This is a genomic window from Rhizobium sp. TAL182 (genome assembly GCF_002117725.1).
Taxonomy (GTDB): Bacteria; Pseudomonadota; Alphaproteobacteria; order Rhizobiales; family Rhizobiaceae; genus Rhizobium; species Rhizobium esperanzae.
Genome location: NZ_CP021024.1, coordinates 1,131,703 through 1,185,670 on the forward strand (window position 1 = coordinate 1,131,703; position 53,968 = coordinate 1,185,670).

The 53,968-nt window shown below is 60.0% G+C and carries 60 protein-coding genes and 6 pseudogenes (2 of these 66 running past the window's edge); 41 read left to right on the forward strand and 25 right to left on the reverse strand.

The window, feature by feature from the left end:
* The 7 genes in view from Tal182_RS05710 to Tal182_RS05735 are tightly spaced (at most 29 nt apart) and all read left to right on the forward strand, a layout consistent with a single transcriptional unit that may run on beyond the window.
* On the forward strand, positions 1-888 hold the 3' portion of the coding sequence (locus Tal182_RS05710) for a hypothetical protein (RefSeq protein WP_245344820.1). It extends 1,254 nt beyond the left edge of the window; only the last 888 of its 2,142 coding nucleotides appear in the window; its start codon lies beyond the left edge, outside the window; the stop codon is at positions 886-888.
* 29 nt (positions 889-917) lie between these two features.
* Positions 918-1,886, forward strand: a complete 969-nt coding sequence (locus tag Tal182_RS05715; RefSeq protein ID WP_085858519.1) for a peptidoglycan-binding protein — start codon at positions 918-920, stop codon at positions 1,884-1,886.
* 1 nt (position 1,887) lies between these two features.
* Complete coding sequence (locus Tal182_RS32130) at positions 1,888-2,136, forward strand: hypothetical protein (protein ID WP_164517763.1); 249 nt, start codon at positions 1,888-1,890, stop codon at positions 2,134-2,136.
* A complete protein-coding gene (locus tag Tal182_RS32620; protein ID WP_245344851.1) occupies positions 2,036-2,275 on the forward strand; it encodes a hypothetical protein in 240 nt (79 codons plus the stop codon). The genes Tal182_RS32130 and Tal182_RS32620 overlap by 101 nt, the downstream gene beginning before the upstream one ends.
* A gap of 28 nt (positions 2,276-2,303) precedes the next feature.
* A complete protein-coding gene (locus Tal182_RS05725) occupies positions 2,304-2,579 on the forward strand; it encodes a hypothetical protein (protein WP_085858525.1) in 276 nt (91 codons plus the stop codon).
* Positions 2,576-2,770 (forward strand): hypothetical protein, encoded by a 195-nt coding sequence (locus Tal182_RS05730; protein WP_085858528.1) that lies wholly within the window; start codon positions 2,576-2,578, stop codon positions 2,768-2,770. The genes Tal182_RS05725 and Tal182_RS05730 overlap by 4 nt, the downstream gene beginning before the upstream one ends.
* Complete coding sequence (locus tag Tal182_RS05735) at positions 2,767-3,243, forward strand: hypothetical protein (protein ID WP_085858530.1); 477 nt, start codon at positions 2,767-2,769, stop codon at positions 3,241-3,243. The genes Tal182_RS05730 and Tal182_RS05735 overlap by 4 nt, the downstream gene beginning before the upstream one ends.
* A 397-nt stretch (positions 3,244-3,640) precedes the next feature.
* On the opposite strand, the gene Tal182_RS05750 is transcribed toward Tal182_RS05735, so the two are convergent.
* Complete coding sequence (locus Tal182_RS05750) at positions 3,641-3,919, reverse strand: hypothetical protein (protein WP_206426544.1); 279 nt, start codon at positions 3,917-3,919, stop codon at positions 3,641-3,643.
* A 151-nt stretch (positions 3,920-4,070) separates the two neighbouring features.
* Between Tal182_RS05750 and ligD (Tal182_RS05755) the strand changes: the two genes are divergently transcribed.
* Together ligD (Tal182_RS05755) and Tal182_RS05760 are read left to right on the forward strand one after the other, a co-directional pair.
* Positions 4,071-5,120 (forward strand): non-homologous end-joining DNA ligase, encoded by a 1,050-nt coding sequence (gene ligD, locus Tal182_RS05755; protein WP_085858536.1) that lies wholly within the window; start codon positions 4,071-4,073, stop codon positions 5,118-5,120.
* A 476-nt stretch (positions 5,121-5,596) separates the two neighbouring features.
* Complete coding sequence (locus Tal182_RS05760) at positions 5,597-6,949, forward strand: hypothetical protein (protein WP_085858538.1); 1,353 nt, start codon at positions 5,597-5,599, stop codon at positions 6,947-6,949.
* A gap of 134 nt (positions 6,950-7,083) precedes the next feature.
* Here the strand turns inward: Tal182_RS05760 and Tal182_RS05765 are convergent, their stop codons facing one another.
* Positions 7,084-7,479, reverse strand: a complete 396-nt coding sequence (locus Tal182_RS05765; protein WP_085858540.1) for a helix-turn-helix domain-containing protein — start codon at positions 7,477-7,479, stop codon at positions 7,084-7,086.
* A gap of 126 nt (positions 7,480-7,605) precedes the next feature.
* Between Tal182_RS05765 and Tal182_RS05770 the strand changes: the two genes are divergently transcribed.
* The 4 genes from Tal182_RS05770 (at position 7,606) to Tal182_RS05785 (ending at position 9,837) form a co-directional block, all read left to right on the forward strand.
* Positions 7,606-8,454: an SDR family oxidoreductase gene (locus Tal182_RS05770; protein WP_064800985.1), complete on the forward strand. Its 849-nt coding sequence runs from the start codon at positions 7,606-7,608 to the stop codon at positions 8,452-8,454.
* A 16-nt stretch (positions 8,455-8,470) separates the two neighbouring features.
* A complete protein-coding gene (locus Tal182_RS05775; RefSeq protein ID WP_085858542.1) occupies positions 8,471-8,866 on the forward strand; it encodes a DoxX family protein in 396 nt (131 codons plus the stop codon).
* Between the two features lie 63 nt (positions 8,867-8,929).
* Positions 8,930-9,454, forward strand: a complete 525-nt coding sequence (locus Tal182_RS05780; protein ID WP_245344821.1) for a LysR substrate-binding domain-containing protein — start codon at positions 8,930-8,932, stop codon at positions 9,452-9,454.
* 143 nt (positions 9,455-9,597) lie between these two features.
* Positions 9,598-9,837, forward strand: coding sequence for a DUF982 domain-containing protein (locus Tal182_RS05785; protein ID WP_064800987.1), 240 nt, complete (start codon positions 9,598-9,600; stop codon positions 9,835-9,837).
* Between the two features lie 26 nt (positions 9,838-9,863).
* Here the strand turns inward: Tal182_RS05785 and Tal182_RS05790 are convergent, their stop codons facing one another.
* From Tal182_RS05790 to Tal182_RS05800, 3 genes are all read right to left on the reverse strand, one after another.
* Positions 9,864-10,091: a hypothetical protein gene (locus Tal182_RS05790; RefSeq protein WP_085858544.1), complete on the reverse strand. Its 228-nt coding sequence runs from the start codon at positions 10,089-10,091 to the stop codon at positions 9,864-9,866.
* Between the two features lie 13 nt (positions 10,092-10,104).
* Complete coding sequence (locus Tal182_RS05795; protein WP_085858546.1) at positions 10,105-10,368, reverse strand: hypothetical protein; 264 nt, start codon at positions 10,366-10,368, stop codon at positions 10,105-10,107.
* A 795-nt stretch (positions 10,369-11,163) separates the two neighbouring features.
* Positions 11,164-11,811, reverse strand: coding sequence for a S24 family peptidase (locus Tal182_RS05800; protein ID WP_085860849.1), 648 nt, complete (start codon positions 11,809-11,811; stop codon positions 11,164-11,166).
* Positions 11,812-11,894: 83 nt separating this feature from the next.
* Between Tal182_RS05800 and Tal182_RS05805 the strand changes: the two genes are divergently transcribed.
* The 9 genes from Tal182_RS05805 (at position 11,895) to Tal182_RS05845 (ending at position 16,758) form a co-directional block, all read left to right on the forward strand.
* A complete protein-coding gene (locus Tal182_RS05805) occupies positions 11,895-12,119 on the forward strand; it encodes a hypothetical protein (RefSeq protein WP_064805951.1) in 225 nt (74 codons plus the stop codon).
* A gap of 138 nt (positions 12,120-12,257) precedes the next feature.
* Positions 12,258-12,524: an RNA polymerase subunit sigma-70 gene (locus Tal182_RS05810; protein WP_085858548.1), complete on the forward strand. Its 267-nt coding sequence runs from the start codon at positions 12,258-12,260 to the stop codon at positions 12,522-12,524.
* Positions 12,525-12,558: 34 nt separating this feature from the next.
* Positions 12,559-12,927 carry a hypothetical protein gene (locus tag Tal182_RS05815; protein WP_085858550.1) on the forward strand — a complete coding sequence of 123 codons (369 nt, stop codon included), beginning with the start codon at positions 12,559-12,561 and terminating at the stop codon, positions 12,925-12,927.
* The gene (locus Tal182_RS05820) at positions 12,893-13,291 is read left to right on the forward strand and encodes a hypothetical protein (RefSeq protein WP_085858552.1); all 399 of its coding nucleotides are present in this window, start codon (positions 12,893-12,895) and stop codon (positions 13,289-13,291) included. The genes Tal182_RS05815 and Tal182_RS05820 overlap by 35 nt, the downstream gene beginning before the upstream one ends.
* Positions 13,288-13,584: a GcrA family cell cycle regulator gene (locus Tal182_RS05825; RefSeq protein WP_085858554.1), complete on the forward strand. Its 297-nt coding sequence runs from the start codon at positions 13,288-13,290 to the stop codon at positions 13,582-13,584. Before Tal182_RS05820 ends, Tal182_RS05825 begins: the two co-directional genes overlap by 4 nt.
* Positions 13,581-13,790, forward strand: coding sequence for a helix-turn-helix domain-containing protein (locus Tal182_RS05830; RefSeq protein WP_064800996.1), 210 nt, complete (start codon positions 13,581-13,583; stop codon positions 13,788-13,790). Before Tal182_RS05825 ends, Tal182_RS05830 begins: the two co-directional genes overlap by 4 nt.
* 14 nt (positions 13,791-13,804) lie before the next feature.
* Positions 13,805-14,398 (forward strand): hypothetical protein, encoded by a 594-nt coding sequence (locus Tal182_RS05835; RefSeq protein WP_085858556.1) that lies wholly within the window; start codon positions 13,805-13,807, stop codon positions 14,396-14,398.
* Between the two features lie 722 nt (positions 14,399-15,120).
* A complete protein-coding gene (locus tag Tal182_RS05840) occupies positions 15,121-15,528 on the forward strand; it encodes a GFA family protein (protein ID WP_085858558.1) in 408 nt (135 codons plus the stop codon).
* Between the two features lie 333 nt (positions 15,529-15,861).
* Positions 15,862-16,758, forward strand: a complete 897-nt coding sequence (locus tag Tal182_RS05845) for a glycosyltransferase family 25 protein (RefSeq protein WP_085860850.1) — start codon at positions 15,862-15,864, stop codon at positions 16,756-16,758.
* Here the strand turns inward: Tal182_RS05845 and Tal182_RS05850 are convergent.
* The 3 genes from Tal182_RS05850 to Tal182_RS05860 form a co-directional block, all read right to left on the reverse strand.
* A complete protein-coding gene (locus Tal182_RS05850) occupies positions 16,655-18,052 on the reverse strand; it encodes a HAMP domain-containing sensor histidine kinase (RefSeq protein WP_085860851.1) in 1,398 nt (465 codons plus the stop codon). The two genes, Tal182_RS05845 and Tal182_RS05850, sit on opposite strands and share 104 nt — an antisense overlap.
* 58 nt (positions 18,053-18,110) lie before the next feature.
* Entirely contained in the window at positions 18,111-18,794 is a 684-nt protein-coding gene (locus Tal182_RS05855) for a winged helix-turn-helix domain-containing protein (protein WP_085858560.1), read from the reverse strand.
* 532 nt (positions 18,795-19,326) lie between these two features.
* Positions 19,327-19,671 carry a helix-turn-helix domain-containing protein gene (locus tag Tal182_RS05860; RefSeq protein ID WP_064801000.1) on the reverse strand — a complete coding sequence of 115 codons (345 nt, stop codon included), beginning with the start codon at positions 19,669-19,671 and terminating at the stop codon, positions 19,327-19,329.
* A gap of 107 nt (positions 19,672-19,778) precedes the next feature.
* Between Tal182_RS05860 and Tal182_RS05865 the strand changes: the two genes are divergently transcribed.
* A complete protein-coding gene (locus tag Tal182_RS05865; RefSeq protein WP_085858562.1) occupies positions 19,779-20,525 on the forward strand; it encodes a glucose 1-dehydrogenase in 747 nt (248 codons plus the stop codon).
* Positions 20,526-20,821: 296 nt separating this feature from the next.
* Here Tal182_RS05865 and Tal182_RS05870 read toward each other — a convergent pair whose 3' ends face one another.
* Complete coding sequence (locus Tal182_RS05870; protein ID WP_085777304.1) at positions 20,822-21,097, reverse strand: DUF4242 domain-containing protein; 276 nt, start codon at positions 21,095-21,097, stop codon at positions 20,822-20,824.
* Between Tal182_RS05870 and Tal182_RS05875 the strand changes: the two genes are divergently transcribed.
* Positions 21,096-22,559 (forward strand): tetratricopeptide repeat protein, encoded by a 1,464-nt coding sequence (locus Tal182_RS05875; protein ID WP_245344822.1) that lies wholly within the window; start codon positions 21,096-21,098, stop codon positions 22,557-22,559. The genes Tal182_RS05870 and Tal182_RS05875 overlap by 2 nt on opposite strands.
* A 252-nt stretch (positions 22,560-22,811) precedes the next feature.
* Here Tal182_RS05875 and Tal182_RS05880 read toward each other — a convergent pair whose 3' ends face one another.
* The 3 genes from Tal182_RS05880 to Tal182_RS05890 form a co-directional block, all read right to left on the reverse strand.
* A complete protein-coding gene (locus Tal182_RS05880; protein WP_085858566.1) occupies positions 22,812-24,518 on the reverse strand; it encodes an adenylate/guanylate cyclase domain-containing protein in 1,707 nt (568 codons plus the stop codon).
* 471 nt (positions 24,519-24,989) lie between these two features.
* Positions 24,990-25,379, reverse strand: a complete 390-nt coding sequence (locus Tal182_RS05885) for a limonene-1,2-epoxide hydrolase family protein (RefSeq protein WP_085858569.1) — start codon at positions 25,377-25,379, stop codon at positions 24,990-24,992.
* 80 nt (positions 25,380-25,459) lie between these two features.
* Positions 25,460-26,200, reverse strand: a complete 741-nt coding sequence (locus Tal182_RS05890; RefSeq protein WP_085858571.1) for an SDR family oxidoreductase — start codon at positions 26,198-26,200, stop codon at positions 25,460-25,462.
* A 105-nt stretch (positions 26,201-26,305) separates the two neighbouring features.
* Between Tal182_RS05890 and Tal182_RS05895 the strand changes: the two genes are divergently transcribed.
* Entirely contained in the window at positions 26,306-27,247 is a 942-nt protein-coding gene (locus Tal182_RS05895; RefSeq protein ID WP_085858574.1) for a LysR family transcriptional regulator, read from the forward strand.
* Positions 27,248-27,405: 158 nt separating this feature from the next.
* Here Tal182_RS05895 and Tal182_RS05900 read toward each other — a convergent pair whose 3' ends face one another.
* The gene (locus Tal182_RS05900) at positions 27,406-27,597 is read right to left on the reverse strand and encodes a DUF6494 family protein (protein ID WP_020920657.1); all 192 of its coding nucleotides are present in this window, start codon (positions 27,595-27,597) and stop codon (positions 27,406-27,408) included.
* A gap of 222 nt (positions 27,598-27,819) precedes the next feature.
* On the opposite strand from Tal182_RS05900, the gene Tal182_RS05905 reads away from it, so the two are divergent.
* From Tal182_RS05905 to Tal182_RS32625, 6 genes and pseudogenes are all read left to right on the forward strand, one after another.
* A complete protein-coding gene (locus Tal182_RS05905; RefSeq protein WP_085858576.1) occupies positions 27,820-28,539 on the forward strand; it encodes a hypothetical protein in 720 nt (239 codons plus the stop codon).
* A 175-nt stretch (positions 28,540-28,714) separates the two neighbouring features.
* The gene (locus Tal182_RS05910) at positions 28,715-29,341 is read left to right on the forward strand and encodes a class I SAM-dependent methyltransferase (protein WP_085858579.1); all 627 of its coding nucleotides are present in this window, start codon (positions 28,715-28,717) and stop codon (positions 29,339-29,341) included.
* Positions 29,342-29,672: 331 nt separating this feature from the next.
* Positions 29,673-30,377 (forward strand): carbonic anhydrase, encoded by a 705-nt coding sequence (locus Tal182_RS05915; protein WP_012483012.1) that lies wholly within the window; start codon positions 29,673-29,675, stop codon positions 30,375-30,377.
* Between the two features lie 4 nt (positions 30,378-30,381).
* Entirely contained in the window at positions 30,382-31,911 is a 1,530-nt protein-coding gene (locus Tal182_RS05920; RefSeq protein ID WP_085858581.1) for a SulP family inorganic anion transporter, read from the forward strand.
* A 178-nt stretch (positions 31,912-32,089) separates the two neighbouring features.
* Positions 32,090-34,051: an elongation factor G gene (locus Tal182_RS05925; protein ID WP_085860852.1), complete on the forward strand. Its 1,962-nt coding sequence runs from the start codon at positions 32,090-32,092 to the stop codon at positions 34,049-34,051.
* A gap of 269 nt (positions 34,052-34,320) precedes the next feature.
* Positions 34,321-34,446 (forward strand): annotated as a pseudogene (locus tag Tal182_RS32625) (CopG family transcriptional regulator); the annotation flags it as partial.
* Positions 34,447-34,464: 18 nt separating this feature from the next.
* Here Tal182_RS32625 and Tal182_RS05935 read toward each other — a convergent pair.
* Positions 34,465-34,965 carry a hypothetical protein gene (locus Tal182_RS05935; RefSeq protein WP_085858583.1) on the reverse strand — a complete coding sequence of 167 codons (501 nt, stop codon included), beginning with the start codon at positions 34,963-34,965 and terminating at the stop codon, positions 34,465-34,467.
* Positions 34,966-35,858: 893 nt separating this feature from the next.
* On the opposite strand from Tal182_RS05935, the pseudogene Tal182_RS32630 reads away from it, so the two are divergent.
* Positions 35,859-35,978, forward strand: a pseudogene (locus Tal182_RS32630) (CopG family transcriptional regulator); the annotation flags it as partial.
* 173 nt (positions 35,979-36,151) lie between these two features.
* The gene (locus Tal182_RS32135) at positions 36,152-36,376 is read left to right on the forward strand and encodes a hypothetical protein (protein ID WP_164517764.1); all 225 of its coding nucleotides are present in this window, start codon (positions 36,152-36,154) and stop codon (positions 36,374-36,376) included.
* A 446-nt stretch (positions 36,377-36,822) separates the two neighbouring features.
* On the opposite strand, the pseudogene ligD (Tal182_RS05955) reads toward Tal182_RS32135, so the two are convergent.
* Positions 36,823-37,870 (reverse strand): annotated as a pseudogene (ligD, locus tag Tal182_RS05955) (non-homologous end-joining DNA ligase).
* A gap of 132 nt (positions 37,871-38,002) precedes the next feature.
* Here ligD (Tal182_RS05955) and Tal182_RS05960 point away from each other — a divergent pair.
* The 6 genes and pseudogenes from Tal182_RS05960 to Tal182_RS05985 all read left to right on the forward strand — a co-directional run.
* Positions 38,003-38,203: a hypothetical protein gene (locus tag Tal182_RS05960; RefSeq protein ID WP_085860854.1), complete on the forward strand. Its 201-nt coding sequence runs from the start codon at positions 38,003-38,005 to the stop codon at positions 38,201-38,203.
* 2 nt (positions 38,204-38,205) lie between these two features.
* A complete protein-coding gene (locus tag Tal182_RS05965; RefSeq protein WP_085858589.1) occupies positions 38,206-38,526 on the forward strand; it encodes a hypothetical protein in 321 nt (106 codons plus the stop codon).
* A 322-nt stretch (positions 38,527-38,848) separates the two neighbouring features.
* On the forward strand, positions 38,849-39,619 hold the full coding sequence (locus Tal182_RS05970) for an SOS response-associated peptidase (RefSeq protein ID WP_085860855.1): 771 nt from the start codon (positions 38,849-38,851) through the stop codon (positions 39,617-39,619).
* A gap of 167 nt (positions 39,620-39,786) precedes the next feature.
* Positions 39,787-40,470 (forward strand): phosphatase PAP2 family protein, encoded by a 684-nt coding sequence (locus Tal182_RS05975; protein ID WP_085858591.1) that lies wholly within the window; start codon positions 39,787-39,789, stop codon positions 40,468-40,470.
* Positions 40,471-41,202: 732 nt separating this feature from the next.
* Positions 41,203-41,352: pseudogene (locus tag Tal182_RS05980) on the forward strand (transposase); the annotation flags it as partial.
* A gap of 66 nt (positions 41,353-41,418) precedes the next feature.
* Positions 41,419-41,876, forward strand: a pseudogene (locus tag Tal182_RS05985) (transposase); the annotation flags it as partial.
* 613 nt (positions 41,877-42,489) lie between these two features.
* On the opposite strand, the gene Tal182_RS05990 reads toward Tal182_RS05985, so the two are convergent.
* From Tal182_RS05990 to Tal182_RS06005, 3 genes are all read right to left on the reverse strand, one after another.
* Positions 42,490-43,293 (reverse strand): heparin lyase I family protein, encoded by an 804-nt coding sequence (locus Tal182_RS05990; protein ID WP_164517765.1) that lies wholly within the window; start codon positions 43,291-43,293, stop codon positions 42,490-42,492.
* A 169-nt stretch (positions 43,294-43,462) separates the two neighbouring features.
* Positions 43,463-47,746: a DUF4082 domain-containing protein gene (locus Tal182_RS05995; RefSeq protein ID WP_085858597.1), complete on the reverse strand. Its 4,284-nt coding sequence runs from the start codon at positions 47,744-47,746 to the stop codon at positions 43,463-43,465.
* A 675-nt stretch (positions 47,747-48,421) separates the two neighbouring features.
* The gene (locus Tal182_RS06005; protein WP_085858600.1) at positions 48,422-49,147 is read right to left on the reverse strand and encodes a Crp/Fnr family transcriptional regulator; all 726 of its coding nucleotides are present in this window, start codon (positions 49,145-49,147) and stop codon (positions 48,422-48,424) included.
* A gap of 316 nt (positions 49,148-49,463) precedes the next feature.
* On the opposite strand from Tal182_RS06005, the pseudogene Tal182_RS32640 reads away from it, so the two are divergent.
* Positions 49,464-49,565: pseudogene (locus tag Tal182_RS32640) on the forward strand (antibiotic biosynthesis monooxygenase); the annotation flags it as partial.
* 39 nt (positions 49,566-49,604) lie between these two features.
* Here the strand turns inward: Tal182_RS32640 and Tal182_RS06015 are convergent.
* The 7 genes from Tal182_RS06015 to Tal182_RS06045 form a co-directional block, all read right to left on the reverse strand.
* Positions 49,605-50,432 (reverse strand): alpha/beta hydrolase, encoded by an 828-nt coding sequence (locus tag Tal182_RS06015; RefSeq protein WP_085858602.1) that lies wholly within the window; start codon positions 50,430-50,432, stop codon positions 49,605-49,607.
* A gap of 197 nt (positions 50,433-50,629) precedes the next feature.
* Complete coding sequence (locus Tal182_RS06020) at positions 50,630-51,250, reverse strand: glutathione S-transferase family protein (RefSeq protein WP_170965888.1); 621 nt, start codon at positions 51,248-51,250, stop codon at positions 50,630-50,632.
* Positions 51,243-51,725: an SRPBCC domain-containing protein gene (locus Tal182_RS06025; RefSeq protein WP_085858605.1), complete on the reverse strand. Its 483-nt coding sequence runs from the start codon at positions 51,723-51,725 to the stop codon at positions 51,243-51,245. Before Tal182_RS06025 ends, Tal182_RS06020 begins: the two co-directional genes overlap by 8 nt.
* A complete protein-coding gene (locus Tal182_RS06030) occupies positions 51,718-52,050 on the reverse strand; it encodes a metalloregulator ArsR/SmtB family transcription factor (RefSeq protein WP_085858608.1) in 333 nt (110 codons plus the stop codon). Before Tal182_RS06030 ends, Tal182_RS06025 begins: the two co-directional genes overlap by 8 nt.
* A gap of 190 nt (positions 52,051-52,240) precedes the next feature.
* Positions 52,241-52,657, reverse strand: a complete 417-nt coding sequence (locus Tal182_RS06035) for a GFA family protein (protein WP_085858610.1) — start codon at positions 52,655-52,657, stop codon at positions 52,241-52,243.
* Positions 52,658-52,697: 40 nt separating this feature from the next.
* Complete coding sequence (locus tag Tal182_RS06040; RefSeq protein WP_085858612.1) at positions 52,698-53,162, reverse strand: SRPBCC domain-containing protein; 465 nt, start codon at positions 53,160-53,162, stop codon at positions 52,698-52,700.
* Positions 53,159-53,488, reverse strand: a complete 330-nt coding sequence (locus Tal182_RS06045) for a metalloregulator ArsR/SmtB family transcription factor (protein ID WP_085858614.1) — start codon at positions 53,486-53,488, stop codon at positions 53,159-53,161. Before Tal182_RS06045 ends, Tal182_RS06040 begins: the two co-directional genes overlap by 4 nt.
* Positions 53,489-53,750: 262 nt before the next feature.
* Between Tal182_RS06045 and Tal182_RS06050 the strand changes: the two genes are divergently transcribed.
* Positions 53,751-53,968, forward strand: the 5' portion of a protein-coding gene (locus tag Tal182_RS06050) for a hypothetical protein (RefSeq protein WP_085858616.1). 115 nt of this gene lie beyond the right edge of the window; only the first 218 of its 333 coding nucleotides appear in the window; its start codon is at positions 53,751-53,753; its stop codon lies beyond the right edge, outside the window.

Below are 53,968 nucleotides of genomic sequence, written 5' to 3' on the forward strand. Positions count from 1 at the left end.
ACGTCGACGGTCTATTCGACGTGGTTCAACACGAACTACCGCAGCCTGGTGACCCGCATCCGCGCCGAATATCCCGGCGTCAAGATCGTGGCGTTCCCGCCGCTCGGCCGCACAGAAACGCAGAAAACCTTGACGTCGCTTACCTCGGTGGGCACCGTCGCAACGGCAACACTGGCATCTACGGCCGGGTTGCGATCTGGGCAGACTCTGACCATTTCCGGCGCAACGCCGACCGCCTACAACGGCAACGTCGTGATCACCGTGGTTGACGCCACGACATTCACCTACAATTTCGCTGGCGGCACGTCGCCGGCAACCGGAACCATTCGCGCCAACGATCTCGGCCTTGACGCCGCGTTTACAAACTATGCCGCCAATAACACATGGCCGGCAGACGCGACGGACGCTTCCGGGAAGTGGCGGCTCCGCAATGATATTCTCGCCAAGACGTCGTCTTGCTGCGACGAGGCGATCGACACTTACGCCGCGTTCGCGTCCGCGAACAAGGGTGGCGCATGGCCGGGCATGCTGGAACTGCCCAGCACGACATTGACCACCCAAGCCGGAACTGACGGTGTGGTAACCTACAATCAAATCACGGTCGCCGACGCCAGCATCTTCAGGCCGGAGCAGCAGATAAACATCTACTCCGGGCCTGACGGCATCGCCCGGCTGAGCACTCAGACGATCGCCAGCATCTCTGGCAATGTCATCACATATCAGGGGTCCAGCGCCGTGGTGCTGCCTGCCGGCTCGGTTGTGAGGCCATCGGCTGCGCTTCAAGAGTCCTCGACGCCGATATCACTTGTCCATCCTTACCCGATCATGATCGACCGCATCGTCAACGGCATTGCTCAGTCTGAAAAGACGAAGCTGATCGCGGCGTAAAGCTTTTTATCCTTACATCGGAGACCACCATGAGCCGTATCACCGCTCAGCAGATTCGCGCGGCCGCGAAAGGCCCTGTGAACGAAAGCAACATGAAGTCCGTCCTCGTCTCACTCGACCGCTACGGTGACGAATTCGGGATGAACCGGCTGCATCGCCTGGTGCAGTATCTGGCGCAGCTGATGCACGAAAGCGGCGACTTTCGCTACGATCGCGAGATCTGGGGACCGACGCCGGCGCAGAAACGTTATGATACCCGCACGGATCTCGGCAACACGCCTGCGCTCGACGGCGACGGCAAGAAGTATGCCGGACGCGGACCGATCCAGCTCACCGGCGCAGCCAATGTCAAGGCGTTTCATGACTGGTGCGACGATCGCGGGTTGAAGCCGCCCGATTTCGTCGCCAATCCGGATCGGATCAATACCGATCCTTGGGAAGGACTTTCGGCCCTTTACTATTGGGACACTCACAACCTGAACCGCTGGGCCGACCAGGGCGACGTCGAGACGATCACCAAGAAGATCAATGGCGGCATGAACGGCTTTGCGGATCGCGTCGACCATCTGGCGCGGCTCTCCCTCGTCGTACTCGGTTATGCGCCCGATGCAATCAGGCAGTTCCAGTCTGCGAGCGGCCTGAACGCTGACGGCGATATCGGCCCGAAGACGCGCGCGGCCCTGCACAAGGCGCTGCTGGCGGCCGACGGCGTGCCGATGGCGGCGGCGGGCATCATGGCGGCGCCTGTCGTCGAAGAGAAGGCAGTTGTGCCGCATGCTGTCGAGGGCGTGGTGAAAAAGAAATTCAGCCTGCTCGGCTGGGTTGGCAGCGCCTTCGGTGGCGGTGGCGGCCTCGGCTTGGCGGCACTGACCGGCTTCGACTGGCGGGCGCTGCTGGTGATCATCGTGGCAGCGATCGCGGTGTCGATCGGCGGCCTTGTGCTGCGCCACTACATCATCGCGGCAATTAAGGATATCCGCTCGGCGGTGGAGAGCTGAGATGTTTTCCGGCCTCACGCTCAAGATCATCGCCGGCGCCGTCGCGCTCGGCGCGGTCCTGTTCATCATCCACAAAATCCGTGAGAGCGGCGCCGACAGCGTGCGGGCCGCCATCGAAAGGCAGAACAATGAAGCGGGCAAAGCTGCTGATGCAAGCGTGCTTGATTATGATGCCTGCCGCGATGCTGGCAGGGTGTGGGACTTCGGGGCCGGCAGATGTGTCGGGCCTGCGCCGGGTCGTCGGAACTGATCTGATCGGTGCACGCGGCGCCACCGATGCCGATCAGCGGAAGATCGACCGTACCGTGGTGCGGCTTTGCGCCGGCGGGGTCTGGTCTCACAAGGAGTGTGGGCTGCATGGCGATAGCCTTGCCAGAACTGCCGAATGAGCGCTTCGCCAAATCATAGGCAAAATGAATGATTGGAATTCAAGCAGAGCTCGCCAAGTGGATGCTGCAGAACGGCGGCGTGTTTGCCGCCACGACGCTCATCTTCCTCGGCCTCTATCTTTATGAACGTTATGGCAGAGCGAAAGACAGGGCAGCCTATGACGAGGCCCTGGCCAAGGCGCAGCAGGAACATGTCGCTACCCTAAAACTCGTAACCCCGCTTGCGCAGAAATTCACCGACACGATGGATGTCATCCTGCCTCTCGCAATGGCGCAGATCAACGGCAGGAGGAAGGGCGAATGATGCTGCTCAAATGGTTCCGCCGGCCGCGCACAAGATGGTCCCTTGGGGGTGATCCTGATGTCGAGGAGGAGAAACGCGTGCTGCAGGCCAAGCTTGCGCAGACGGTTGTGACGTTTGAGCGGCGGCGCCATGGCGTCCACGAATTGGCGACGGTGACATTGAAGACGATGAAAAAAGGAAAGAAGCGATGAAGCGGCTGAAAACGAGCATTGCGGCCTGGTCTGCCCTGTCGGCCGTTGTTTCCTTCTGGCTGCTCAATATCTTCATTCCCTACGAACGGATGGTTGAGATCTCCTCGAGCCTGGTGCTCGGCGTGACTTTCGCGGTGCTGGTGCGATGGGCAAGCGATGCGGCACGCGCCCTGCGCTCCGGCCGCGACGGCCCGGATTTCCTCATCGTCGCCGTGTTTTCGATCGTGCTGATCATCTTCTTCCAGCGCGTCTGGGTGATCATAGTACGCTTCTACGATCGGGCAGATCACCTGGTCAATTCGCCGGTCAGCGCCTTCATCGCCTGGATGATGGCCTGGGCCTGCATGCTGGTGCTGATCGCGCCGGACGCCGAGAACGGCACTATTGCCGGCCGCAGCCGTGTGTTCATCGGCGTGGCGCTGTTCATCGCTGGGATGGTTTCGGGGCTGGGGCTGGCGCTGGCGATCGTCTAGCATTCCAGGCGAATATCGCGCGCCAGATCTGGTGCTCTCGCTGGCTGACGTCGCTGCGGAAGAATGGCGGCGTCTCGACGGTGACTGTTTCCCCGCATTTCCGGCAGGAGATGACCGAGACGGCATCGTAGTGGGCTTGCGGCCGGCCGCCGCAGCATTGATCAAGCGACATAGTTTCCAAACCTCAATCGTCCCGCCTTTGCTCCGCAAGAGGAGCATTTCAGGTGTGGCTCAATCTCGCTGATCAGAGCGAATTGCAGGCCGCTCGGCAAACTCTCCCTAGCGAATTCGCGTGTCGCTCCGCAGGCAACGCATTCGGCCATGATGGTGACGTGCTCCGGCGTGACGTTGATATATCCGGGCGACCAGCCCTTGATCTCCTGAAACCTTCGAGCGGTTACCATTTCGGCCCCCGTTCCATCGTCATCGCCCGCGGCGCGCTCTTCGGTAGGTAAGCGATCGCCACACGTCGACTACCGCAGACCGGGCAGCGCATGCGCTGCGAGAGCATGGCGAGCGGAAAATCCCGCCCTCTCGTCGCCACCAGGGTGACGAGATCCAGCTTATGCTTCCACTGGCAGTCGCGCACGCTCTTCAGCCCTTCTCGCTTTCCCCACGCGCATCGGGCGCTGACATCCCATCCTGCATCCATTGCCTCGCCGATCGTTTCGGCCATGCGTCATCATTCCCCTTCCGAGGTCCTTTCTGCCGCACTGTTTGTTAAATGCTCCGCCCGAGCGATGTTGCTAATATGTTCTCATGCGGGCTCGAGTCAATAATGATTATGGGTCAATTGCTTTTTAAGGCCCTGCTGATGAAGTGGCGGGATGACAAAGCCGCCACGCAAGCCTCCCCAGCCACTGCTGGGTGACACTGATGCGCCGCTCCGCAGTAAGCCGCGGCGCCGGCGTGATCCGACCCAGCCTCAGCTCACTCTCGATCCCATGCCGGCTCGCGTTGATCTCTGTCTCGCGCTCCTCAAGTCGCGCCCTCCGAAAGGCGCGCAATGGGCCTTCGAGGTCAAGTGGGACGGCTATCGCTTAGTCGTTCACAAAGAGCCTTCGGGCGTCCGGATCCTGACGCGCGGCGGCCATGACTGGACCCACCTCTTTCCTGCGATCGCGGCCGAGGCGAGGCGCCTCCCTGTTTCGACCGCGATACTGGATGGCGAGGCCGTCGTTCTTGACGAGCAGGGCCGGCCGGATTTCGGCAAGCTGCAGAAGTCGCTCGGCGGCCGCGGCGGCAACAGGGCGTCGCGTGACGCGATCATGATGGCGTTTGACCTCATCTATTTCGACGGCCATGACATCCGGTCAACCGAACTCAGCTCACGGCGCCATCTCCTCGAGGAGCTCGTGCCGGCCGGCGGCGAAGAGGCCATCCGCCTATCTGAGGAAATTGAAGCGGATGGCGACACCCTCTTGCGGATCGCGTGCGAGCTCGGGCTCGAAGGCATTGTCGCGAAAGACCGGAACAGTCCCTATCGTAGCGGCTGCGGCGGTGAGTGGCAGAAGATCAAATGTGTGCAGAGCGACGGATTTGCGATCATTGGCTACGAGAAGTCAACAGCGTCGTTCGGCGGCATAGGCCGGCTCCTGCTCGCCGCGCGCAGGGAAGGTGAGTTCGTCTATGTCGGGGGAGTGGGAACCGGCTTCAACGAACGTTCCGCCGCCGAGCTCCGAGCGCTGATGGACAAACTGATCGTCCGAAAGCCGGCCGTCGATACGGGCAGGAAGCGAAACGCAGTCTTTGTCCGTCCGGAGCTTGTTGCCGAGATCCAGTACGGAGGTTGGACGCATGACGGCAAGTTGCGGCATCAATCATACAAGGGGCTGCGGGATCCTGCAGACAATGAGGGCGTCTACGAGCTGGAATGAAATTTGGCGGACCGATTGCGGACCGATTGACTGGACAAAATCAGAACAGGCGAGAACATAAAGAAACCGCCTGTCCCGGAAATGCTGGGTTTCCGCGAAGCCTTCTCCGTTCGGGACGTGGGGGTCGAGTGTTCGAATCACTCCACTCCGACCAGCGGAAACCCCCTTTTTTACAGGGGGCTAGTGGTGATCCCGAGCGCCAAAAGATTATCCGACAGATTCAAATCGACAGAAAAACCGACAGATATCGGTTTGAGATCACGCGATCTCGTAGACGTCGGCGGCCGCCTTGTTCGCGAAGCCCCTTGTAAGAGGCACGCCGCAGCGAAGGCAATCGGCTCGGAGCCTCAGACCGGGCGAGAACAAAGGATTTCCATTGCTAATTTAGCATGTTGTAATATTGTGGATGGGATTTGTTTCATTGCGGTAAAACCAGGTGCGCAAGCCGAAAACCTCGGCTGCGTGGAGGGATTTCTATGTCTCTACGCTCTCATGGTACAGCAGCTTTTTTCCTTCTTCTCCTCTGTTCAACGATGATCCCGGCGGCCGCCCAGACGGCCAAAAAAGCCTCTGTCGGCGGCAAGGAGTTTGATGCGGCGGCGGCCGCCCAAGCCAGACGGTTCCTGGAGGAGGGTCGCGAGACATTCCGCTTCGACACGTTCGGCAGTGAGGACTTCTGGGGAGGCAAACTCAAGCTTCACGAGGCGATCGCGGGTGAGAAGCTGGGGGGCAAGGGGCCGGGACTGAGCCCCAAGAAGGCTCTGGAGCTCGGTCTGAAGGTCGACCTCAACGCCGTCCCGAAGGACGTCGCCGCAGCGCTCAACAAGGGCAAGGTCGATCTTGACGATCCGGCGAGCACGCTTCTGCTGCTGAAGGCCAATGCCGTTGTTGGGGTAACCGGATTTTTCGGCGACGACGGCAAGACGCTGACGTCGGTCGGCATCCAGTGTGCGGTATGCCATTCGACAGTCGACGACGCCTACGCTCCCGGCATCGGCCGCAGGCTGGATGGCTGGCCCAACCGCGACCTGGACATCGGTGCGATCGTCGGGTTGGCGCCTGACCTCACGGCATTCACCGAGATGCTGCAAATCTCCGAAGCCGACGTGAAGAAGGCGGTGGCGGCCTGGGGGCCTGGCAAGTTCGATGCCGAGCTCAACCTGGACGGAAAGGCCTTCCGCCCGGACGGCAAGACGGCCGCGACGCTCAATCCCCCCGCATTCGGATTGGCGGGCGTAAATAACCATACCTGGACCGGGGCCTGGGGGAACGTCAGCTACTGGAACGCCTATGTCGGCAATCTCGAGATGCACGGCAAAGGCGTGTTCTACGATCCACGGCTTGATGACGCCGAGAAGTATCCGGTTGCAGCCAGGACAAAGCAGGGTCACAAGCAGGACAAGGAAGACCGGATCACCGCCAAACTTCCGGCGCTGCACTTCTATCAGCTATCCCTACCCACCCCGCAGCCGCCAAATGGCACATTCGACAGTGCGGCGGCGGAGAAGGGAAAGGCCCTCTTCAACGACAAGGCCAAGTGCTCCACTTGCCATGTGCCGCCGCTCTTCACAGAGCCCGGTTGGAACCTTCATACGGCGGACGAGATCGGGATAGACGATTTCCAGGCGATGCGATCCCCGGATGGTCGCTACAGGACAGCGCCGTTGCGGGCCCTGTGGAACATGGAGAAGGTCCACAAGGGTGGCTTCTACCACGACGGGCGGTTTGCCACGCTCGAGGACGTCGTCGAGCACTACAACGATCATTTGAAGTTGGATCTGAGCACTCAGGAAAAGGACGACCTCATCGAGTATTTGAAGTCGATCTAAGTCTGCACCGAATTCCGTGCGCTTCCTTGGGGGGCGACGGTGGATTCCGTATCACGAGCCCGGCCCAAAGCGGCCGTCGGGAGTAAGCGCTTCTGCACTGACAGCCTCGCCACACGGTATTTCCATCTCGGGCTTCATACCTCGCGGGTGTCGAAGTCCGCCCGAGCCTTCTCGATCACAGGGCGATAGTCGATTGCCCAATCGCTGAGTACCCGCAATGGCTCGATCAGCGAACGCCCGGCGTCGGTGAGAGCATATTCCACCTTCGGCGGGATGGTGGCATAGGCCGTGCGCGACACCAATCCATCGCGCTCCAGACTACGGAGTGTGAGGGTCAGCATCCGGTGAGACACGCCGGCGATCTCGCGCATCATCTGGTTGAAGCGCAACGGTCCCCGTGACAGCACTCCGACAACCATGATGGTCCACTTGTCGCCAATGCGATCAAGAATCTGGCCGAGCGCACGGCAGTTGTTGTGATCTTCGCTCGCAGGCAAGTCCCCGGCCTGCGTGGCGGCGGTGGTGTTCATTGGCTACTCCATCAAGGCACGCACATCCCTGTGCGTGGCGCACTTTCATGTGCATTCTTGTGCAGATACCCGATATCGATCATATCGTCACGTACATTTTGTTCGTTAGCAGAAGAGGACGACGACATGAAGATCGGCATCAACGGCGCAAGTGGGAAACTGGGTGCGGCCATCATCGAAGAACTCAGCTCACGCGGAGGCGGCCACCAAATCGTCGCCATTTCCCGCTCGCCGGAGAAGGCACGTAGCGGGGTCGAGGCTCGTAAGGGTGACTATGACCAGCCAGAGACGCTTCTGGACGCCTATGCCGGGCTCGACCGTCTGGTGCTGATCCCCAGCGCAGACCTAGGTCCGGGCGTGCGCGGTGTACAGCTCAAGTCCGCCATCGATGTGGCCGTGAAGTCAGGTGTGCAGCACATCGTCCTGCTGTCGGCGGCAGGCACACGCGAGGCTGCCGTTCCTGCACTCGGCGAGTCCTACTGGACAGCCGAACAGCATCTGATCAGGTCAGCTCCACACTGGACGATCCTGCGCATGAACTACTATGCACAGTCCATGATCGACGAGGTCATGATGTCACAGAGCCAAGGAATGCTCGCTGGACTCGGCGAAGGTCGCGTCGCGTATGTCTCGCGCAACGACGTGGCCGCAGCGACAGCAGGAGCCGTATTGGGCGAAGGTCACGCAGGCGCGATCTACAATCTGACGGGACCCGATGCGCTAACAGGGCATGACGTCGCCGCCATTGCTTCGGAGGCACTTGGAAAGCCCATCGTGTTTGCCTCGATTACCGAGGAGCAACTGCATGGCGGCTTAGGCCAGGCCGGGCTGCCCGATTTGGTTGTCAATGCCATCATGGACATCAAGAAGACCTTTGTCGAAGGACACTTCGATGTGCTTACACATGATGTCGAGCGGCTGTCGGGCCGTGCGCCGATCTCGTTCCGCAACGTGTTCGCGGCAACGAAGTCGTGAGGAGAACCGAGTAAACATGGCCCGCAAATACATTTATTGGATCAGCACCGCGCTTCTTTCGGCGTTGTACCTTATGTCCGCCACCTTCTATCTCACCCAAAGCGACACGGTGCGACAACTGTTGGGTCAGCTTGGCTTTCCTGGCTATCTGGTGCCGCTCCTGATTACGGTCAAACTGCTGGGAGTGGCGGCGATCCTTTCCCGCATCAGCGTCGGACTGAGCGATCTCGCCTACTCCGGAATGTTTTTTCACCTGCTGCTGGCGCTATCGGCTCATCTGAACACTTCCGACTACGCCGGATCAGTTCCGGCGCTCCTCGGTCTGGGCGTCCTTGTCTTGTCTTTCACGACCCAAAATGCCGCACGAGCAAAGCCTTCGCCGTATGCGGCCTCCCAGCCGGCCGGAACCTGAGATACCTCCTGGCATCCAAACCTTTGCGATCTGCGTCCCGATCCAGTTTCGGGCGCAGTCGTCATGGCCCGTCGCGCCGTCGACTTCGCTGCCGGTCAAGTCGACGTAGCATTGCGTTATGGTGACGGTCGCTACCCTCACACGGCGGCGGAGCGCATCATGAACGAGACGGTCTCACCAGTATGCTCCTTGGAGTACCGCCAGAAGATGGGCGGGATTGATGCGCCGAGCGACCTGGTCAAATGCCAACTCATTCACGAGATCGGGATGATCACGACCTGGGAGCGATGGTTCGCGATGATCGAGCTGCCGTATCCCGGTATGCGTGGGCCCGGATACAGCCATGGAAGCATGTCCATTGAGGCAGCCATTCGAGGAGCGGGGGTAGCTCTTGGGCGGAGCGTCCTTGTTGCAGAAGACCTTGCCGCTGATAGGCTGGTTTCATTATTTCCCGACGTGGCCCTCGAGGTCGAGTGGGGTTACGATCTGCTGTACCGCGTCGGCAATCAAGACCAACCAAAGGTCCGCGCCTTTCGGAACTGCATGCTAAAAGAGGTGCGTGAATTCATACGAATTGTGAAAACCTGAAGCGTCCGAAAAAAACTGAGCCAAGGTGTAATCGGAACATCGCTTACTGCACTTTCTGATTGGTTGAGAAAGAACTTGGTGTCGGTGGAACGAGTCCGAACGCCGCTCGTTGAGTCGGATGTCCAGCGCGAGGGGGCTGCATCATGAGCAGGCGACGGAGCTTCAAACCGGTGAAGATCACCATCAATGGCAAGACCAGGACCGTTTATAATGTCGTCCAGGCCGGCAATACCTTGCTGAACGATTGGCCCGCGCAGACGCCGGCGGCCAAGGCTGCCGAACTGCTGGTGCTTGATGTCTTCAACGATCTCGCCGAGCCCGAGCAGGTGCGGCGGGCCTTCATTACTGCGGCGAAGGCGAGCGACATCAAGTTCAGCTCCTGACCGGCGGCGCTTCGAAAGGCATTCGCTCACTTCCATGACACCCGCTCCTGGTGGTCGAGACCGCGACGCTTGAGTTGTGGCTCCATCCAGGCGGCCGAGACGAGCGCCGCCAGCAATCCGAGGGCGATGCAGGTGAGCGCTTGGATCCGCCACGAGACGAAGGTGACCGGCGCCGGGATGATGGGCTTCTCTCCGCACTGACCCGGCGGGCAGGCGCAGCCGGAAAAGGCTTTGATGACGCAATCGGCGGACATGTCGGTTTCTCCCTCAGGCGTAAAGCTGATCGCGATCGGTGATGCCCATGATCTCGCGGGCGTAGCGGTAATGCGCCTCGACACTGGCGGTGGCGCCGCGCAGCCATGACGGGCCGCGGATCGAATGTTCGGGGCGGCCGAGATAGGCAAAGCCGAGGGCGCCCATGCGCTGGGCCTCGTTGGCCATATAGGCATCGCAGTCATCGAGCCCGCGCACCGCATTCCAGCGGGTGTCCCGCCGGCTCTGCTCGGTCTCGATCCTGCGGATATGCTGCATTGCTCTGCCCTCTCGTGCCGGCTGGTTGGCCTGTCGAAAAAGGTATATAACATACCCTAGATCGTCAATCGAAAAAGGTATAAAAAATACCTGACAGATTGACGAGGTACGAATCGTAGGCGTATGTCTCGGCCAAGTGATTGGGCGACCGGGTGCAACTCCCGAGCTGACGAAGCCCAGCGGCGCGGGAAGCGAAAGTCCTTAAGTGCGCTGTCAGAAAATCAGGACGAGGGCGAAGCGAATGGCCCCTCTGGCACGTGTCCCATCCCGGCTCCGGCCTTCAGGACATGGCCAATGCTCTCCCGGCTTCATGGGCTTTGCTCATGGGGTAGGGGGAAGCTTTGGCCGGAACCCTCCCTCACCAGCCTTCAGGAACTGGAAAGAGATGGAAGAGAGAAGGAGTGAGAGAGATCAGGATAGCGCAGGCGCGCGGGCGGCGGCGATGACCCGCTCTGCGGCGCGTCGCGGCTTTCAGATTGGACGCCTGCGCTCGAAGCGGTTGTTTGCAGGCGCGTCGGACCGCGAGGTCGCTGCAGGCAGTTTGACCGTGGCGATTGGAGCGCCGGGCAGAGCCGGTTTCGGCCATGCGAGAGGTTCACCTCAAAACAGGATCGCCCGCGCGGCGCCGAAAGCGATGATCAGAATGGCAAGCGTCACGAAATGGAGCCAGATTCCGCCGGCTCATGAGGACGGGCGGATCATCTTGAATCCTTTTGCGAAGTGGTTGGCATCTTGCTGGAGCGGTAAGCGTTACATCGCGGAATTAGTTGAGATTTTCGAAAGAGGTCTGGACTCTCACATCTCGATCACCGACCGGCGGACGCGGCCGACGATGGTGACGGCGCCCTGGAATTCCGGCGGCGGCACGTCCTCGTAGGAGGCGGGCTGGAAGGGCGGGTTGTCGTTCGGGCGGTAGCGCTTGTAGGTCGCAGCCCCGGTCTCGTCGGCGACGACATAAAGCGCGTTCGGCGCCAGGCGCTTATCGCGGCGGTTGACGAAAATGATCGAGCCCGGCGGCGAGATCTTGTTCATCGAATTGCCCTCGACCTCGAGCGCGATCCAGTCGCCGTCGGGCAAATCGAGCGCGGCGACGGTCGGGAATTCGGAGAAGTCGGTGACCGGCGCCTGCTCGGTCAGCTGCCCGGCGCTGACCCAGGAGATCTTCGGCACGTCGGCGACGGAGACCGGCCGCTCCTCCGGATCGAGTGCGTCGCCGGTTCCGAACTGCAGCCAGTTGAGATTGACCCGGAACGCCTTGGCATATTTCTTCGCGTCGGCGATGCCGAAGCCGTTCCGGCCCGACTCGTGCGCCTTGTAGACATTGGCGTTCCAGCCGAAACGATCGACGATCGCTTTCGGCCCGGCAAAGCCCGCGTTCTTCCTGGCCATGACCAGACGCTTTGCGCGTTCTTCGCGCTCAAATTGTTCCTGATCTTTCAACATGATATAAATCATACCCTAAAAAAAGGTACATGTAATGCCCTAAATCGCTTGACGTGCGAGGTATTTTACGTACCCTTATGGCCATGACACAAGCACATATTATCAACAATCGACCCCGGCTTTCGGGCTCTGCCAATGCCCGCTACACCGGCTGTCCGCACTGCGGCAGGGCGCTCTCGATCGCCGAGGTGATCGAGCGCCACTGCGAGACTTGCGGCCGGCAGACCGAGCCGGAAGAGATGCGGCAGACGCCGGTCTTGCCCGGTTCTCAGCCGATCACCAATTCCGTCAGCCTCACTCCTCCCTGAAGGCTCTCGGCAGCTGGCGTCGTCGTCCTCCCTCGGCGACGCCAGCCTCTTCCACAAGTTTGAATATGAACGATCCGGCCGGCGCCCGCTTGGCGGGAAGGGCCGGCTGCGGATCGAAAATGGAAAGAGAATCAAGCGATGAGCATCGCTCCTGCGCATCAAGGCACGCACATGAACGCCCTCGAGCTCTTCCGCTCCGGCCAGGATTATATCGAAATATCAGCCATCCTCGGGGTGTCGGTGCCCTCGGTGGAAAGCGAGATTCACCGGCTTCGCAGCGCCGAGAAGGGCGACACCGCCCAGCAGGATTATGCCGGCCGCGAGTTCAGGCGGTTTCCCGACCGCGCCGCCAGGCCGGGCGCTCCGGTTAATTTTGCCGGCGGGCGGCCGAGGCTGCTGGTTTGAGGGCGCAGCGACCGCGAGCGGGAAAGGACATCGCATGGAACAGGAAGAGATGAGCAAGGACATTATGGAGATCCTCAGCCCGGTGCTGGGGCAGGAGCTGGCGGCGGCGATCATCGAGCATCGCAGCCGCACACTGAAGAAACCGCTGACGGCCTATGCGGCGAGGATCCAGCTCAAGGAGTATCTCAAGACCGGCAATCCGGTCGACGCCGCCGAGATGCAGATCCTGCGCGGCTGGCGAGCGATCAAATCCGACTGGTATTTCAATGAGAAGGCGAGGGAAGCCGGATCGAGTGATGCAAGCGTGGGCAGAAGGACAACGGTTGATGCCGCAAGAGATTTCCTCTCCGGTCAAGATCATGGCGGGGATGCTTTCGGGTTTTCCGGCATCCGCCGGCATTGATCCCGACATGCAGATCCGCGCCTACCTCGTCGCCATCGACGGCATTCCGGCAGAGGCGGTCTGGCGCGCCGCCAAGCTGTTCCTGTCAGGCAAGGTCAGGGACCATAACCGCGCCTTCGCCCCGAGCGCGGCGAGCTTCGCCGAAATCGCCCGCCAGCAGCAGGCGGTGATGGAAGCGCAAAGCCGGCCGCGCGTCGAAGCGCCGCCCGAACAGCCGCAGCCGAAGGTCGCCGCCGAAAAGATGCGGCTGCTGAGACAGGCAGCAAACGGCAGCCGCAGCGCCAAGCGGGCGCTGGCTGAGATGTTTCCCGACAACCCGGTCATCGCAAGGGCCGCACGAGACGCACAGGAGGCAGTGGGATGAGAGAGCTGTTCTGGACGGAAGACAAGATCGTCAAGGCGCAGAAGCTCTGGCAGGAGGGGTTTTCGGCACGTCAGATCGCCGAACTCTTCGGCTCGAAGAAGAACACCGTCATCAACATGGCGCATCGCAACCGCGACCGGTTTCCGCCCAGGCAGGACGCGCGCAAATTGCTGGCCGTCGCCGGCGAGGCGCCCGCGCCGATCCGCCACCCCGACAGGGTGCGGCGGGTGACGCTGTCGGGCGCCGAGGTGACGATGCCGCGCGTGCCGACGATCGACGGGCCGGCGCCATGAGTGCCGTAACCAGTGCCGTGACCCCGCGCGAGCGCGAGATCATCCGCTGGATGGCCGCAGGCAAGACCGCCGCCGAGATCGGCACCATCCTCGGCATCTCGCCGATCACCGTCAACACCCACATATCAAACGCCAAGGCGAAACTCGGCGTGTTCAAGGAGACCGCACTGGTCGCCGCCGCACTTCGAAACGGCATCATTCAATAGGAAGGATAATCAGCATGGGCGGCAAGGCCACCAAGGTGAAGATACAGCGGGCCAACAAGGGCGCCGGCCGGCCGCGCAAGGCCAATGTCGAGCGTTTCCCCTGCGGCAAGATCAAGCCCTTCGAAACCGAGAAGGAGAATATCAGCGTGGCGATGGCGGCGCGCCGGCGCATCCACGGCTTCGGCAGGACGGTGGCCGACGAGACGGTCAGAAGCCCCTATGCCGGTTATACCCTCGGCCGCATGTTCCTCGACGGGCTGATCACCGACGAGCAGCGCCAGGCCGGCGACGACTATGCCGAGGTCATGGCCCGCTATCACAAGACGACGGGCATTCCGGCCCCGAGCCCCAGGGCCCAGTCGCTGTTTGCCGTGAAGGGCCACGAAGGCGAGATCACCGAAAGCCTCGCCGACCGCGCCCGCAAGGCCAGCAACCGCATGATGGAACTGCAGGCCGTTCTCCTGCGCTGCGAAGACGGGCCGCAGGTGCGCAGCACCGTCTATAACGTGGCGGTGATGGACTACGAACACCTGCGCCAGATGCCGCCGCAGCAATTGCTGTGGCTGCGGCGGGGGTTGATTGCGCTCAGGAGGGCGAAGGCTGGGTAATATGGGTGTCTGCCGCAGAGCGTGCCCCACCCTCCGTCTCCTCGGGCTTGACCCGAGGATCGGGCTTGACCCGAGGATCCATGCTGGCTCCATCAGAAGTGGCGTGGATCCCAGGCTCAAGGCCTGGGATGACGGAGGAGAAGTGGTGCCGGGAGAGATAGGCGGCGTCGGCGCGATGACGTTACGGCAAAGGCGGCGCCTCACGCTGGCCGGCGGTACCACGCCAAAAGCCGCGCCTCACGCGCTTCACCCGCGGTCGCTCCGGCAACAGCGGGCGCAATCCGCACCGGCGGTGCGTTGGGCAACAAGGCCAACCCCACACTCCGTCATCCCAGGGCTTGACCCTGGGATCCACAGCCACCCACGCGGCTGCAGTTGTTTGCGTCGCACAGCGTCGGCACGCAGTGCCTCGCCCGCATGGATCCCAGGCTCAAGGCCTGGGATGACGGAGGGTGCGGGTGCGGCTCCAATCGCGAAGCCGATCGGAAGTCGGTAATGGCGTGGGCGCTTCCAAACATATGGACGCGCCCTGGCTTTGACTGGAGTGGGCCGCACAGAGTATCGAAGTGCATGGCTGTGTTGTAAGCACCTCCGCACGGCCCATAATACTTACGATCAGCGAAGTCCGTTGTTCCCGAGCCGGCTGAACATTTTGGATCGGAGAGCGTCAGAACGATTTGAACGACGGCACATTGCCGTAAGATCAACATGGAATGAGCCAAATGCCTGTCTTTCATGCCAAGTGCAGCTGCGGCGCCCTGTGCCTGGAGGTCGATGGCGATCCAGTGCACAACCACGTCTGCACGTGCACACGCTGCCAGCGCGCATCCGGCAGCGCTCTTGCCCATAATGTGTGGTTCCGCGAGGACGACGTCCGGATCGCTTCCGGCGATTATTCCGTATGGTTTCCGCAGGGCGAAACCACGCCGGATGTGATGAAAGCCTTTTGCCGGATCTGCGGTGGAGGCGGATTTTCCAAATCCGGAACATACTTCCCCGGCACCGTCGTCATCGCTGCCGGCACCTTCGCCGATCCCTACTTTCCTGCGCCCGATCATGTTCACTGGTGGGACGATCGCCCGCATTGGATCGACCTCGCCGACACGATCGAGCGTCATGCCGGAAATTAGTGGTTCGGGAACCGGGAAAGGGACCTCGATCGCAACAGCTGCGGGCTAATGCGAGGTTCTGACGCCGGCGCGGCACGCAATGGGTCGCCGTCGTCATCGAAGGCTTGATTGATGTCGTCATGATCGCGGGAAGGGAAGGACCCATTGCATGTCGCAGGCGAGCTGTAGCGCGGCATTCTTACGGGGGCTTTGCCGGCAGCATACCGATCCGTAAGGATGCTTGCTTCGGCTGCCGGTCGCCGCAGCTTACGAAAATGTATAGTCCGGGCGAAGTCCCGGTGAGGTTTGAAGCGCAGGCTTGGCGCCGTCATTGCCAAGTCGAGGCCAAGTCTCATGAACATGCGCGCCACACCCGCCGCCCTTATGCCGGCCCTTCATCCGGTCAGCCTGCAGGTGAATACCTACCTCGTCAATCTCGACCGCGCGCCCTTGCGCCGGTTTCGGATGGAACGGCTGCTGGCAGGCTTCGGCCTCGCCCACGAGCGCGTGGCGGCGGTCGACGGTGCGGGCATCAGCCTGCCGCATCCGGGCTTCGATGAGGCATCTTATCTCCGCCGGCACGGCCGCCGGCCGAACCCTTTCGAGATCGGCTGCTATCTCAGCCATGTCGAGTGTGCCAGGCGCTTCCTCGCCAGCAATGGCGAATTCGCCCTCATCCTCGAGGACGATCTCAATTTCGACGATGATCTGCCCGAGCTGCTCGAGGCGGCACTTCGCCACCGCGCGCACTGGGACATTCTGCGGCTGTCGACGGTCAATTCCGGGCGAAAACACCGGGTCGAGCCGCTGACCGCCTCGCGCTCGCTCGCCATTGCGCTGACCCGCGAGAAGGGATCGGGCGCCTATCTGATCAACCGCAAGGCGGCGGGTTGGATTGCCGGGGCGCTGCTGCCCATGCGTCTTCCCTATGATCTCGCCTTCGACCTGGAGTTCGACGACGGGCTGCGCGCCTGCTTCGTCGATCCGCTGCCGGTGAGCCAGAGGGCCGATCCCTGCTCGCAGATCCAGGCGGGGCTTTCGGCCTACCGGCTCGGCCACCGCCGGCCGTGGAGCGTGCTGCCTTTTCGCGCTGCTGCCGAAATCCGCCGTTTTGTCGCCCGCTTCGGTCGGCTCGCGGCATGGCGGCTCAGGATTTCTCCGGCATCAATGGGAAGGCGATCGAAACGCGAAGGCCGGGATGATTGTCTGCCAGCGCAATCTCGGCCGAATGCAGTTCGGCGATTGCCTTGACGAGGCTGAGACCGAGGCCGCTTCCCGGCGTCGTGCGGCTCTTGTCGATCCGGTAGAGGCGCCGGAACACCTTGTCCCTTTCTGCGGCCGGAATGCCCGGGCCGGTATCGACGACCGAGAGGATGGCGCGGTCGCCCTGGCGGCGGAGCGACAGGGTGATGCCGGTTGCGGCCGGGCAATGATTGATCGCGTTCTCCACCAGATTGGCGATCATCTGCGTCAGGAGATCGCGGTCGCCCCAGATGACGGCGGGCGCGCGCCCGGCGATCCGGAACGACTGCCCGGCATCTTCGGCGACATCGCCATAGACCTCGGAGATGACGGTGAGCACGGCGTCGATGTCGGTCGCCTGGAAACGCTCCTTGCGGGCGCCGGCCTCGATCTGGGAAATGCGCAGCAGCGCCTCGAAGGTGGCGTTGATCCGGTCGCTCTCGTTTCGTGCCTCGTCGAGCAGAGCCGAAACATCCGCCCGCCGATCGTTTCCGGCCACCGCGGCATCCAGCGTCAGGCGCAGCCTGTTGAGCGGTGTTTTCAGATCGTGGGCGATATCGGCGCTCACCTGCCGCATGCTCTCGACCAGCCTCTGCAGCCGCTCCAGCGCCGCGTTGATCTGGATTGCCACCGTATCGAGATCGTCGCCGTTGCCGGTGATCGGAATGCGGGCGTCGAGCGCGCCGTGAGAGACGTCATTCATGGTGTTGGCGACCCGGTCCAGCCGCGCCTGAGCACGAACGGCGAGAAAGACACCGCCGCCAATCGCCGTCGCCACGACGATTGCGGCCGCCCATTCGAAGCTCACCAGCACGATCCGCAGCATCTCGTCGGCATCGTTGAAGTTCTCGGCCACGACAAGGCTGTAGGGGCCGACCGTCGATACCTGCATGCGATAGCGTTCATGCCCCTTCAGCCCGACATCGCCCGAGGTGACGGTATAGACGCCGTTCGGGATGCGCGGTGCCGCGAAATTGCCGGCCAGCTTGCGCCCGCTGGCATCCGTCAGCGAATAGAGCCCGTCGGAGGTCGACTGGAAACTCGCATAATTGTTCAGCGTATTGATCAGGTCCGCGGTGTCGCCGGGCTCGTAGGTCGAGACGATGAGCGAATTCATCTCGTTGAGCGACTGGTCGACATCGCGGCCGAGGCCGAGGCTGAGAATGTGATAGATGATCGCGCCACTGAAGATGAAGGCGACGACGAAGAGGACGCCGAAGGTGACGGCCAGGCGGAACGGCGTGCTCCTGCGCAGGCTAGAGCATGATGCCGAAAAGTGTGCGCGGTTTTCGGACGAAATCATGCTCTTACTCTTTAAATTGCGAATAGGATTTGAGATTTTCAGGCCGATGGGCCTGAAATCATCCTGTTCGAGGCGCATGCAGGCTGTATCCGGTGTTGCGGATCGTGTGCAGAAGCTGGGCCTGGAACGGCTTGTCGACCTTGGCCCTGAGGCGGCTGATATGGGTCTCCACGACGCTGGTCTTCGGATCGAAGTGGAAATCCCAGACCCGCTCCAGCAGCATCGTCTTGGTGATGACGCGGCCCTCGCCGCGCATCAGCACCTCGAGCAGGGTGAATTCGCGCGGCTGCAGCTCGATCACCTGGCCGGCGCGCCGCGCCTCCCGCCGGATCAGATCGAGCTCCAGATCGGCGACCTTCAAGACCGTGCGCTGCTCCTGCACCGGCGGGCGCCGGCCGAGCGCATTGACGCGCGCCAGAAGCTCGGAGAAGGCGAAGGGTTTGGTGAGATAATCGTCGCCGCCGGCCTCCAGCCCCTCGACCCGGTCGTCGACGCCGCCGATCGAGGTCAGGAACAGCGCCGGCGTGCCGACCTTGGCAGCCCTGAGTGAACGCACGATCGCCAGCCCATCGAGGCCCGGCAGCATGCGATCGACGACGATGACGTCATAGGCCTCGCGCTGCGCCTGAAACAACCCGTCGCGGCCGTCGCCGATGACGTCACAGACATGCCCGGCCTCGGAGAAGCCCTTGGCGATATAATCGCACGTCTTGGTATCGTCTTCGATCAGCAGGATTCGCATCGGCCGCTCCCGGCATGCCTGGTGCGGCAAGATCTAGCCGAGACGACGGCTTGGCGGCAACTTACGGATTGGTAAGGGGGAGGGCGCATCGCGCTCCACCACGAGGTTCGACCTCGAGCGTGACAAGGCTGCGCGTAGCCGTTGGCCGGCAATGGCGGCGACCCACAATTGCTTCAGGAGGGCAACATGACTTCCATATTGCATAGGCTGCGAAGTCCTCATTTCATGTCGTTATAATTATAACGCGTCGGCAAGTCTCGATCAGCCGCGGGCATGGATCCCAGACTCAGGGACTGAGGCCCAAGGCCGGGATGACGGAGTTTGAAGGTACGTTATGCCAAATTCGCAGCGGATGGTGCGTCTGCAAGCGGTGAGTGATGAAGTCTGGCGGTGAGATCAGAAAGCACGATGTCCCGGTTTTGCCAAGGGTCTGCGTTTGCCGCAATCGCCTCCCCACCCTCCGTCGTCCTCGGGCTTGACCCGAGGACCCAGGCTTGCACCGGCAGCACCCATCGAAGGTATTCAAGGTCCGTCAACCCGTCTTCATTTGCTCGGGAAGCTGTCCGTAAGCCGTCAGAATCGCCCTGACCAGCCCTGGAAAGCGCTCGTCGAGCTCGGCGCAGCGGGTCTGGTTGCGCATCTCGACGCCCTGGCGCTCGCTGCGGATCAGCCCGGATTCGCGCAGCACCTTGAAATGGTTCGACAGCGACGATTTCGGAATGACGCGGTCGCCGAGATCGGCGAGCGCCGAACAGGTGCCGCCGCAGGCGGTGCCGGCGAGCTTGGCGAAGATCGCGACGCGCTCGGGATCGGAGAGCGCATAGAGGATCGCATCGGGCTTGATATCCTCCAGGGCAGGGTGAAAGAGCGGTCGCATGAATTTTATATAGTGCCCCTTGAAACCGAGATCAACAGTTCCGAATTTCTGAACTACGGAACAAGGCCGTCAATTCCGGCGGCCGTCCGGATCAGAAGGAACAAGACATGGCTAAGCTCACAGGGAAGGTCGCAGTGGTCACGGGAGCCTCCAAGGGCATCGGCGCCGCGATTGCCAAGGCGATGGCGGCCGAAGGTGCTGAAGTGGTGGTCAATTACGCCTCGAGCAAGGCCGGAGCCGACGCCGTGGTCGAGGCGATCGGCGCGGCCGGCGGCAAAGCCATCGCGGTGCAGGGCGACGTTTCCAAGGCCGAACAGGCGCAGGGCGTGGTCGATGCCGCGGTCAAGGAATTCGGCAAGCTCGACGTACTGGTCAACAACTCAGGCGTCTATGAATTCGCCCCGATCGGCGAGGTGACCGAGGAGCACTATCGCCGCATGTTCGACGTCAATGTTCTCGGCGTTCTCCTGACCACCCAGGCGGCGGCCAAGCATCTCGGCGAGGGCGGCAGCGTCATCAACATCTCCTCGGTGGTGACCAGCCTCGGGCTGCCGGCTTCCGCCGTCTACACCGGCACCAAGGGCGCCGTCGAGGGCATCAACAGCGTGCTTGCCAAGGAGCTCGGTCCGCGCAAGATCCGCGTCAACGCCATTCTGCCGGGCATGGTCGAGACCGAAGGCACCCACACGGCCGGCGTCATCGGCTCGGATCTGCAACAGACCATGGTCGCCCAGACGCCGCTCGGCCGCATCGGCCAGCCGGACGATATCGCCGACATCGCCGTCTTCCTCGCCTCCGACGACGCGCGCTGGCTGACCGGCGAACGGCTGGTCGCCAGCGGCGGTTTCCGCTAGGGCCTTTCCGGGTTCGCTTGAAGCATTCTGCCGGAGCCGGTTTTCGCCAGGGCAGAGGCGATTGGCGACGGGCGTACGTCAAGGTACGCGTGAGCCGATCGCCTTTGATTGAAGTCTCGCGGATTTGCCGGGCAAATCAGCGGTAGGGTTGGCTGAAACGGGCCGCCTGATCGACCGGCTTGGCCGTAGGGCTCGAACGATGGAGCCAATAAGCGATTCAGCCAGCCCGGAAAGGCTCAAGCCCGGGCTGGCCGGACGCGGTGTCGCAACATTTGCGCTTTGTCGCGCCGGATGCGCTAGTTCACATCGTCGGCCGAGATGTGCCTGACTTCGGTAATTCTCACCAGCGGGATTTCGGCACGTTCGTTTGCCTCCTTCACATCCTGCTCCGACGAAGCGTCGAACAGGCAGAATGATCGTTCCTCGGCGGGAATGAATGTCGAGCGCAGATAGCGCACCGGCTTACCCTGCCTGGTCATCTCGGCAGTGACATTTTTCGCGCGCGATGCCGCTGCACTGAGCTGATCGGGAGTGATTCCTGGCAGGTGTCTTTCGACCATGTACTGTGGCATGATGATTGTCCTTGTGTTGAGCGATGACAGCATGCGTTTGGACATGTCGCGCGATCGCTTTAACTTCCGGCCGTTGCGAATGGACATCTATTTTGCCGCCGTATTCACCGACCTCGTCCGACACTCAGCGGTTTGGAACACGGTTTCGCGCGACACGATTACGAGCGCGATTGCAGAATATCGTTACCTGTCTCAGACGCTTGCCAGCCAATACGGGCGACGGCACGAGAATTTTACAGGCGACGGGCATCTTTATCTATTCGAATCTGCTGATGTGGCCGTCCATTTCTCGTTGAAACTCATCGCCTATTGGAAGCAACGGCGGCGTCACCTGACGACCGGCCAGGCGAACGATCTGCCAATCCGGGTGGGCTGCCACTTCGGAGAATGTTCCCGAATGCACGATGACGACGCCTGGATCGGTCGTGCCTTGAACATCGCGAAGCGGGTGGAATCATGTGCCGAGCCGGATACCCTCTTCGTCACGCAGACCATACTGGATCTCATCGATTTGCCCGTCTATCTGTTCCAGGAGGTTGATGTCTTCGAACTCAAGGGCGACTTCCTGCCGAGGCGACATCTCTATCGGGTCGTGTCAGTCGACCACGCAGCGCTTGCGGCACGTTCCGAAGAGCGGATGACAGCCGAGGACTGGTTCCTGAAAGGGGCGGGAATGACCGCTGCGGATGAGAAGGAATTGGCAGAGGAACAGCATTGTTACGAAAAGGCGTTGGAGCTACGCGCGGACTATCCGGAAGCGCACAACAATCTCGGTGTGATCCTGAAGGCCGCCGGCGACAGAACCGCCGCGGAAGCCCGCTACCTCAATGCCGTTCGTCTCTGGCCGCAATACCCGGAAGCTCACTATAATTTCGCGATACTCCTCGAGGAGACCGATCGCCCTGATGAGGCGGTAGCCCATTATCGGCTGGCTCTGAAGTACCGACCGGGTCACGTCGACGCCCTTCTGCGTCTGGCTGGTCTTTTTGACGAATGGGGTGACCGGTTCGAAGCGCACCAGCACTTTCAGGAGGCCCTGCGGCTTCGACCGGGCTTTGCCGAAGCCCACAACAATTTCGCGGTCTTCCTCGAAAAAACCGGTGATGCGGGAGCGGCTGAAGCGCATTATCGACAGGCGCTGCATCTGAGGTCGGACTACGCCGAAGTGCACTATAACTATGCGATGCTTCTTGAAGGCCGAGACGTCGAGGCAGCAGAATCACACTATCGCGCAGCACTGAGCTCGTCGCCGAATTACGCTGAAGCTCATAATAATCTTGGGGTGCTCCTTCACGAGAAAGGCGATTTCATGGAAGCAAGGTCACACTACCTTGCGGTAATAAGGCTGCGTCCGGGTGAGCCCCAGACGTATCGGAATCTAGCCCTTCTGCTGGCAGCAATGGGCGAGCAGGAGCAGGCGGATTGCTATGCCGAGAAAGCGAACGAGCTCTCTTCAGGTTAAGCAGGGTGAGTGCGTCCCGCGCAGGCGGCAATGGCCGGGCTTGCCCCGCCGACCCACGCCGGCATCATCGGCTGTGGCCATGGATTCCAGGCTCAAGGCCTGGAATGACGGAGGCCGGAGGTGCGTTTCCGCCCAACTCGCCGGCGGCGCGGCGGCTCGCAAATCGCTGCAATTATCGGCTTTGGCGCAATCATCGCTAGCGCTGTTTGCTTCGCACCTTGACAAACGCGTCGGGACTGTCCCCGCCCGCTGTCACGTCTCCGGCAGGCCGGCCTTTCGAAAGCCGTCGACAAAGTGGTCTCGTACAGATGCATCCCGCAGCGGCTGGGAACTGAGCCAATGACCGATCGTGAAATGAGGGTGGGCGATCAGGAACAATTCGGCTTCTCGCCGCGCCTCGTCATGGTCGCCCAACTGCGCAAGCGCAGCAGCCAGGAATTTGCGTGAGTTGGTGCGATAGGTTTCTTTCCTGCGCAGTGTAGCGGTTGCCGCCTCATAGTCGCCCGCGGCGTATTGCGCCTGCCCAAGGTGACAAAGGTACCAGCAGGCTGGATAGGGATTGAGCCGCAGGGCTTTTTCGATCTGCGCCAGTCCGTCGGCAATCCTGCCGTCCAGCACAGACATGTCCGACATGGCGGCCCAGGTGTCGGCGTGGTTGGGGTCCAGCTCCAGGGCCTTGGCAAAGGCTGCCTCCGACTCCTCCCATCGCCGCTCATAAGCCAAAATGGTACCCAGGACGTAACGGCAGCCGGCATCGTTGGGATCCAGGTCGACCGCCTTCTGCGCTGATGTCACGGCCATCCGACGGTTAGGATCTTCGGGCTCTCCGAAATGAGTCCAGGCAAGCCAACGGTTATAGGCGAGCAGACCGAGCGCCTCGGCATAGGATGGATCGAGCTTGACCGCGCGTTGGAGCAGCATATAGGCCTCACGCTCGGTTTGCGGCGACTCTTCCGTCAGGAGGCGAGCGCGCACACACAGATCGTAGGCCTCAAAGTTCTTCGGCCGATTGCGCGGCGTCGGGACGGTCAGCCTGCCGACGAGGGCTTCGACAATCTTGGCGTTGACTTCATCCTGCAACTCGAAAACATCTTCCACCGTCCTGTCGAACCGTTCGGCCCACAAGTGTTGGCCGCCAAGCGTGTCGACCAATTGGGCATTGATGCGGACACGGCCCATTGCGCGTCTGGCGCTCCCCTCGAGGACGTAGCGGACGCCGAGTTCCTGGGCGACGAGCCGTACGTCGACCGGCTTGCCCTTGTAGCCGTACACGGAATTGCGCGCGATGACGAACAGGCCAGCCGTGCGGGAAAGGTCGGTGATCAGGTCTTCAGTCAAGCCGTCGACGAAAGGCTCGTCCGCTTCATTCCCACTCATGTTCGTGAACGGCAATACAGCGATCGAGGGATTTTCCGGCAGCGGCAATATGCTCTGCAGCGCATCCGGCCAATGCCACACGTGGACTGGGCGGGTCAGGTTCTTCAGGTAGCGTTCGCCTGCATCGAAGAACCGGTCGGCGATCTTGCCGACGATCTCGCCGTGAACGCTGGCTGAAATGCAGATACCTCCCGGTGCTGCCTGCGTCTCGAGGCGCGCCGCGACATTGACGCCGTCGCCGAGGACGTCTGAACCGTCGTCAATGACATCTCCCAGATTGACGCCTATACGCAAAAGCAGGCGCCGGTCTCCGGAAGCCTCGACAGCAGTGGTGGTCCGTTGCATTTCCAACGCTGCTGCGACCGCGTCCACCGCGCTGCCGTATTCGATCAGGAAGCCGTCGCCCACGACCTTGAAGATGCGACCGTTGTGACCCATCACAGCCGGCTCGATAGTGCGAGAACGGAGTTCCCTGAGGTTCTCAAGCGTTGCGACTTCATCAGCCTCCATCAGGCGTGAATATCCCACCACATCGGCAACGACGATGGCAGCAAGGCGACGCTGAAGAAATCGATCCGTCATGTGAGGACAAGCCCAATGACCGAGTTCATAAGTTATTGCTCAAATACGGGTCAGTCAACAAGTGGTAAGAGGTGATGCCCAGGCGATCTCCACCTCCATCGAGCCGTCATCCTCTTTGTGACCGACGCTGAGCCTGCATTTCTGGCTAACTCACCAGATGCGGCCAGTCTCCTCGCCGGCGCCATTGCGGGCATACTTCGTTGCTGTGAGATTCGGCTGCTCTGCGTTGAAGCGGCAATCGCCGTGCGGCTGCACGTACTTTGGCTGCCACCGCGCATGCTTGGTCCAGCTGGAGTGGTCTTACCCAGGCTGCCCATCGTTGGGCCAAGACCACACGCCTTTTACGTCCTCTCATGCTCAACACGAGGCGGACCTTCGGCGATACGCCCAAATCGGTGCACAAGCCTCGGGGCGAGCGGGAGCAAACCGCCGGCTATTTTCGCAGGATTTTCTCCATCGCCCTGGATTTAGTTAGTTTCCGATTAGAGCCAGCTGCCGATTGAAATCAGAGGGATCGAAATAGTCGCGCCATACGGTGATCGCTCCCTCCACGACCGTAAGCGTCCCCATGACCGGAAGTATGATTTTTCCACCGCCCTCATGCACAAACACATCAAGCCGTTCGTTGAGGACGACGTTTCCGGCCGCCGCGATCTGTGTCACCGTCCAATCAACCGTGAATGTCGTCCCAATTCCGAAATCCCGGTGAAACTTCAGCACGTTCTCCCGCCCGACGATATTCGGGAACGGTATGTTGTCATACAGCACGGCTTCGGAAAGCATGGCGATCGCCTCGTCGATGCGGCCGGTGTTCCAGTGGCCGAAAAAGGTCAGGGCTGTCTTGGTTGGGTCAGTCGACATTCAGTGAATTCCTTCTTGGAGGGTTCGAAAACTCGAGCGACAAATTCCACAGATTTCTGGCTCGCAATGTCGAAAAGCCTTCAGACCAGCCGCGATCCACCGTCCAGGTTGAGCGTCGCGCCGTTCATCCAGCCATTCGCCATCAAGAACAGGACTGCCGCCCCGGCTTCCTCAGCGCTCCCGAGACGACGTAATGGCAATGTTGCCTTGAGGCCCTCGACAAAGGCGTCGCGACCGTCGCCGAGCGCCTTGCCAAGCAGCGGAGTATCGATCGGTCCCGGCGAAAGGGTGTTCACGCGGCGCGGCGCGAGTTCCAACGCAAGGCCGCGTGCCAATGCTTCCATCGCCGCCGAAGCGGCAGCGAGAACGGCGGTCCCATAGGCATTCGGCCGATCCCCCAGTGCTCCGGAGATGAATGTCACCGAACCGTCGGCGGCGAGGCGGTCTCCAAGTGACCGAAGAGTATATATCGCCGCCCAGACGCGCTCTTCGAATGCGCGGCGGAGATGGTCGACGTCGGCTTCCAGCACCTTGCCGACGACGAAGCTTCCGGCCAGCAAGACGAGGTGATCCACATGCTCGATATCAGCGAGCGCGGATTCGATGGCCGCGCGCTTGGTCACATCGGCCGCCCTCCAGCCACTGAGGCCATGTTGTTCTGCGGCTTCTTTTGCCCGTTCGGCGTCAGATCCAACCACGATGACGTTTGCGCCGAAGGACTTGGCTTGAGCGGCCGCGGCGAGGCCGATCCCCGAGGTGCCGCCGACGATGAGTATTGTCTTGCCTGAAAGGGCATCCGAGATGTTTGATTGAGTGCTCATCGCTCTGGCTCCGTTTGGGAGGCGCTCGATTGCGCCCATGGCCAGAAAGTAATTCCAATTCCCTCGATTGATAATTGGCCCGATATTCGCTTTACTCATGCCACCATGGCACAAATCGGCATAGAACGTCTCACGGGCCTGATTGCATTCGCGCGGGCTGCATCCCTTGGAAGCTACACGGCGGCAGCCCGCTCGCTCGCGGTGTCACCGTCGGCCGTCAGCAAGAGCGTCCAGCGGCTCGAGCAGCAGCTCGGCATTGTCCTATTCCTCCGTACCACGCGCTCTCTGACGCTTACGCCGGAGGGTCGCGATCTGTACGATCGCGCGCTGCGTCTCTTGCGGGAAGCCGAGGATATCGAGCAGGCGGCAATGGCTGCCCGCGCCGACCCGTCCGGCGTTCTCCGGATATCCGCACCACTTCCGGTCGGCGTTCATATACTCGGCCCGGCGCTCCCTCGCTTGCGCGCCCGCCATCCGGAACTCGCAATCGATCTGCGCCTGGGAGATCATTTCGTGGATATGATCGAGGAGGGTATAGACGTCGCCATTCGGGTTGGAGCACTGGCCGACACCCGATTGAAGTCCCGACGGCTTGCGCCGCATCGCCTTTGCGCCTTTGCTTCGCCAGACTATTTGAGACGACGAGGTACGCCTCGACATCCTGACGAACTAGCGGGGCATGACTGCGTCAATTTTCGTTTCCAGAGTTCGGGCCAAACACTTCGCTGGCCCTTTGCATCAGGAAAACGAGTCTTCGAGGCCACGCCACAGATTGGGATCACGGTGGACACAAGCGATGGTGTCGCCGCTGTTCTCGTTGCCGGCGGCGGCATCGGCATCTCGCCAACTTACATCGCCGCGCCATATGTGAAACGCGGCGAACTCGTGCCGATCCTCGCCGCATTCGCCGTCGACCGCTCCAGCATGATGGCGCTCTGGCCAGAGAGCCGCCGCGCCAATCCGAATGTCAAAGCATTCCTGACATTTCTCGATGAGGTTTTCCCGGCGCGCCCGCCTTGGGACGAAGTGGTATTTGCCGGACAGTAGTGTTGCGCGTCTGGGCGCGATCAGGTCGACAATGTTGGGTGACCGCTTTTGGCGCATCAGCGCCATGACGGCGGCAGCGCGGCCATGCTTCGATTTCGCGCGGGCGTAGACAATGAACCTGGGGCAACTGGACCGTTCGCACGATCGCTTCGCCCGACCTACGGAAGTTCGATCTCGCCGTCCACCACGTGGTTAAGACCGGTGCCTTCCGCCGTTAGCGTCATGCGGACCTTCAACGTATTGCCGCCGACCTGCCCCTTGCGCACCGTCTCCTCGATCTTGCGCTGCGACGTGACGCCGACTTCCTTCAGGAACTTGCGGATCGACATGTTGAAGGCGTCTTCGCTCATGGCGGAACTCCTCTATGTGCGGAAAGGATTGTAATGGAAGGTAAATCGTCAAGGAAGCAGCAATGTTCGCCCCAGGCCCCAAATCTGACGCGAAAAATTTCGGCGACAGATGACCGCTCCCGGCCCAAAGAAGACGTAACAATTCGAATTGTGCTATTCAAGTTAGCACATCTCGAACGCGCAACATCTATCAAAGAGTCTCCACCCGTAGGAGGATGCCCTTTGGTGAAAATTTCGCGGAGAAGCCTGATCGCATCGTTGGCGGCTTTACCCTTGGCCGGATGCCTATCGGGTGAAAAAGTCAAAATCCGTTACCGGGTAATCGCTTGGTTGGAAGTCGACGGTAAACCTTTTCAGGCGTCAACGGTAATGGAAGTTCACTATGCGCGTGTCACCAATAGCCTAACCGGCGCTGGCGGTGCTACTCGGCTCTACGGCGAAGCGCTGATTGCCGACATACCTGGCAAAGGGACATTCTACATCATGCCGGTGAAGCACGAGCAAGGCGGTACGTTAGCCCAGTTCTGGGAGACGGCAATTCTCTTGACCCTCGGCACGAAGAGCAGCATCGGTATGCTGAAGCCCGAGGATTTCGAACTGATGAGAGCGGCATCTGGGCAGATGAAGGTCAAAACCTTCCGAGGCAGCGAGCATCCGGCCTTTGTATCCTTTGGTGATGAAAGCAAACCAAAGACGATATTCGAGATTCAGCCAGACCGGCTGGACGAAGTTTTCCCCGGGGTCCGCTTCATCGGCCTCGACATTCTCATCACTGACGCACCTATATCGAAGATGCTGCGAGATAGGTTGCCTTGGCTGAACACGCCAGTGGGACAGGAGGTTTTTGAGCGCGATCCTCCGGGCAAGCAACGGCCTTACTGGGAGAAGCCGCTTGGTTTAAAGGTGACAAAGGCCCACTTCTTTGGCGATGGTAGTCGCTAACTGAAGTCCGCTTTTGGCGCATTGCCGCCCGGCAGCTTTGGCAGTCGGTCGGTGGTGTCTCTGACGTCATTTCTGCTAAAGCTGGGGAGTAAATCGGCCGCGATGTCACCAACCGCCGAAGTGTGAAGGGCGCAACGGGCTGATAGGCTCTTGTCTTGAAGGAGGAGCGCTGGGGATGAGCACCGACCGGGAGACTGTGCGGTCCTATGATGCGGTCGCGGCGGAGTACGCTACCGAGGCCGCGGTGATGCCCGCATGGGTCGCGACAGAGATCGACGTGTTCGTGACCGAGCTCCCCGGCTCGGGCAGGGTGCTGGAGATCGGAAGCGGTGGCGGGCGAGATGCACTTGAGCTTGAGAAGCGGGGAATGAGCGTCCGGCGCACCGACATTTCAAAGGGTTTCGTCGAACTGCTGCGCGAAAGTGGCTTCGAGGCCGACCTGTTGGACCCGCTGACCGATGACCTGGCCGACCCGCAGCGTCCCGGCATGCCTTATGACGGGGTATGGGCCTGTGCCTGCCTCATTCATGTCGCGCGCGGGGATTTCGGCACGGTGCTGGGACGGCTTGCTGAGGCGACCCGGAGCGGTGGCCGACTGCACGTCTCGGTCAGGGAGGGCGACGGCGAGGATCTATCCACACACGGCAGTGCTGCAGCACCGCGGCGCTACGTCGAGACGTATTGGCGCGAGCCTGCCCTGCGGTCGGCACTCACAGACGCCGGCTGGATCGTCAACGATGTAAGTCGGTACGTCGGAAGGCCCCATGATCGGTGGCTGAGCGTTCGGGCAAGCCGGGCGTGACGTTCACAGAACTTGCCGGATGGCCGGCTGTGGCGCGACTGTGAACTCGAGGTGATCACCCGATTGTCGGCTTCCCGGTGAAGGCAAAGATCGCCTCTGTGGCGACATGCGGACGCATTGCTGACCTTACGTTCCAGCCGAGAGAATCGCGAGCCCTCGTCGAATCTCGGCACCCTCCTCACGTGTTGTTGATCGCGATCTCGCAGCGGCTGGTTGCGCTGCACACTCTTTACTGTTCTTTTCGCACTTGCGAACGAATCGCTTCTGTAACCCGCCGGACGAGAGACATTCCTCCCCAATCCGACGTCCGGCCAGAAAGAGGATCCGAACAATGGGTGATCTCCTGAAAGGTATCTCCAGTTTTCGCGGCGCGGTTTTTCCCAACCAGTCGGCGCTTTACCGCAAGCTGGCGCGGGAAGGCCAGCAACCACAGGCCCTGATGATATCCTGCGCCGACAGCCGGGTGATGCCCGAAACCATCACGCAGGCCGGTCCCGGCGATCTCTTCGTCTGCCGCAATGCCGGCAACATCGTCCCGCCGTTCTCGACCCTCAATGGCGGGGTCTCTTCCGCCATCGAATATGCGATCCTGGCGCTCGGCGTCAGCGACATTGTCGTTTGCGGCCATTCGGATTGCGGAGCAATGAAGGGCCTGTGCCATCCGGAGCTGCTGCAGCCGATGCCCAATGTCGCAGCCTGGCTGCGCCACAGTCACGCCGCCTATTCGATCGTTTGCCGGGCCTATCCGGACGACCTTTCCGAAAGTGATCGCGTGCGCGCCGTGGCGATGGAAAACGTCGTCGTTCAGCTCGATCACTTGAAGACACATCCTTCCGTGGCCGCGAAACTCGCCACCAGCGAGATCACCCTTCACGGCTGGTTCTTCGACATCGAGACCGGCGAGGTCCAGGTCTATGACGGGGCGAAAGCGACCTTCACGGTGCCGCAGGAGGGAGAGCCGCTGCCGGTTGCGGTGACCGGCCGCGATCGGCCGCATGTCATGCCGCAAATCGCAGCAATGCTTGCCGCGGAGTAGCGCCATGACAGCAGTGACCTCCACTTTTTCGCGCGACTTCGCCTCCTCGCTGGTCGTCTTCCTCGTTGCCATTCCGCTGTGCCTTGGAATCGCAATCGCCTCCGGCGTGCCGGCGTCGATGGGCCTGATCTCCGGCATCATCGGCGGCATCGTCGTCGGCTTCCTGGCGGGCTCGCCGCTGCAGGTCTCCGGACCTGCGGCCGGGCTTGCCGTCATCGTCTTCGGCTTCGTCGAGGAATACGGCGTCGCCATGCTCGCCCCCGTCCTGATCGCCGTCGGCTTCCTGCAGATCGCCGGCGGGTTCCTGCGGGTCGGCTCCTGGTTCCGGGCGATCTCGCCGGCCGTCGTTCACGGCATGCTCGCCGGCATCGGAATCCTGATCATCTTGGGGCAGATTCATGTGCTGATGGATGCCAAGCCTGCTGCCGGCGGCATGGAGAACGTCGCGGCGATGGAGGACAGTCTCGCCCGTCTTTGGGGAACTGGCCTGACGAGCCAGGCAACCGCTTTGAAGGTCGGGCTCATATCCCTCCTTGCAATGGTGTGCTGGGAGAAGTGCCGCCCGAAATCCCTTGCGCTGGTTCCGGGAGCGCTGGTCGGCGTCGCGGCGGCGACGGTTCTTGCCGCCGCGTTGCAGCTGCCGATCGCCCGCGTCGAAGTCCCCACTTCGCTCGTGGACAGCATCACACTGCCGACCGCGGAAAACTTCGCCCGGTTGCTTGAGCCCGGCGTCATTCTCATGGCGGTCATGATTGCCGTCATCGCGAGTGCCGAAACCCTTCTTTCGGCCGCCGCCGTCGACCGGATGCATGACGGCGTGCGCACCGGATTCAACAAGGAGCTGTTTGCCCAAGGCGTCGGCAACGGGCTCTGCGGCCTGCTTGGCGGATTGCCGATCACCGGCGTCATCGTCCGTTCCTCGGCCAACATTCAGGCCGGCGCACGCACGCGGGCCTCCGCCATCTTCCACGGGATCTGGATATTGGGCCTGGTGGCGCTGGCGCCAAGCCTCTTGACCCTGGTTCCCTTGTCGGCCCTCGCCGCGGTTCTGCTCGTCACCGGATGGCGGTTGATCAGCCTGCGCCATGTCCGCCACCTGTTCGAGCATCATGGACTGGTTCCGGTCGGCATCTGGGCGGCGACCGTTGCCATGGTCGTCCTGCAGGACCTGCTGGTCGGCGTGGCACTCGGCCTGGCGCTGTCGATCATCGAGATCGTGCCCTACCTCAGGCGAAAACTCGCGATCAGGCACGCGGAGATCGACGAGGAAATCCATCTCCAGCTCGGCGGCGCAGCCACCTGCAAGGACGTGCCCATTCTGCTCAACGCGCTCGAGCAACTGCCCGAGGGCCGCAAGGTCAAGATTGTCGGCGAGGACCTCCATTACATGGATCACACCAGCGCCGAAACCATCAGCGAATGGCTGCGACGCGAGGCAAGGGCCGGTCGGGCCATTGAAATTCATCCGCCTCCGGCGGCACGCCACCCCCGCCTGAAACCGCTGTTTCAGCGTTTTGCGACCGAGGTCGCCTGATAAATCTGGGGAGGGCAAACGCCCTCCCTATCAGTCCGCCAAGCAGGGCGGCGAACGACATCGGCATCTACCTCTCCAGTCAAAGCGTTGTGAAACCGAACACCTCTGGCGCCTTGCAGCAGTTCAGGGCATCCTATGATGGCTGAAAGTTGTGTCTATGGCAGTTGGAGGAATGCCGATGCGTTGCTTTACCGTTCTTGGACCCTCGCAGACTGGAAAATCAACAGTCGTGGAAAAGCTCGGCTCGTTGGAGGGAACGCCGAGAAAATCCAGTTCCCCTTATGGATTGAACCTCACAGAATTCACCTTTGGAAACGAGGCGTGGTGTGCGCTGGATGCGCCAGGACCCAACGAGGCGTTGGCGCATGCACAGCACGCGCTTCTTGCCAGCGACGCCTGCATCCTGTGCGTTTCATCGGCACCCGAGGAGGCTGTGCTCGCCGCGCCCTATCTCAGGATAATCGAAGCCTCGGGGACGCCGTGCATCCTCTTCGTCAACCGAATGGACGAACCGAGAGGGCGGCTGAGGGACGTGATCGCCGCGCTTCAGGACTACGCCAACCACACGCTTCTGCTTCGCCAGATCCCGATCCGCGAAGGGGACAGGATCATCGGCAGTTGCGATCTGATATCGGAACGCGCGTGGCGCTACCGGGAAGGCCAGACTTCGGCGCTGATCGCAATCCCCGAAAGTGCTGCCGAGCGCGAGCACGAAGCGCGCAGCGAGCTCCTGGAACACCTGTCCGAATTCGATGACTGGCTTCTCGAGGAATTGATCGAAGATCGCGAGCCGCCCAGCGACGCCCTCTATGCCATTTCATCGCGGGTTCTGAGCGAGAACAGGATTATTCCGGTCCTGATCGGTGCCGCGAGCCACGGCAACGGCATGATGAGGCTGATGAAGGCGCTGCGCCACGAGGCGCCGCCGGTCACGGTTCTTCGACAGCGTCTGGCTCGTGCGGGCAATGTCGAGGAAAACAAGCTGACCGCCGTGAGCTTCCATGCCTATCATCGTCAGAATATCGGCAAGACGGTGCTGGTGCGTGCGTTTGGCGAGGGACTGCGGCAAGGCGCATCACTCGGCGGCTCCAGCCTCGGCGCCGTGCAGGATCCTGCAAACGGACGGTCCAGCTCGGCGATTACACCGGCACCGGGGGATGTCTTCGCAACGGTCAAGTCCGACCACTTGCCCGTCCCGTCGCTGTTGACGTCAGCCGCGACGGTCGCCCCGCCCGAATGGACCGAGCCACCGACGCCGATGCTTGAAAGGATTCTGGTCCCGGGCAGCGACCGCGATGAAAACAAGCTCTCCGAAACGCTGGTAAAACTTTCCGAGACGGATCGCGGTCTTGTCGTTTTGCAAGAGGAAGGCACGGGCGCCCAGCTCGTCCGCGCCCAGGGCCCTGTACATCTGCGCGATCTCTGCCGAACCCTGTCCGACGTCTTCCACATCGAGGTCACCGATCGAACGCCCAGCCCGATCTACCGCGAGACAATCGCCAAGCCCTCCGAGGTTCACTACCGGCATCGCAAACAGACCGGCGGTGCCGGGCAATTCGCGGATGTGAAGCTGAGCATTCGCCCCAACGAGCGCGGCCGGGGCTTCACCTTCAGCGAAACCGTCAAGGGTGGCGTCGTTCCGCGCAACTACATCCCTGCCGTCGAAGCAGGCGCGCGCGAAGCGATGGAGAAAGGGCCGCTCGGCTTCCAGGTCATCGATGTCGGCGTAACGCTGTTCGACGGTCAGCACCATGCCGTCGACAGTTCGGAACACGCCTTCAGGACTGCGTCGAGAATGGGAGTGCGACAGGCGCTTTCCGAAGGGGCGGCCGTTTTAATGCAACCGGTCTTCCGCAGCGAAATTCACATTCCGTCGATCTATTCCGGCAGCCTCGTCCAGATCGTCTCCGCTCTCAAGGGTCAGGTTCTCGGCTTCGACCGGGATGAAACCGCCAAGGGATGGGACATCTTCCGGGCGCTTGTTCCGGGCGGCGCACTCGACGATCTGGCGCGGGCGCTGCGCTCGGCGACGCAGGGCATCGGTTACTTTTCCAAGACCTTCGATCATTTCGAGGAGCTATACGGCAAGGAAGCGGACGCCATCGTGAGGGCACACGAGGAAACGGGCGGCGCACGCTGAAACGTTCGGGCCGCTTCATGCTCGTTCGCAGAATGGGGCTCAGTCGTTGAGTTAACCGAGTTCCTCCTCACTTCGTGTGGAGCCTGGCCTTCGGGCTGTCCGTTGCTCCGGGCAGCTCGAGCAAGTCTCTTCCTACGGTTTGCTGACCGCCTCGACGACATCACGCAGCGCGAACGGTTTTTGGAGCCTGGCGACATCGGCCGCCAATTCTTCCGGGATCACATTCAAATCGTATTCGGTCAGGAAAAGTATGCACTCGCTGGGACTCCATGACCTACGCCGTCACTCTCCTTGAAGACGCCGCCAGCCGGATCGCAGATATTTCGGGAGCTGAATTGCAGATCATGCTCTGCCGCGCCGCGCTGCTGTTGCGCAATTCCGGATCGCTCGCGATCAGGCGATATCGAGAGCCGCTATTCGAATACTTTTATAGAAGGGGGCTGTTTTTTGATGCCGGCCGCGGCGATTAGCCAGAACAATCCACCGGCGGCAATTCCGAATACAGCTATTTCTGTGAGCAATTCGATTGCTTCCAGCAATCCCCACCACGTCATCATCCCGTGCTGGTAGGTCATGTGATCATTCACGTAGGCCTCGTCCGGGCCGAAAAATACGGTTAGGCAAAGCCACGGGAATGTCGCAATGGAGGCCCCGCCCATCGCACAATTTGCAAGAGATGCCCGTACTCGTCCCCTGAGATAGAGTATCAATGGTATCCCCAATACAACAGTTGGCGGATACGCACCGAAGAACGCGACGACTGCAGTCGTTTCGACAACGCGCTCCATCATATTCGGCAGGCCCTGATAGGCGGGTGCGTAAACGGCATATGCGAAGGATGCCACCAAAGGCACTACGATTAATGCAACTGCAATTCTCCACCAGGGTGGAGATGCGAATGTTGTTGCCGCCATATGCACCTTGCCTAAACAGTCTACGCGACAGAATTGCACGCGCAGGTGCGTATGACAACGGTCCGGCTCCGCCTCTTTCTCGGATTGATGACGTATACGCTTTTGCCGACGGGACAGTAGTTAGCATCGTCCATTAGCGGATGGAGCAGAAGACCTATCTGCCGGTGCACGAGTTGGACGAAGATGGGGACGTCGATCGGAGCGCCTAATGGGCGCTATGGAACCTTATTGACATCGGTGCGGCACCCTAGCACTGGTAGACGAAGGCGGAAGTTGCACGTTTGGTTTGAAAAATTCGCCTGCATAGCTGTGGGGGATAGATGCCGTTTCCGGCTTTACCTTGGGTCATTGGCCCAGTTCCAATTGTTCTGACAGTGTGGGCTGCTTACGCTTGCGGCATCGCTGTTGTTCAGCAAAGGCCAACCAGCGGGAAGGCTTTTTTTGGCGCCCTATTTCTTCCGAGCGGTCTCACTGCAATCGCGTGTGAGTTATTCGGCTCACATCGGAACTTTACTGCTCTGTCAATTTGCGATCAAATTGCCGCAAGTGTATGCTTTTTTACTATCATGCACGCCAGTGGCTTCCGCAGAGTATCGGTTGCAAATCGAACTCCTAAAGAAACGTGGTCGCAGGCCAGACAGTTCTTGATTTTATTGTCTTCTTACATGTTTTTTAATCTAATTCTCTGGTGGTTTCCCGGGCCCGATAAATGCACCATTGCGAAATGCTTTGTTTATGAATGGGCTCTTGGCAGAATAGACCATATCTTCGCAAAGCTGTACCTCGCGACTTTGTTCGGAGTAATACTGCTCATGGGAATACTGTCTTATCTTTATTACGAATTCCCGAAAATTTGCCGCGACCGCTTTTAGAAGTGAGGGAGGAGATGCAGCAAGTTAGCGCTGACGCGCGAGGACACCATCAGGTTTATCGTCCGGGAATTGATGGAGCAGAACACCTACTTGCCGGTGCACGAGCTGGACGAGGATGGCGATGTTGATGGGAATGCTTGATTGAGCGAAGATCGAATTCAGCTATGGATTGCCCTCTGCATTGTCGGCCCCTTTTGCGCCTACTACTGGTATTGGTTCATCAGATCGATCATCTTCTACAGTAGAAACGGCTTCAATTTCACCGAAGATTTCGGGCCTGAGGCCTATTGGGCCGATCGCGGAGGTGATGATGATTGCGTGTTGATGAAGCCAAAAGAGAAGTTCTTTATCGCCGGACCTTCTTTCGTGGTAGTGACCTCTGTTATGTTGATTTTCATAGTTTTGGGCTTGGCGGGAACTATTTAGCCTTGCCCTTTCAAGTCAAAAAGGGCCGCGTTATCCTGCACCTCGCGCAGCCCCTTAATGATCTGCCGGTGCATGAGCTGCACGAAGATGGCGATGTTGATGGGACCGCGTGATCTGCGGTTTCTTCGCGAGCGCGATTTCCTGCAGGTTAACGGCATACTGCCACTAATGCTGCACGTCGCTCACCTCATGCCTGACTTCGCGCCAGACTAAAAACTTCAAGGGGTGCTTGCGCATAAATTCTCTATTGGCTTCATCCTTGCGTAGCTCCGGCCACGATCGCGAAAATAAATAACTCGCCGGACCCGGCAAGAAGAGTATTACAAGAATCGCCCAAAGAATATTGTATATCAACCTCGCGAATCCATGCATATGCTCCACGCCACCGGTGAACATACTTAGGACGAATGCACCGAGTAAACACAGGATGAAGCCTACTAGACAATTAATACTCAGGCGCTTTGTCATCCTAGCCTCCAAACAGTGCTCAGCATAAATGTCAAAGACACTGGGCCCATCGCTCACTTGCTGGCAGCCTATCACCCTCTATCGCCATCTCCTATATCTCAAGAATTGCCGCATTATCAGCAGCATCGCGCAGTCCCTTATATGACGGGTGGCGCAGCTTGCCGTCATGCGTCCAGCCTCCGTATTGGATCTCGGCAACCAGCTTCGGCTTGATCCAGGTCAGGTTCTTGCGCCCGCCTGAATATTTGACGGCCGGCTTCGTCGCCTTGACCTTGTCTATCATTGCGCGAAGCTTCATCGCCTCATCTGCCTTGAAGCCCGTTCCGATGGATCCAACGTAAACCAGCTCCCCACCCTTCCGAGCAGCCAGCAGAAGCGCGCCGATGTTCCCGAACGCCGAGCCGGACCTCTGATAGCCAACAATCGCGAAACCGTCGCTCTGGATGCATTTGATTTTCAGCCAGTCGCCGCCGCGACTGCTGCGATAGGTGCTGTTGCGGTCCTTCGCAATGATGCCCTCAACCATGCTCGCAGGCGATGCGAAAGAGCGTGTTTCCATCCGCTTCTATCTCCTCCGATAAGCGGATGGCCTCCTCCCCGCCGGCCGGCACCAGCCCCTCAAGGAGATGGCGCCGGGCTGTGAGCTCTGTCCCGGTGAGGTCATGGCCGTCGAGGTAGAGGAGGTCGAAGACCATCAAGATCGATTCCCACTATGTCCGCTTTCCGCCGCGGCCGCCGAGAGACTGCTGAAGCTTGCCGAAATCCGACCGGCCCAGCTCGTCAAACACGACGGCCTCGCCGTCCAATATCGCTGTTGAGACAGGAAGGCGTTTTGCCGCGGCCGCAATGGCAGGAAAACGGTCGGTCCAGTCATGGCCGCCGCTGGTCAGAATCCTGATGCCCTTCGGCTCGATATGGACAGCCAGGCGGTAGCCGTCCCATTTCACCTCGAACGCCCACTGCCGCCCCTTCGGCGGCCGTGACTTCAGCAGCGCCAGGCACGGATCGATCCGGGCCGGCATCGGGTCGAGGGTAAGCTGATGCTGTGCGGGGTCACGCTTTCTACGCGGCCGGCTGCGGAGCGGTGCGTCAGCGTCACCAAGCAACGGCTGGGAAGATTTGCGAGGCGGCTTTGTCATGACCGCAGTTCAGCAGCCACACCTAAAAAAGCAATTTGCCAAGATTGATTATTGACTCATCTGCCGATGAGAACATAATAAGAACATCGGCGAGTGGCCGCCAATCTGAAAACCGAAAGTATGGAGCACGGAATGCGCGAGCAGCCGATCGGCGAAGCCATGGTTGATGATGAGATTGCCGAGGTGCTTGCCTATCACAAAGGCGATGTGCAAGCGGCGATAGGAACGCTCCTGGCAGACATCCGTCACCTTCGCTGGCAGCTGGTGCTGACCGAAGGCGCTATGGGCCTAGGGATCACGCGTGGGTGGCGGCCGAGATACGACCGAGACTGACCATGCCGGAAATGAACTATTCCAAGAAGTTGCGCGGGTGGACCCTGCGCGACGCGGCTGATGCTAGCCAATTGCTCGAGGTAACGTGCCAGCTGTGTCGAAGGACTTACCGGTTTTTTCCGCGCGATCTGTTGAAGCTGACGAAGGACGTGAGCCTCGATCGCTTGGCCGGCCGGTTCCGGTGTCAGCTCTGCGACCGAAGGGAATACATGAACCTGAAGGTCGTCCAGATTTGGGGGGCTGAAATCGGCAAGCTTCCAGTGCGCCGACTGGTCAAAGTGACGTCGGTCAAAAAGCCAATCTGGGAAGACGGAGTTTTGTAGGATGGCGTCGCGCCGAGATAGCCCTAGCGCCCGCTGGCGCCTAAAAACTGATCTTCCTCATCACGTCATGCTCTGGTGGGGCAACTATCACTCCGGCGAACACCCCTATTCCGTTCGAGATCGGGGTACGGTCATCACCTCGGCACTCGCACTGGACAGCAGATCGAAGAGCTACAGCGCGTCGATCGAGTGGGATAGCTATCTTGTCTTTTGCTTCAGCAGCCGCGAAGCTGCAGAGCAATTCAGGGATCGCTGGGACGGCCAGTTTATCGATACGGACGAAGTGGCCCGCAATGGGGCCTGGACGCCGAAGGAGGGTGATGTGTGCAATCTATACCGGATGGATGCGAAGGATTGGGTCAGTAAGTGGGCTCAAGACGTCGAGAGTCTGGTCAACTTGATGCCGGCCTATCAGATGAACCCGGACCAATTGGGCCCGATCGTCCGCAACACAGCAGATGGCCGCAAGCAGCTTGTCCATGCGAGATGGGGTCTTCCTTCGCCATTCTTCTTGATCAAACAGGCAACTGAGGCCCGGGCAGAGAAATTGCGCCAGAAGGGCAAGCCCGTCGACATGGACATGCTCATCCGGATGGAGCCGGATAAGGGCGTCACCAACGTCCGCAACCTCAATGTTCCGCACTGGAAGAAATGGTTCGGCGTCCAGAGCCGTTGCATAGTGCCGGTGACCAGTTTTGCCGAACCCGATCCCGCCAGCAAACAGGACGGGGGAAGCACGCCGAACGTGTGGTTCGCCCGTGACGACAGCAAGCCGTTGATGTTCTTCGCTGGGATCCACGTTCCGCAATGGCAAAGCGTCCGCAAGGTCAAGGATGGCCTTACGACCGACGACCTCTACGCTTTCTTGACCGCCGACCCCAACGACGTCGTCAAACCGATCCATGGAAAGGCGATGCCGGTCTTGCTGCTGACGCAAGAAGAAGTCGACGTGTGGATGCGCGCCCCTTGGGAAGAGGCAAAGGCGCTCGCCCGCCCGCTGCCGAACGATGCAATCAGGGTGATATCGCGCGAGGCCTATGGCTCCACCATCATCAGCAACGCCGGGGAGCCGGTGCAAACGAATTTGCTGTAATCACCACGAGTGGACAAGGGCATAAGGGCATCATCGGCGCCGGGCGCTAATGTGATTATTGAGCACTATTGCTGTGTCGCCGGCTGCGCGGAGTGGTCTTAATGGGATGATGACATAAGTATAACATCATAGATCATTCCAAACCAAAGAAATTGGCTGGCTTCTCAATGCTAAACGATCTCGACACCTTCGTGATGAAGATGATGGGTCAATATTCATCAAAGTCGATTATAGCGAATAAGCTCATTATTCATTTTCTTGACTTGAACACTGTAAAATTTCTGACTTTATTTATATTATTGTGGTTTTTATGGTTTTTTCGAAATAAGTGGAAGCCAGTTGTTGTCGAATGCATCATCGACATGTTCTTCGGAATTGGCATATCGCGATTTACACAACTGTTTCTGCCAGAGCGTATGAGGCCGCTGCATTCAGGCAATCCCGACTTCGTGCTGCCTTTGGGCGTTGATCCGAAAGCGCTTGAGCATTGGAGTTCCTTCCCCAGTGACCATGCCGCACTGACCTTCGCGGTATCGACAACGATGTGGCGCGCATCCCGACCGCTTGGTGCGGCCTGCTTCATCTGGTCGACGTTCGTGATTTGCCTGCCGCGCATCTATGCTGGCTATCACTATGCGACCGACATCCTGGGTGGCGCTTTTGTGGGCGTGTGCACAGCCCTCGTGGTTGCGCGCCCCCTCCAGAAGCTATTGATGCCGTCTGTGCTAACGGTAGAGGAGCGCTTTCCAGGTTTGTTCTTCTCTGGTTTCTTTGTCATATCCTATGAATTTGTGACGCAGTTCGACGAGCTGCGGCTCGTCGGAAGGGCCATTCAACACCTCATCTCGTGATTGCGAGTTCGACGTGCTCGGATAAACGGCACATCCTTCCACTGCAGGTCGTTCCGGAATCACATAGAGGAAGCTTGGGCGGCGGGCTGGCGAAAATCGAAATCGTAGCAAGCGGAGATTGGCCTAATTAAGAGGCCGAAGGGCAGTTCAACTATCTCCAACGCCGTAGCGGACTGAGCCAGATCGTATCAAGGTTCACCCGCGGCCTCATGGCGCCGTTTCTGTTTGAGGCGCCATCAAACGGGGACGCGTCCAGCCCGCGAGTTCGACGGGACAACCTCGATCCACAGTGGGTACGACGGCAGACATTTAAGTCGCTGCTAATGCTCCCCATATAACATGCTGCGCCGGTCGGGTTCTTCGTCCGGCGTAGCGGCGTGCTCCTGCGTTCATGGATGGTGCAGTTGAGCCGCCGCACTTCTTTCTCAACGGAAGCCGAAGAAGCTCAGGATAGCGAGCACGATGACGACGGCGCCGACGAGCCAGATCAAGTTATTCACGTGGAATCTCCTTCAATGGAAATGAGCGAGGTTGCAAGCACATAATGTTTGGCGGCGGCTCATGTTCCAATATCCACAATGCCTGGCGCTGCCTCCCAAGACTTCCCGTTTCGGGGGCTCAACCTAACCCTCGTGGGAGACACCATTACAGTAACCCGGTGTTCCGCTCCCACGTTGTCTTGGCTGCCCTGATCTGTGATCGGCTTTCCATGGATGAGCGGGGAGTTTCTCGATGGAGAGTACATTGGAGGTTCTCACGACCAGGAAGCCTGGACGTGAGGCTCACCGGCATTGGCCTGATGAGGTCAAGGCGCAGATCGTTTCGGAAAGTCTGCGGCCCGGAGCATTGGTGAATGAAGTCGCAGAGCGACATGGCTTGAAGCCGAACCATCTGTCCACCTGGCGTACGATGGCGCGGCAGGGCAAGTTGGTTCTGCCAGACCTGAGGCGGATCGGTGAACTCTATGGATCGAGGCGGAACTGCATGGCCTACCAGCCGAAGCTCGGCTTGCGGGAAGGCTGGACCGATCCGCACCGTTAATCGCCGACATGCGAACCTGGCTCACGCAGCAGCGTGCCCGTGTCGCTGATAAGTCGCCGCTCGGCGAAGCGCTTTCCTATATCGCCAAATACTGGGATGGCCTCTGCATCTTCCTGACCGACGGTCGTATCGAGGTTGACAACAATTCCGTCGAACGAAGTATCAGGCCGATTGCGCTCAATCGGAAGAACGTTCTTTTTGCCGGGCATGACTCAGGAGCAAAAAATTGGGGGACCATCGCCTCGCTCATCGAGACCTGCAAGCTCAATACCGTTGATCCGCTTGACTACCTGAATGCCAGGGTCACCGCCATCGTCAATGGCCACAAACAGAGCCGGGTCGACGAGCTACTCCCGTGGAATTAGATAGGACGAACAAGCGACTGAAGCCTGCTGTCGACCCAATACGGACCCGGCTCCCTATAGGACCGATACAGTCGCGGCCAGCGTCGGACCTTCAAACATTTGGAAGGTGACGCCGCGCTTCAGCAAATGGTGAGGTGCCGCTGCAGCTAGGAAGGACGCCGTACCGTGGGTAGGCTCATTGAATTCGAGCACCACACTCCATGTGTCGTCGGGGGAATCCGGAAATTTTGCCGGTTGCACGTAGCGCCCTGGGGCTACGATTCTTTGAGCAATCACATCACTCCATCTTATTTTGACGCTGCTCTTCAACTCCAACGCTCCCCTTCACAAGACGCCAAAGGATCATCCAACTACGGCCCCAGATATAGGATAGTCGATACAACTTTCGAACGTAGTCAATGTCCGCTGCCGCCGCATTCTTGCCATCAGTATCGAAGCGGTAGCTTTGGATCGGCCTACCGCGCTTGGTCAACGTGTGAGGAAAACACCGCTTTCTCTGGCTCTGCGTTTTCCTAGAAATTTTCGTGACGGGCCGCCCACCTCCCTTCGTGCATTTCAGCTCCGCAAGCTTCGTTGTTCGCGGAGCCGTCCCATCGCCGTCGATCCTGCTGAACTACTTCCAAACGAGAGCCTCACGCGATTTCGCCATGCTGACGTAGCGATAGTAGACCGTCGCGGGCACTACCAATTTGGTGCCAGTCGTGCAGCACAGGTAGTTGCCGAAAAGAAAGTAATTTAGCTTATCGCATGAAAAACAGGTAATGCCCTGATAGTCCACGACCTGCTTCCCATCCAGAAACATCAAGAAGCGTCCGTCGCCTTCCCTGGTCCATCGAACAAAGAGTTCGAAACGGTGCCAAGCGCCCGCCAGTTCCCTGATGGGGGCGACGCGCATGTCAAAAAGGTCAGTACAGTCACCGCCGAACTGGGTCATCTGCTTCCCGCTTGGCTTTTCCATACTCCATGAAAGGAATTGGTCGTTGCTATGGGGATTGGTGGTCAGGGCCACGAGTTGGCATTGGTCCTGATCCTTGAATTCGACGAATATCTCGTGACCTCTTACCTGCTTCGAACCAATCGGAAAGTCGGGCACGAAATACATGTCCCAACCATACCATGCCTCCTTGGGTTGCTTGGCCTTGCGTCCTTGCTGAACCGTCGCGCGAGCCGACTGTTGCTCGCAGTCGTCCCGTACGCACGGGCCTGGGTTGATCGAAAACTTGAACACCTTGGCCGCGTTGTACTGATCCAGCGGGTCTTTCACCATAGTAAAGCCGCCCGGCTGATTGCGTTCCGTCGTAACTCTAAACGGGTGGGTGAAGCCAGGAACTTTAAATGTCCTTTCCGCACCGAATGAAAGATTTGCTGAAAGAACGGGCAGAAGTACTGCTATTAGGATTTTGCGGAGGAAGTTCAATATCCCATTCTTGAACCCTGAGCTTGACCGATTAGCTCTCAGCGGCATCACCAACCTCCCTCATTATCTCGGCATCGCCTTCAACTAGACGACTTCAGCGGTGCCAGCGGCACACCGCTTACCGACGACTGAATGATCCGTGCCACCATCCCATCCTGAATGCTATGGCTCAAGTCGGTGCCAACAGGTTCGCGCCGGTCGGCACATTGGGATCTGCCCAGCGGCGGATGGTGCCGGTGCCCAAATCAGCAGCGTAAAGCCAGCCGTCCGGTCCCTTCTCGATGTCCACCAGATAGGGGACGTTCGTGTCGAAGACCTGTACGTTCGTGATCTGCCGGCTTGCGTTCATTGTTGCGGTGTAGACATTGCCATTGACAAGATCCGCAAACATCAGGGTGGCGTCGTTGTAGAAGTCCCCGACCGTGATCGCAGTGGCGTTGTCGGGCGCGCCGTGGCTTCTCGATAGCAGCGGAAAAACAGCAGCCTGATCGGAAGGGCTGTTTCGGTTCCCATTGTTGTAGAAGCTGATCGCCTGGGGGAGATCCTGGTAGCCGCCCGTTCGGCCAGGACCTTCCAGATACGGCCAACCGAAATTGGATCCTGCAGGGCCCGTATTGATTTCCTCCCAGCTGTTCCAGCCGACATCTCCGAGCACAGGCAGGTTGGTCACCGGATCGAAGGTGAAGCGATAGGCGTTGCGCACGCCGGAATAGAATACCTTGGACTGATTGCTGTTCGGATCCGCGGGGTCATAGAAGGGGTTCCCCGGAACGCCCGCGCCGGTCATCGGATCTATCCTCAGGACCTTGCCGGACAGATTGTGATTGTCTTGAGCGCGAACCGTGCGAGGGTCCATGAAATTGTACGACGTCCCGTCTCCGTTGCTGAAGTACAGCATGCCGTCGGGCCCGAAATGGAGAGCTCCATTGGAATGGGAGTCACTGTCCGTCGCCAGATAGTCCCGAATATTCTGGTTCTGGATTCCGGCGCGATCTGGATCGTTGTCCTGCGTTCCCACCTCGATCAGGCTTGCAGGGGCGGTAATGGTGGTGCCGTTGACGATGCCGGACGGCGGTATGTTCACAGCGCCGGTACTGTCGAGATCCGGACGGCTGGTGAATGCCCAGGTGCTATTGGTACCGGCCAGCACCACCATGCTGGCCGGATCGGCAATCATCGTGTTGGGGTTGACCGTAAGCCGAACGAGGCGAGAAGGACGGTTCCCTTTGGTATCCGGTCCCGCCAGGCCAGTTCCATTCGCGGTTTCCGGCGGATCGTAAGTGTAGAGCAGATAGACGTATGGATTTGCCGCGAAGTTCGGATGAATTGCCAGCCCCAGCATCCCCCGATCTCCGGGCGTATAGTTGACCTGGCTGGACAAATCGACAAGCGGCGTCGACCGCAGCGTGCCGTTGTCCACCAACCGCACAATGCCGTTCTGTTGCGCGACAACCATATAGCGGCCATCGGGGGTCCAATCCAAGGCCGTTGGCTCGGTCAAGCCGGTCACGACGGTCTGTCGGACCAGATTACCGAGGTTGCTGTCGTCGTCCAGGATGTTGACGGTCGCGGTCGCCTGGCTCCCCAGGACAGCACCTGTCGGATTGCTCAAGTTTACAGTGAAGCTTTCGTTGCTCTCGGCCGTCGTGTTGTTGAGCAGCGGAATAGAAATGGTCTGGATCGCTTGCCCTGCGGCAAATGTGAGCACGCCTGTTGTTGCCGTATAATCGGAGCCCGCGATCGCGCTGCCATTGCTCGTTGCATATGCAACGCTAGCCGTGGCATCGATGTTTCCGCTGCGCTGAACCGTGATAGTGGCAGCGGCGGCCGCCTCCGATAAGGTGATGACCGGATTGCTCACGGAGATGGTGGGTGCGGAATCGTCGTCGACGATCGAGACGAGAACAGTCCGCGGCGCTGCCAGGGAACCACCAGGCCCGGGATTCTGGATGCCGACAGAAAATGTCTCGGTCCCTTCGGCATCGGGGTCATTGACGATCGGGATGGCAAACGTCTTGCTGCTCTCGCCATCCGCGAAAACGACTTGCCCGGTATTCGCGCGGCCATTGAAGGTCGGCGGCGTATAGTCCGCTCCAGCCTGTGCCGCTCCGGCTCCGCCGATCTCGTTGGTCGTGTACTCCAGTGTCAGCTGCCCGCTCGTGCTGCCTGTGCGAACGACGGTGATTGTTGCAGCGCCGGCTGATTCACTGACGAAGATGGTGTTGTTGTCCCGCAACGCAACGCTCGATCCAGTAGAAAACACGACATCGCGGAAATAGTTTTCGTTCTGGTAGACGAGGGCTGGAAACGTGCCAATGGTTTCGTTGTAGACACCGGCGCCGACCGGGGCGGTCAATCCGCCATTGCTGATGGGGTTGGCGAAGCCGTTCGAAGTCAGCGAATAGTAGCTGTTGGCATTGACCGAGACGACATAGGTGGTGCCCGCACTGATGACCAGCGGGCTTGCCAAAGTCTGCTGTTGCCAGCCTGAGGCTGTCTCATTGGTGAAGGTAACGCTTGCCAGCTGCTGCCCGGTAGCCGACCAGATGCGGCCGACATGCGTGCCGGTCTCGCTGGGGGCCTTGTAATAGCGGATCGCCTGGATCGAACCGGTATTGCTGCTGACGAAGCGCATCCCGACTTCCCAGTCCACTCCAGGCCCGTCGGTGAAGTTGGGTTGGGCCGGCGTCTGGGTGGTGAAGAGGCTGACGGGGCTGGAGCTTACCGTTGTAATCGGCGCAGTCGCCGCGCTCACGATGTTCTCGCCAGTGCCAAGCAGGTCGGTATAAGTGGCATTGACCCGCACGCGCTTGCCGACGAGACTGCTGCCCAGTGTCAGGCTTTGCCCGCCCGCGACGTCACTCCACGTACTGCCGTTGTCGCTGCTCTGCCACAGATAGCTGACGCCTGTTGCCGGCAGGCCATCGATGTCACTGAGGCTGGCGGTCAAGGTCTGGCCTTGGCTCGCTATGCCAGTGATCGAGATCACGCCGGGATCATTGACATTGGCGACTGCCGAGGGCGTCGCCGGGCTGGTGACATTCTCGCTGTTGCCCAGGTTGTCGATGTAACTGGCTGTTGCCCGCACGAAATTGCCGACCTGGGCCTGCTGCAGGGTCAGCGTATTGGCAGTCGCTCCGCCGATATTGCTCCACGTGGTCCCGTTGCTGCTTTGCTGCCATTGATAGGTCACCGATCCCGGCACACCGTCGGCGTCGGTGACAGCGGCCGTCAACACCTGACCTTGCGTCGCCGTCCCGCTGATGCCAAGCACACCCGGATGGTTGGTGGCACTGGCAATCGCTGCGGTCGACGTGCTCACCCGGTTGGTTTCGACACCACCCAGTTGATCGGTGTAAGTGGTCCTCACACGGACTTGCCTGCCCACCTGCGCCGCCTGGAGTGTCCAGGTCGGACCGGTGGCTCCGGCGATGTCGGTCCAGGTCGTCCCGATCAGCTGCTGCCAGCGATAGGTGATCGACACGTTGGCGAGTCCATCGAGGTCGGTAACGGCCGCGGTCAGGGCTTGGCCTTGAACGGGCGCGCCGGTGATCGTCGCCACGCCTACGTCGTTCACGTTGGCGACTGCCGCCGTCGGACTGCTGGCGACCGTCTCGTTGTTACCAAGGGCATCGGTGTACGTGGCGGTCGCTCGAACCTGCTTCCCAACCAGCGCTTGTTGCAGGCTGAGTGTTTTCGCAGTGGCACCGGCAATGTTGCTCCACGTGCCGCCGCCGTTGCTGCTTTGCTGCCATTGGTAAGCGACGATGGTCCCGGAGGGGAGCCCGTCGACATCAGTAACGCCCGCCGCGATCGTCCGATTTTGAGTTGCGGCCCCGATGACGGAGATGACGCCAATGTCGTTACCGGCAGGATTACTCGCGACGATCGGCGATGTCGCCAAGCTGGTTCGATTGTTTTCGGTTCCTCCCGACTGATCGGTATAGGTTGCCTGGACGCGGACTTGCCTGCCGACCTGCGCTGCCTGAAGCGTCCACGTTGAACCGGTGGCGCCCGCGATGTTGCTCCAGGTATTTCCGATCAGTTGCTGCCAACGATATGTGATCGACACGTTGGCGAGCCCATCCAGATCCGAGACCGCGGCGGTCAGGGCTTGGCCTTGCACGGGTGTACCGCTGATCGTGACCACGCCTATGTCGCTCACGTTGGCGACGGCGGCATTGGTGGTGCTGGCAGCCAGTTCTTGGTTACCCAAAGCATCGGTGTAAGCAGCGGTTACCCGCACCCGCTTTCCGACTTGAGCTTGCTGCAAGGTCAGGGCGGCTGTGGCTGCACCTGTTATGTTGCTCCACGTGGCACCGTTATCGCTGCTCTGCTGCCACTGATAGGTAATGATCGTCCCTGACGGTAATCCGTCAATATCCGTGACATTTGCCGCCAAAGTTTGATTCTGAGTCAGAGTCCCGCTGAGAGAAACAACGCCCTGCGCCATCACACGCTACCTCCGCATCAACCTGTCAATGTTGCCTGCCAAGTGGTCGAGCTATCAATGTTGCCTGCTAAGTCGTCAAAGCGTGGCGGCAGGAGTGCTGTGTCTCACTTTTTCCCGCGCGCGCTGAACCCAACTCGGCGGACTATGCTCCGATCTTTTGGATTTTCCAGTAGCTCTTTATTGGTAGAACTCTGTCAATCCTCACACGCCCTTGGTGCACTGGAGCTCAGTTGCGGCTGGAAAATGGACGCGGACGGCGCTGCTTTTGCCACTCTATGCGCGGATGAAGTCGAGGCTTTCCTGGCTCTGCTTCGGCCGGTAAGTGCCATGTCGATCCGCCATTCACACGCGTGTTTCCTGGGCAAGCGCTAGCGAAGAGTGCACGCGGCGAGGCGCAGGGCAGGGGGCGCCTTTCTCAAATCATTTCAGAAATTACACTGAACCGCCGAACATTTCACAATCACCTAGATGGCGTTCGGGAGGACCTGGAAGGAACCGAGCTTCCAAGTCTTGAACAGACTTGGGAAGAGGCCATTGAGGACGCCCGAGCCCTCATGAGCGACGCAATTTTGCTCGGCCAGGAAATCTCTTCGCGACGGCTGGAAATTTGCAACGAGGCTGGGGATGTCTTGCTGACGTTGGCGTTCGCCGACGCGATCAAGCCAGCACCTTGAGTTATTTCACGCGCATCGGAAGGCCGAGCACCTTTTCATATTCCCTCTCTGGTACGCCGTAGCAACCGCCAGCGATATCGAGCAGCATCTCACGGTTGAGAATGCGGACATTTCCGCGCGTGGAACGGATGGCATGCCTGCCTTCGAGGATATGAAGATGATCCGTCACGCCAGAGCGCCGGACGCCGAGCATCAGCGACAGGAACTCATGCGTCACCGTTAGATTGTCACCATCGAGGCGGTCGTGACACATCAATAGCCAGCGTGCGAGCCTCTCCTGCATGCTGTAGCGGGCATTTGCCAGTGCCGAATGGGCGAGCTGCAGAACGGTCGTGTGGACGTAACGGAGAAAGAACTCGCGAGCTTCCCGGTCGGAGACCACAGCTTCGGTGAACTCGTTCGTGGGTACACGTATTCCCGACCCAGCTACTTGCATGAACGTTCGGCCCGGCGTGGTGGAAACTGCAAGCATGACATGCATGCCAGATGCGCCCTCCCGCCCGAGATGTCCCACTTCGATGGCTTCTTCGTCAGAGCTGGTTGCGACGACCGAACCGAGTCCTGATTCCAGGAAATGAATATGGTCAGGGGGGACGCCATCTTCGACCAATACGAACTTCAAAGGCAGGTCGACCCGCTCCATACCGTCCGCGAGACGAGCGAATACGTGAGGGCTGACCGTTCTCAGGAGGGTATTGTAAGTCCTCGATTGCTCGAAAGTTGTCATGGCAGCTCCGTCCGAGGAGCCTGGGTGCTACCAAACGCCAAAGTGATGTGAATCGTCAAACTACGAAGCAAGAACGGAATTGGCCACGGCCACGCGCGGTTTGTGCGGTTTCGACATGAGTCGAATAAGTCGTTGCCATTTCGAGGTATTCCACCATGTGGTGAAGATCGCCCGATTGTCCGTTCTCGCACACTACTTAGCATACTCCCTTTCTCGGCGCATGTCTGATTAATCGCTTGAAACTCCCTTCGCTCATGATGGAAGCCGATCACAGACTGCGGCGGAGGGACAACGTGGGGGCAAAACATCGGTTACAAGCATCCGGTCATGGAAAGCGGTTGTCGATCACGTCGAAGCGCAACGCCGGGGCCGGGCAGACTGGTACACGCGTTATGAAATTCGTGTGGCGCTCGTTTGAAGAGCTTATGGATTCGAAGCCGACCCACCGCTATGATCTTCATCCATGACGGGATCCAGGACCGTTTCCTTCCAGCGTTTCCACAAAACGGATGACGTCACCGACCATGCCATCGTTGAAGATATCATTGTGGCCGGCACCGTCATAGATAACCATCCGCTTGGGCTCGGGTGCGATCTCGAACAGCGCCTGCCCTGAAGACAGCGGGATGCTGTCATCAAGCCGCCCGTGGAGGAACAACTTCGGTTGTCTGACCTTGCCTATGTTGAGGTCCGACCGAAAGGGATCCTTGAGAAGAAGCTGGACCGGGAGGTACGGATAATGCCTCTGCGCAACCGACAGAACCGACAGATACGGCGAGACGAGAATGACGCCTGCGGCCGGCCTCTGCGCGGCCGTGTTCACGGCAACGCCAGTGCCAAGTGACCGGCCCAGCACGACGATCTCGCTTCCGTCGTGTGCCGAAAGCCAGTCGAACGCGGCGATGCCGTCCGTCAGCAGCCCCTGCTCGCTGGGTGAGCCGGTCGATCCGGGATAGCCGCGATAGGAAATCGCCAGCAAGCCAATCCTGTGTGCGGCCAGCGCCTGAGCGAGAAAGGCGTAATTGTCGACGCGGTCGCCGTTTCCGAAAAAGAGGAGCACGCAGGGCTTGTCGCTGTCGCCCTGGCTGTACAGTCCCTGAAGCAACTCGCCGTCGGGCGTCTTGACGTGGACCGACTCGCCCCAACGCGCGTCCGCCTGAGCAGGTGTGGCGCCGGCTCCGGGATAAAGCAGTCTTGCCTGCGAAAAATAGACCAGAGCCACGACTGCGACGTAGGCGATGACCGCCATCAGCGGCAAGATCAGCAAGTATCTTGTGGTACTCACGACAGAATGTACCCGCTGGTTTGGCAATGCCCAGGACGCTTTGCAGCAACGCGGCCCATTACGGCGGGTGTGCTCGGCATAGCGGCAATATAGGCACAAATCGTTGCTGCGGAAAAGAGGTCAAAAGACGACGACGTTCTCAGCGAGACTTCGGCGGCAGCGCCTTTTAAACCGGCAATGCCGTTCGCGCATGCCTCTCAGGCTGGAAAAGGGTTTCGCCACGCATCCAGTTCTTCAAGCCGTTCGTACCACTTCTGGATATGCCGGAATTCGGCGAGTGGTATGTCGGCAGCGGTTGCATAAGGAAGTGCAGCTGCCAGTGCGAAATCGGCAACGGTCAGTGTCTTGCCGACGGCGACGCTGTTGGCGGCCAGATGTTCGTCGAGCACCCGGCCATGGAGCCGAAAACTCGTCTTCGCGTCTTCGATCACGGCGAGGTCAGGCTTCCCGCCGAACAACGGCTTGATCAAATTTTCAAACCACAGTGTTGCCCCGTGCCGGGTGAAATGGCTGGCATCCCAGCTCAACCAGCGCAGCACGTCGATCTGCCGATGGTCATGCGGCCAGAAATCCGATGCGACCGTGTCAGACAACCTGCACATGATGGCGTTCGCTTCCCATAAAGTTCCGGCATCATCCTGCAGCACCGGGACTTTGCCGTTCGGGTTCAGCGCCAGGAATTCCGCGCTGCGCTGCTCTCCGCTCGCCAGGTCAACCCTGACGAACTCCACGTCGGCTTGAAGAAAACGAGCGGCGGCGCAGGCCTTGCGCGGATTGAGCGTCTCGCAATAATAGAGCTTCATCGCCGCCTCACGCATGATTTTGCCCTTCGGAAGGTCCCAGAAAAGAGCTCAATCGCTCAAAACTTTGCGACCAACCGGATTCATGACCCTCAAGGGACGATGCGCTGGCAAATCCGCTCTGCCGAAAAGTCATTTCCGTACCTCCATCGCTTTCCCGCAGCGTGATGGCGACGATCGTTTCGGGGCTGGTTTCGCCAGCCCCGGTCTCCCAGGCATGCGTGAAGACAAGCCTGTGCGGCGGCTCGACTTCCAGATATTTTCCGCCGACCCAATGCTCTTCTCCATCCGGTGCGATCAGACAGGCGCGGTGCCTGCCGCCGGGCCGGGCTTCAAGTCTGTCGCCCACCGCCTTGAAGCCGTGAGGACCACACCATTGCGCCAAGGCTTTCGGGTCGGTCCATGCCCTGAAAACGAGGTCGCATGGGGCATCGAACCTTCGCACGAGAACCAACTCATGGCTGTTGTCGCTGGCAGTCTCTGGATCAGTCATTTTCGTTTCCTTGTATCTTGGACAGATAGTCATCGAGACGATCGAAGCTTTCATCCCAGAAGCGCCGGTAATCGGCGATCCAATCAGCAATTGTCTTCAAGGCTGCCGGCTCGAGGATGCGGGGACGCGAGTTCGCTTCCCGGCCAGAGCGGATCAAGCCGGCCTGTTCCAGGACCTTGAGATGCTTTGAGATGGCGGGCTGAGACAGCTCGAAGGGATCGGCAAGTTCGGCCACGGTGGCCTTGCCCTTGGCTAGCCGCGCGAGAATTGCTCTCCGTGTGGGGTCGGAGAGTGCGGAAAAAATCGCATCAAGCCTGTCGTCCATGCATCACCAATTAGCTATATAGCCAAATGGATATATTCTGCACGGCGAAATGTCAAAGACAATTTTGCGCTGGATCGGCAATGACGGAAGAAACTCGACCCCTGCTGGGCAAGCGATGATGTCGTGAGCGGAACCTTCCCGCTCGCGACCGAGCACCCGCGAGCACGATTTTGCGTGCGCTGCGCCAGCCTTACATCGGCGGCATCTTTTCGAAGTTCGGCACATCCGGGTCGACCCGATCCCAGGCGAGGCCGTGCATGGTGTAGGTTGCCATTTGCGGCTGATATCGCTCCGGCTCATCGAGACTGGCGGCGTGGATGGTGAAGAAATCGGGCATATACGAGAAAGTCAGATAAACCGGCGCGCCGCAGGCCGGACAGAAGCCGCGGGTTTTGACGTTGCCGTTGTCGGCGATCATCTGCCAGTGGCTGGCCTCGCCTTCGAGCTTCACCGCCTGCCGGCTCGGGAAGGTCAGATAGGATCCGTGGCCGGTGCCGCTCGTCCTCTGGCAGTCGCGACACCGGCAGTCGTTCATCGCGATCGGCTCGGCGGCGATCTCGTAATGAATGGCGCCGCAGGCGCAGCCGCCGGTATAGGGCTTGCTCATTGCTTTCTCCTGAACAATTGGTGATGTGGCTGGCGCCGGCTCAGTCCTCGCCGCCGGCGAGGGCGCCGATATTCTTCACGACCTTCTTCCAGCCTTCGCCCATCTTCCGGTAGGCCGTTTCATTTTTCGGCAGCACGAAGCCGGAATGGACGAGGCGCAGCCGGGTGCCGTTTTCGGCTCTGGCAAGGATGAAAGTGACGACGGTATCGAGCGGCGAGCCGTAGCCCGTATTTCCCGCATGCCCGCCTTTCCAGGCGTAGGAGAGACGCTCGTTCGGTTTTACCTCGAGCACCTCACAGTGAATGGTGCCGTCCCAGTCGCCGGCCGGCGTCGTCTGATAAGTGAAGCGCTTGCCCTCGATCGGCTCGAAACCGGCCGGCATCATCAGCCAGCGGCCCATCAGCTCGGCCGTGGTCAGCGTTTTCCAGATCGTCTCTGGCGCGTGCGGAAACACTTCGTCGACGACGATTTCCTGCGTGTCGGGCTTCAATGCGGTGTCGGTCATGGATCGATTTCCTTCAGCAAGGTTCTGAGATCGGCAAAACGCTCGCGCCAGAAGGTGCCGTAATGGCTCATCCAGTCGATAAGCGGCGCGAGCCCCTCGGGCTCGGCGCGGTAATAGACATTGCGCCCCTCGGGGCGCTCTGCCACCAGGCCCGCCTGCTTCAGCGCCTTGAGGTGCTGGGAGACAGCGCCTTGTGTGACGGTGCTCGCCCGCGTCAGTTCGACGACGGTGATCTCATCGGAGTTGACGATCTGCTCGAACACGGTCCGTCGGGTGGGATCGGCAAGGGCGCGCATGATGGTGGTGATGGGGGCGGTCTGGATCATGCGAAAACAATAGCCGTTACTAATTGATGAGTCAAGACTAATTTGTTTGCGTTCGTGCCGCGGCTATGGGTTCCAGGCTCAAGGCCTGGAATGACGGAGGTGGGAGGAGGTGGGAGGTGCCTGGGCGGCAAGCCCGGCTAAAGCTCTCGGCCTTGCAGGCTCTTGCTTGCTTCCCCTGCGGCCGGCTCCTGCTGCTTCACGGAACAAAATCCCGATGGCGATGTTGGTATGGCGATAAGCAATAAGGCCATGGGAGGAATCCATGCATAAGTCTCTTCAGTTCGTGTTGATCGGCTTGGCCTCCATGACCGGCCTGACGATCGCGCCGACGATTGCGGCCGCCCAGGATATGGAGCTGCGCATCGGCCCCGGAGGCGTCGGCGTCTACGACCGGAATCGCGATTACGATCGCTACGACCGCCGGGGACCGCGCCGCTGCGATCCCGACGATGCGCTCGACATCGCCCGCAGCGAAGGCCT

Coding starts and splice junctions, on each gene's coding strand:
- Tal182_RS05715 (WP_085858519.1), top strand. CDS start 918: ATGAGCCGTATCACCGCTCAGCAGATTCGCGCGGCCGCGAAAGGCCCT.
- Tal182_RS32130 (WP_164517763.1), top strand. CDS start 1,888: ATGTTTTCCGGCCTCACGCTCAAGATCATCGCCGGCGCCGTCGCGCTC.
- Tal182_RS32620 (WP_245344851.1), top strand. CDS start 2,036: ATGCAAGCGTGCTTGATTATGATGCCTGCCGCGATGCTGGCAGGGTGT.
- Tal182_RS05725 (WP_085858525.1), top strand. CDS start 2,304: ATGATTGGAATTCAAGCAGAGCTCGCCAAGTGGATGCTGCAGAACGGC.
- Tal182_RS05730 (WP_085858528.1), top strand. CDS start 2,576: ATGATGCTGCTCAAATGGTTCCGCCGGCCGCGCACAAGATGGTCCCTT.
- Tal182_RS05735 (WP_085858530.1), top strand. CDS start 2,767: ATGAAGCGGCTGAAAACGAGCATTGCGGCCTGGTCTGCCCTGTCGGCC.
- Tal182_RS05750 (WP_206426544.1), bottom strand. CDS start 3,919: ATGGCCGAAACGATCGGCGAGGCAATGGATGCAGGATGGGATGTCAGC.
- ligD (WP_085858536.1), top strand. CDS start 4,071: ATGACAAAGCCGCCACGCAAGCCTCCCCAGCCACTGCTGGGTGACACT.
- Tal182_RS05760 (WP_085858538.1), top strand. CDS start 5,597: ATGTCTCTACGCTCTCATGGTACAGCAGCTTTTTTCCTTCTTCTCCTC.
- Tal182_RS05765 (WP_085858540.1), bottom strand. CDS start 7,479: ATGAACACCACCGCCGCCACGCAGGCCGGGGACTTGCCTGCGAGCGAA.
- Tal182_RS05770 (WP_064800985.1), top strand. CDS start 7,606: ATGAAGATCGGCATCAACGGCGCAAGTGGGAAACTGGGTGCGGCCATC.
- Tal182_RS05775 (WP_085858542.1), top strand. CDS start 8,471: ATGGCCCGCAAATACATTTATTGGATCAGCACCGCGCTTCTTTCGGCG.
- Tal182_RS05780 (WP_245344821.1), top strand. CDS start 8,930: ATGGCCCGTCGCGCCGTCGACTTCGCTGCCGGTCAAGTCGACGTAGCA.
- Tal182_RS05785 (WP_064800987.1), top strand. CDS start 9,598: ATGAGCAGGCGACGGAGCTTCAAACCGGTGAAGATCACCATCAATGGC.
- Tal182_RS05790 (WP_085858544.1), bottom strand. CDS start 10,091: ATGTCCGCCGATTGCGTCATCAAAGCCTTTTCCGGCTGCGCCTGCCCG.
- Tal182_RS05795 (WP_085858546.1), bottom strand. CDS start 10,368: ATGCAGCATATCCGCAGGATCGAGACCGAGCAGAGCCGGCGGGACACC.
- Tal182_RS05800 (WP_085860849.1), bottom strand. CDS start 11,811: ATGTTGAAAGATCAGGAACAATTTGAGCGCGAAGAACGCGCAAAGCGT.
- Tal182_RS05805 (WP_064805951.1), top strand. CDS start 11,895: ATGACACAAGCACATATTATCAACAATCGACCCCGGCTTTCGGGCTCT.
- Tal182_RS05810 (WP_085858548.1), top strand. CDS start 12,258: ATGAGCATCGCTCCTGCGCATCAAGGCACGCACATGAACGCCCTCGAG.
- Tal182_RS05815 (WP_085858550.1), top strand. CDS start 12,559: ATGGAACAGGAAGAGATGAGCAAGGACATTATGGAGATCCTCAGCCCG.
- Tal182_RS05820 (WP_085858552.1), top strand. CDS start 12,893: ATGCTTTCGGGTTTTCCGGCATCCGCCGGCATTGATCCCGACATGCAG.
- Tal182_RS05825 (WP_085858554.1), top strand. CDS start 13,288: ATGAGAGAGCTGTTCTGGACGGAAGACAAGATCGTCAAGGCGCAGAAG.
- Tal182_RS05830 (WP_064800996.1), top strand. CDS start 13,581: ATGAGTGCCGTAACCAGTGCCGTGACCCCGCGCGAGCGCGAGATCATC.
- Tal182_RS05835 (WP_085858556.1), top strand. CDS start 13,805: ATGGGCGGCAAGGCCACCAAGGTGAAGATACAGCGGGCCAACAAGGGC.
- Tal182_RS05840 (WP_085858558.1), top strand. CDS start 15,121: ATGCCTGTCTTTCATGCCAAGTGCAGCTGCGGCGCCCTGTGCCTGGAG.
- Tal182_RS05845 (WP_085860850.1), top strand. CDS start 15,862: ATGAACATGCGCGCCACACCCGCCGCCCTTATGCCGGCCCTTCATCCG.
- Tal182_RS05850 (WP_085860851.1), bottom strand. CDS start 18,052: ATGATTTCGTCCGAAAACCGCGCACACTTTTCGGCATCATGCTCTAGC.
- Tal182_RS05855 (WP_085858560.1), bottom strand. CDS start 18,794: ATGCGAATCCTGCTGATCGAAGACGATACCAAGACGTGCGATTATATC.
- Tal182_RS05860 (WP_064801000.1), bottom strand. CDS start 19,671: ATGCGACCGCTCTTTCACCCTGCCCTGGAGGATATCAAGCCCGATGCG.
- Tal182_RS05865 (WP_085858562.1), top strand. CDS start 19,779: ATGGCTAAGCTCACAGGGAAGGTCGCAGTGGTCACGGGAGCCTCCAAG.
- Tal182_RS05875 (WP_245344822.1), top strand. CDS start 21,096: ATGATGATTGTCCTTGTGTTGAGCGATGACAGCATGCGTTTGGACATG.
- Tal182_RS05870 (WP_085777304.1), bottom strand. CDS start 21,097: ATGCCACAGTACATGGTCGAAAGACACCTGCCAGGAATCACTCCCGAT.
- Tal182_RS05880 (WP_085858566.1), bottom strand. CDS start 24,518: ATGACGGATCGATTTCTTCAGCGTCGCCTTGCTGCCATCGTCGTTGCC.
- Tal182_RS05885 (WP_085858569.1), bottom strand. CDS start 25,379: ATGTCGACTGACCCAACCAAGACAGCCCTGACCTTTTTCGGCCACTGG.
- Tal182_RS05890 (WP_085858571.1), bottom strand. CDS start 26,200: ATGAGCACTCAATCAAACATCTCGGATGCCCTTTCAGGCAAGACAATA.
- Tal182_RS05895 (WP_085858574.1), top strand. CDS start 26,306: ATGGCACAAATCGGCATAGAACGTCTCACGGGCCTGATTGCATTCGCG.
- Tal182_RS05900 (WP_020920657.1), bottom strand. CDS start 27,597: ATGAGCGAAGACGCCTTCAACATGTCGATCCGCAAGTTCCTGAAGGAA.
- Tal182_RS05910 (WP_085858579.1), top strand. CDS start 28,715: ATGAGCACCGACCGGGAGACTGTGCGGTCCTATGATGCGGTCGCGGCG.
- Tal182_RS05915 (WP_012483012.1), top strand. CDS start 29,673: ATGGGTGATCTCCTGAAAGGTATCTCCAGTTTTCGCGGCGCGGTTTTT.
- Tal182_RS05920 (WP_085858581.1), top strand. CDS start 30,382: ATGACAGCAGTGACCTCCACTTTTTCGCGCGACTTCGCCTCCTCGCTG.
- Tal182_RS05925 (WP_085860852.1), top strand. CDS start 32,090: ATGCGTTGCTTTACCGTTCTTGGACCCTCGCAGACTGGAAAATCAACA.
- Tal182_RS05935 (WP_085858583.1), bottom strand. CDS start 34,965: ATGGCGGCAACAACATTCGCATCTCCACCCTGGTGGAGAATTGCAGTT.
- Tal182_RS05960 (WP_085860854.1), top strand. CDS start 38,003: ATGCGCGAGCAGCCGATCGGCGAAGCCATGGTTGATGATGAGATTGCC.
- Tal182_RS05965 (WP_085858589.1), top strand. CDS start 38,206: ATGCCGGAAATGAACTATTCCAAGAAGTTGCGCGGGTGGACCCTGCGC.
- Tal182_RS05975 (WP_085858591.1), top strand. CDS start 39,787: ATGCTAAACGATCTCGACACCTTCGTGATGAAGATGATGGGTCAATAT.
- Tal182_RS05995 (WP_085858597.1), bottom strand. CDS start 47,746: ATGGCGCAGGGCGTTGTTTCTCTCAGCGGGACTCTGACTCAGAATCAA.
- Tal182_RS06005 (WP_085858600.1), bottom strand. CDS start 49,147: ATGACAACTTTCGAGCAATCGAGGACTTACAATACCCTCCTGAGAACG.
- Tal182_RS06020 (WP_170965888.1), bottom strand. CDS start 51,250: ATGCGTGAGGCGGCGATGAAGCTCTATTATTGCGAGACGCTCAATCCG.
- Tal182_RS06025 (WP_085858605.1), bottom strand. CDS start 51,725: ATGACTGATCCAGAGACTGCCAGCGACAACAGCCATGAGTTGGTTCTC.
- Tal182_RS06030 (WP_085858608.1), bottom strand. CDS start 52,050: ATGGACGACAGGCTTGATGCGATTTTTTCCGCACTCTCCGACCCCACA.
- Tal182_RS06035 (WP_085858610.1), bottom strand. CDS start 52,657: ATGAGCAAGCCCTATACCGGCGGCTGCGCCTGCGGCGCCATTCATTAC.
- Tal182_RS06040 (WP_085858612.1), bottom strand. CDS start 53,162: ATGACCGACACCGCATTGAAGCCCGACACGCAGGAAATCGTCGTCGAC.
- Tal182_RS06045 (WP_085858614.1), bottom strand. CDS start 53,488: ATGATCCAGACCGCCCCCATCACCACCATCATGCGCGCCCTTGCCGAT.